Source organism: Vibrio sp. D173a, from assembly GCF_030248475.1.
The window spans coordinates 1-57,671 of sequence record NZ_JAHGAH010000006.1 but is presented as its reverse complement, the minus strand read 5'-3'; the positions used below and the strand labels follow the sequence as shown (position 1 = coordinate 57,671).

Annotated in this window: 49 protein-coding genes and 4 pseudogenes (1 of these 53 running past the window's edge); 20 read left to right on the top strand and 33 right to left on the bottom strand. The window is 45.5% G+C overall.

The window, feature by feature from the left end; genetic code table 11:
- Positions 1-497, top strand: partial view of an EAL domain-containing protein gene (locus tag KIV40_RS00790; protein ID WP_012127672.1) — the final stretch only. 1,219 nt of this gene lie to the left of the window's left edge; the window shows 497 of its 1,716 coding nt (coding positions 1,220-1,716); its start codon lies beyond the left edge, outside the window; the stop codon is at positions 495-497.
- Positions 498-603: 106 nt separating this feature from the next.
- On the top strand, positions 604-1,071 hold the full coding sequence (locus KIV40_RS00785) for an N-acetyltransferase (protein ID WP_285347688.1): 468 nt from the start codon (positions 604-606) through the stop codon (positions 1,069-1,071).
- A 71-nt stretch (positions 1,072-1,142) separates the two neighbouring features.
- Here the strand turns inward: KIV40_RS00785 and KIV40_RS00780 are convergent, their stop codons facing one another.
- On the bottom strand, positions 1,143-1,280 hold the full coding sequence (locus KIV40_RS00780) for a hypothetical protein (protein WP_005534756.1): 138 nt from the start codon (positions 1,278-1,280) through the stop codon (positions 1,143-1,145).
- A 257-nt stretch (positions 1,281-1,537) separates the two neighbouring features.
- Here KIV40_RS00780 and KIV40_RS00775 point away from each other — a divergent pair, with 257 nt between their 5' ends.
- The gene (locus KIV40_RS00775) at positions 1,538-2,323 is read left to right on the top strand and encodes a LuxR C-terminal-related transcriptional regulator (protein WP_285347686.1); all 786 of its coding nucleotides are present in this window, start codon (positions 1,538-1,540) and stop codon (positions 2,321-2,323) included.
- Positions 2,324-2,492: 169 nt separating this feature from the next.
- Here KIV40_RS00775 and queD read toward each other — a convergent pair whose 3' ends face one another.
- Positions 2,493-2,855, bottom strand: a complete 363-nt coding sequence (queD, locus tag KIV40_RS00770) for a 6-carboxytetrahydropterin synthase QueD (protein WP_005376896.1) — start codon at positions 2,853-2,855, stop codon at positions 2,493-2,495.
- A 500-nt stretch (positions 2,856-3,355) separates the two neighbouring features.
- Here queD and KIV40_RS00765 point away from each other — a divergent pair, with 500 nt between their 5' ends.
- Both KIV40_RS00765 and asnS read left to right on the top strand, forming a co-directional pair.
- On the top strand, positions 3,356-4,981 hold the full coding sequence (locus KIV40_RS00765) for a methyl-accepting chemotaxis protein (RefSeq protein ID WP_285347684.1): 1,626 nt from the start codon (positions 3,356-3,358) through the stop codon (positions 4,979-4,981).
- 186 nt (positions 4,982-5,167) lie between these two features.
- Positions 5,168-6,568 (top strand): asparagine--tRNA ligase, encoded by a 1,401-nt coding sequence (gene asnS, locus KIV40_RS00760; protein ID WP_005530375.1) that lies wholly within the window; start codon positions 5,168-5,170, stop codon positions 6,566-6,568.
- Between the two features lie 127 nt (positions 6,569-6,695).
- On the opposite strand, the gene KIV40_RS00755 is transcribed toward asnS, so the two are convergent.
- The 3 genes from KIV40_RS00755 to KIV40_RS00745 all read right to left on the bottom strand — a co-directional run bounded on the left by KIV40_RS00755 (position 6,696) and on the right by KIV40_RS00745 (position 8,851).
- Positions 6,696-7,109 carry a hypothetical protein gene (locus tag KIV40_RS00755; RefSeq protein ID WP_045403015.1) on the bottom strand — a complete coding sequence of 138 codons (414 nt, stop codon included), beginning with the start codon at positions 7,107-7,109 and terminating at the stop codon, positions 6,696-6,698.
- 30 nt (positions 7,110-7,139) lie between these two features.
- Positions 7,140-7,361: a hypothetical protein gene (locus KIV40_RS00750; RefSeq protein WP_005429738.1), complete on the bottom strand. Its 222-nt coding sequence runs from the start codon at positions 7,359-7,361 to the stop codon at positions 7,140-7,142.
- A 98-nt stretch (positions 7,362-7,459) separates the two neighbouring features.
- Positions 7,460-8,851 carry a PLP-dependent aminotransferase family protein gene (locus tag KIV40_RS00745; RefSeq protein WP_285347683.1) on the bottom strand — a complete coding sequence of 464 codons (1,392 nt, stop codon included), beginning with the start codon at positions 8,849-8,851 and terminating at the stop codon, positions 7,460-7,462.
- A gap of 179 nt (positions 8,852-9,030) precedes the next feature.
- On the opposite strand from KIV40_RS00745, the gene KIV40_RS00740 reads away from it, so the two are divergent.
- The 4 genes and pseudogenes from KIV40_RS00740 (at position 9,031) to KIV40_RS00725 (ending at position 11,709) form a co-directional block, all read left to right on the top strand.
- A complete protein-coding gene (locus KIV40_RS00740; protein WP_005429733.1) occupies positions 9,031-9,261 on the top strand; it encodes a hypothetical protein in 231 nt (76 codons plus the stop codon).
- A gap of 200 nt (positions 9,262-9,461) precedes the next feature.
- Positions 9,462-9,761, top strand: a complete 300-nt coding sequence (locus tag KIV40_RS00735) for a hypothetical protein (protein WP_005429731.1) — start codon at positions 9,462-9,464, stop codon at positions 9,759-9,761.
- Positions 9,762-9,847: 86 nt separating this feature from the next.
- Positions 9,848-10,286 (top strand): annotated as a pseudogene (locus tag KIV40_RS00730) (HD-GYP domain-containing protein); the annotation flags it as partial.
- A 238-nt stretch (positions 10,287-10,524) separates the two neighbouring features.
- Entirely contained in the window at positions 10,525-11,709 is a 1,185-nt protein-coding gene (locus tag KIV40_RS00725; protein WP_285347682.1) for an amino acid aminotransferase, read from the top strand.
- 114 nt (positions 11,710-11,823) lie between these two features.
- On the opposite strand, the gene KIV40_RS00720 is transcribed toward KIV40_RS00725, so the two are convergent.
- Positions 11,824-12,465 carry an outer membrane beta-barrel protein gene (locus tag KIV40_RS00720; protein WP_285347680.1) on the bottom strand — a complete coding sequence of 214 codons (642 nt, stop codon included), beginning with the start codon at positions 12,463-12,465 and terminating at the stop codon, positions 11,824-11,826.
- 219 nt (positions 12,466-12,684) lie between these two features.
- On the opposite strand from KIV40_RS00720, the gene KIV40_RS00715 reads away from it, so the two are divergent.
- Together KIV40_RS00715 and KIV40_RS00710 are read left to right on the top strand one after the other, a co-directional pair.
- Positions 12,685-14,574, top strand: a complete 1,890-nt coding sequence (locus KIV40_RS00715; RefSeq protein WP_005429722.1) for a DUF294 nucleotidyltransferase-like domain-containing protein — start codon at positions 12,685-12,687, stop codon at positions 14,572-14,574.
- An 8-nt stretch (positions 14,575-14,582) separates the two neighbouring features.
- Positions 14,583-15,302 carry a 3'-5' exonuclease gene (locus KIV40_RS00710; RefSeq protein ID WP_285347679.1) on the top strand — a complete coding sequence of 240 codons (720 nt, stop codon included), beginning with the start codon at positions 14,583-14,585 and terminating at the stop codon, positions 15,300-15,302.
- A 78-nt stretch (positions 15,303-15,380) separates the two neighbouring features.
- Here KIV40_RS00710 and KIV40_RS00705 read toward each other — a convergent pair.
- Together KIV40_RS00705 and KIV40_RS00700 are read right to left on the bottom strand one after the other, a co-directional pair.
- Positions 15,381-17,252, bottom strand: a pseudogene (locus tag KIV40_RS00705) (methyl-accepting chemotaxis protein).
- 227 nt (positions 17,253-17,479) lie between these two features.
- Positions 17,480-19,051, bottom strand: coding sequence for a BCCT family transporter (locus KIV40_RS00700; RefSeq protein ID WP_021017801.1), 1,572 nt, complete (start codon positions 19,049-19,051; stop codon positions 17,480-17,482).
- 395 nt (positions 19,052-19,446) lie between these two features.
- On the opposite strand from KIV40_RS00700, the gene cosR reads away from it, so the two are divergent.
- Complete coding sequence (cosR, locus tag KIV40_RS00695; RefSeq protein WP_005429716.1) at positions 19,447-19,923, top strand: MarR family transcriptional regulator CosR; 477 nt, start codon at positions 19,447-19,449, stop codon at positions 19,921-19,923.
- Between the two features lie 56 nt (positions 19,924-19,979).
- Here cosR and KIV40_RS00690 read toward each other — a convergent pair whose 3' ends face one another.
- From KIV40_RS00690 to KIV40_RS00665, 6 genes are all read right to left on the bottom strand, one after another.
- Entirely contained in the window at positions 19,980-20,618 is a 639-nt protein-coding gene (locus KIV40_RS00690) for a response regulator transcription factor (protein ID WP_134977729.1), read from the bottom strand.
- Positions 20,611-21,966 carry a cache domain-containing protein gene (locus KIV40_RS00685; protein WP_285347677.1) on the bottom strand — a complete coding sequence of 452 codons (1,356 nt, stop codon included), beginning with the start codon at positions 21,964-21,966 and terminating at the stop codon, positions 20,611-20,613. The genes KIV40_RS00690 and KIV40_RS00685 overlap by 8 nt, the downstream gene beginning before the upstream one ends.
- 133 nt (positions 21,967-22,099) lie before the next feature.
- On the bottom strand, positions 22,100-23,386 hold the full coding sequence (locus KIV40_RS00680) for a TRAP transporter large permease subunit (RefSeq protein ID WP_285347676.1): 1,287 nt from the start codon (positions 23,384-23,386) through the stop codon (positions 22,100-22,102).
- Between the two features lie 12 nt (positions 23,387-23,398).
- On the bottom strand, positions 23,399-23,938 hold the full coding sequence (locus tag KIV40_RS00675) for a TRAP transporter small permease subunit (protein ID WP_010447628.1): 540 nt from the start codon (positions 23,936-23,938) through the stop codon (positions 23,399-23,401).
- A gap of 128 nt (positions 23,939-24,066) precedes the next feature.
- Positions 24,067-25,161 carry a TRAP transporter substrate-binding protein gene (locus tag KIV40_RS00670; protein ID WP_285347675.1) on the bottom strand — a complete coding sequence of 365 codons (1,095 nt, stop codon included), beginning with the start codon at positions 25,159-25,161 and terminating at the stop codon, positions 24,067-24,069.
- A gap of 413 nt (positions 25,162-25,574) precedes the next feature.
- The gene (locus KIV40_RS00665; RefSeq protein ID WP_285347674.1) at positions 25,575-25,937 is read right to left on the bottom strand and encodes a MarR family transcriptional regulator; all 363 of its coding nucleotides are present in this window, start codon (positions 25,935-25,937) and stop codon (positions 25,575-25,577) included.
- Between the two features lie 271 nt (positions 25,938-26,208).
- Here KIV40_RS00665 and KIV40_RS00660 point away from each other — a divergent pair, with 271 nt between their 5' ends.
- Positions 26,209-26,877, top strand: coding sequence for a DUF2982 domain-containing protein (locus KIV40_RS00660; RefSeq protein ID WP_045378820.1), 669 nt, complete (start codon positions 26,209-26,211; stop codon positions 26,875-26,877).
- Positions 26,878-26,901: 24 nt separating this feature from the next.
- Here the strand turns inward: KIV40_RS00660 and KIV40_RS00655 are convergent, their stop codons facing one another.
- The 12 genes and pseudogenes from KIV40_RS00655 to KIV40_RS00600 all read right to left on the bottom strand — a co-directional run.
- Entirely contained in the window at positions 26,902-27,558 is a 657-nt protein-coding gene (locus tag KIV40_RS00655) for an MBL fold metallo-hydrolase (RefSeq protein WP_005430620.1), read from the bottom strand.
- A gap of 129 nt (positions 27,559-27,687) precedes the next feature.
- On the bottom strand, positions 27,688-28,236 hold the full coding sequence (locus tag KIV40_RS00650; protein ID WP_005430622.1) for a DUF882 domain-containing protein: 549 nt from the start codon (positions 28,234-28,236) through the stop codon (positions 27,688-27,690).
- A gap of 171 nt (positions 28,237-28,407) precedes the next feature.
- Complete coding sequence (locus tag KIV40_RS00645) at positions 28,408-30,000, bottom strand: murein L,D-transpeptidase (RefSeq protein ID WP_134977730.1); 1,593 nt, start codon at positions 29,998-30,000, stop codon at positions 28,408-28,410.
- A gap of 104 nt (positions 30,001-30,104) precedes the next feature.
- The gene (locus KIV40_RS00640) at positions 30,105-31,187 is read right to left on the bottom strand and encodes a DUF1513 domain-containing protein (protein ID WP_285347673.1); all 1,083 of its coding nucleotides are present in this window, start codon (positions 31,185-31,187) and stop codon (positions 30,105-30,107) included.
- Complete coding sequence (locus KIV40_RS00635; protein ID WP_285347672.1) at positions 31,168-32,205, bottom strand: imelysin family protein; 1,038 nt, start codon at positions 32,203-32,205, stop codon at positions 31,168-31,170. The genes KIV40_RS00640 and KIV40_RS00635 overlap by 20 nt, the downstream gene beginning before the upstream one ends.
- Positions 32,206-32,215: 10 nt before the next feature.
- Positions 32,216-33,598 carry a di-heme oxidoredictase family protein gene (locus KIV40_RS00630; protein WP_285347670.1) on the bottom strand — a complete coding sequence of 461 codons (1,383 nt, stop codon included), beginning with the start codon at positions 33,596-33,598 and terminating at the stop codon, positions 32,216-32,218.
- 92 nt (positions 33,599-33,690) lie between these two features.
- Positions 33,691-34,953: an imelysin family protein gene (locus KIV40_RS00625; protein ID WP_038889990.1), complete on the bottom strand. Its 1,263-nt coding sequence runs from the start codon at positions 34,951-34,953 to the stop codon at positions 33,691-33,693.
- A 176-nt stretch (positions 34,954-35,129) separates the two neighbouring features.
- The gene (gene ribA / locus KIV40_RS00620) at positions 35,130-35,777 is read right to left on the bottom strand and encodes a GTP cyclohydrolase II (protein WP_012128311.1); all 648 of its coding nucleotides are present in this window, start codon (positions 35,775-35,777) and stop codon (positions 35,130-35,132) included.
- A 225-nt stretch (positions 35,778-36,002) separates the two neighbouring features.
- Positions 36,003-36,179, bottom strand: coding sequence for a hypothetical protein (locus tag KIV40_RS00615; protein ID WP_005430632.1), 177 nt, complete (start codon positions 36,177-36,179; stop codon positions 36,003-36,005).
- Between the two features lie 140 nt (positions 36,180-36,319).
- Positions 36,320-36,730 carry a cytochrome c-type biogenesis protein CcmH gene (locus KIV40_RS00610; protein WP_285347668.1) on the bottom strand — a complete coding sequence of 137 codons (411 nt, stop codon included), beginning with the start codon at positions 36,728-36,730 and terminating at the stop codon, positions 36,320-36,322.
- On the bottom strand, positions 36,717-36,914 hold the full coding sequence (locus KIV40_RS35575) for a hypothetical protein (RefSeq protein WP_375164794.1): 198 nt from the start codon (positions 36,912-36,914) through the stop codon (positions 36,717-36,719). Before KIV40_RS35575 ends, KIV40_RS00610 begins: the two co-directional genes overlap by 14 nt.
- 313 nt (positions 36,915-37,227) lie before the next feature.
- Positions 37,228-38,136, bottom strand: a pseudogene (locus KIV40_RS00600) (cytochrome c-type biogenesis CcmF C-terminal domain-containing protein); the annotation flags it as partial.
- 15 nt (positions 38,137-38,151) lie between these two features.
- Here KIV40_RS00600 and KIV40_RS00595 point away from each other — a divergent pair.
- Positions 38,152-38,523: pseudogene (locus KIV40_RS00595) on the top strand (ammonia-forming cytochrome c nitrite reductase subunit c552); the annotation flags it as partial.
- 89 nt (positions 38,524-38,612) lie between these two features.
- Here the strand turns inward: KIV40_RS00595 and KIV40_RS00590 are convergent.
- The 3 genes from KIV40_RS00590 to gyrA all read right to left on the bottom strand — a co-directional run bounded on the left by KIV40_RS00590 (position 38,613) and on the right by gyrA (position 42,591).
- A complete protein-coding gene (locus tag KIV40_RS00590; RefSeq protein WP_285347667.1) occupies positions 38,613-39,167 on the bottom strand; it encodes a hypothetical protein in 555 nt (184 codons plus the stop codon).
- Between the two features lie 42 nt (positions 39,168-39,209).
- Complete coding sequence (locus tag KIV40_RS00585; protein ID WP_012128324.1) at positions 39,210-39,833, bottom strand: cytochrome c; 624 nt, start codon at positions 39,831-39,833, stop codon at positions 39,210-39,212.
- Positions 39,834-39,954: 121 nt separating this feature from the next.
- Entirely contained in the window at positions 39,955-42,591 is a 2,637-nt protein-coding gene (gyrA, locus tag KIV40_RS00580) for a DNA gyrase subunit A (protein WP_285347666.1), read from the bottom strand.
- A 309-nt stretch (positions 42,592-42,900) separates the two neighbouring features.
- On the opposite strand from gyrA, the gene ubiG reads away from it, so the two are divergent.
- The 4 genes from ubiG to yfaE all read left to right on the top strand — a co-directional run bounded on the left by ubiG (position 42,901) and on the right by yfaE (position 47,884).
- Positions 42,901-43,608, top strand: coding sequence for a bifunctional 2-polyprenyl-6-hydroxyphenol methylase/3-demethylubiquinol 3-O-methyltransferase UbiG (gene ubiG / locus KIV40_RS00575; RefSeq protein WP_285347665.1), 708 nt, complete (start codon positions 42,901-42,903; stop codon positions 43,606-43,608).
- 500 nt (positions 43,609-44,108) lie between these two features.
- Entirely contained in the window at positions 44,109-46,391 is a 2,283-nt protein-coding gene (gene nrdA / locus KIV40_RS00570) for a class 1a ribonucleoside-diphosphate reductase subunit alpha (protein ID WP_285347664.1), read from the top strand.
- 81 nt (positions 46,392-46,472) lie between these two features.
- Positions 46,473-47,606: a class Ia ribonucleoside-diphosphate reductase subunit beta gene (gene nrdB, locus KIV40_RS00565; RefSeq protein WP_005431220.1), complete on the top strand. Its 1,134-nt coding sequence runs from the start codon at positions 46,473-46,475 to the stop codon at positions 47,604-47,606.
- A complete protein-coding gene (yfaE, locus tag KIV40_RS00560) occupies positions 47,606-47,884 on the top strand; it encodes a class I ribonucleotide reductase maintenance protein YfaE (protein ID WP_285347662.1) in 279 nt (92 codons plus the stop codon). The genes nrdB and yfaE overlap by 1 nt, the downstream gene beginning before the upstream one ends.
- A gap of 149 nt (positions 47,885-48,033) precedes the next feature.
- Here the strand turns inward: yfaE and KIV40_RS00555 are convergent, their stop codons facing one another.
- Entirely contained in the window at positions 48,034-49,266 is a 1,233-nt protein-coding gene (locus KIV40_RS00555) for a CinA family nicotinamide mononucleotide deamidase-related protein (protein ID WP_285347661.1), read from the bottom strand.
- A 199-nt stretch (positions 49,267-49,465) separates the two neighbouring features.
- Here KIV40_RS00555 and KIV40_RS00550 point away from each other — a divergent pair, with 199 nt between their 5' ends.
- Positions 49,466-50,368, top strand: a complete 903-nt coding sequence (locus KIV40_RS00550) for a DUF3943 domain-containing protein (protein ID WP_045369213.1) — start codon at positions 49,466-49,468, stop codon at positions 50,366-50,368.
- A 241-nt stretch (positions 50,369-50,609) separates the two neighbouring features.
- The gene (locus KIV40_RS00545; RefSeq protein ID WP_086369174.1) at positions 50,610-51,122 is read left to right on the top strand and encodes a glycine cleavage system protein R; all 513 of its coding nucleotides are present in this window, start codon (positions 50,610-50,612) and stop codon (positions 51,120-51,122) included.
- A 105-nt stretch (positions 51,123-51,227) separates the two neighbouring features.
- Here KIV40_RS00545 and nspC read toward each other — a convergent pair whose 3' ends face one another.
- The 3 genes from nspC to KIV40_RS00530 all read right to left on the bottom strand — a co-directional run bounded on the left by nspC (position 51,228) and on the right by KIV40_RS00530 (position 56,860).
- Positions 51,228-52,361, bottom strand: a complete 1,134-nt coding sequence (nspC, locus tag KIV40_RS00540) for a carboxynorspermidine decarboxylase (RefSeq protein WP_285347660.1) — start codon at positions 52,359-52,361, stop codon at positions 51,228-51,230.
- Between the two features lie 335 nt (positions 52,362-52,696).
- Complete coding sequence (locus tag KIV40_RS00535) at positions 52,697-53,950, bottom strand: carboxynorspermidine synthase (protein WP_285347658.1); 1,254 nt, start codon at positions 53,948-53,950, stop codon at positions 52,697-52,699.
- Between the two features lie 18 nt (positions 53,951-53,968).
- Positions 53,969-56,860 (bottom strand): pyridoxal phosphate-dependent class III aminotransferase, encoded by a 2,892-nt coding sequence (locus KIV40_RS00530; protein WP_285347657.1) that lies wholly within the window; start codon positions 56,858-56,860, stop codon positions 53,969-53,971.
- Positions 56,861-57,671 lie beyond the last annotated feature (811 nt).

Sequence of the window (57,671 nt, the reverse complement as noted above, 5' to 3'; positions counted from 1 at the left end):
TACTGGTCATCAAAACCATCTACGCAGATTCAAAATCCTTACTTGCGCCATTGAGCATCAATGTCTGCCCTTCCCTACTTGAGGGCCGTAATTTCGCTCGCCTATATCGACAGCTTAGCCAACTCGACTGCTCGCTATTGACCATTGAGATCACCGAAAACGCCTCGATGTATTACACGCGAGAGATCTTTGACAACATCAATAAGCTCAAAGAGATTGGATGTAAGATCAGCATCGATGACTTTGGTACCGGCAATAACAACGTTGAGCTTATTAGCCATATCACACCCAACTACCTTAAAATTGACCGTTTGTTTGTGATGAACCTTAAGCAAGATGACAAAAAGGTTGAGACGCTGCGCCAGCTTATCGCCATGGGGCATACTTATCATTGCACCGTGATTGTGGAGGGCGTTGAAACCGCAGAATGCGCACATTTATTGACGACATTGGGGGCACACATTCATCAGGGCTTCTATTACCCTCTCTGCCGCTAGCCTCCTCTATTTATTAACAATAATCTGTACATAACCAGATTGCGTACTCTTAATGTCCACAACTATAATGGCGGTATTGTTTTACCGCCGTGAATCGATTTAGGTCATGATCGCCATTAAACCTACCAAGTTGAAAGATTTTGCCAGCTTGATGCAACTGGACGTGCAAGAAGACCAAAAAGGATTTTTTAAACCATTTGAACAGGCATACCAAAAACGCACCAAGTCGGAAGTGTTTTACACCATATTCCACGATTACTTAACGGTAGGCTACCTTGTTATTGATAAAGGCTTTTCTCAACATGCACCGTTCGCTAAACGACATGAGCTTGGATTAAGCTACATCATGATCGACAAGCGTTTTCAGCAACAAGGCGTGGGTACTGCAACGCTGAAAAAGTTAATGATGTATGGCTACGCAATTGATGCAGAAAGCAGCTCGATTTGCGCGACTGTCGCAAGCCAAAATAGAGTCGGCATCAAGCTATTTGAATCGGCGGGCTTTGAGAACACCCTGAAAAGCATTTATGAAGAGAGTGGAAAAGCGCTGATCTTGCGCCATACATTAGGCTGATTTACCCCTTAAACGAAAATAGGCAGGTTCTTTGTAAGCCTGCCTATTCACTAATTAACTCATTAACCCGGTCACACTGCCATCACTTCTGCTTGCCAACCGTAGCTTAAATACTCTTTCGCTAGTTCGTTAGCCACAAAAGTCGAAACGACAACTTCAACCCACATACTGTATGAGCCTGCGCGGTAACGCAGTTTCATCATTTTCATTCAAACCTCTCCGAATAATGCCCAATAGACTGAGGCTTACTCACCATTCACCTAAACTATAATAAAAAAACTGATATCCACGCAGTGGAGCCCTTTGCGCATACGTGCTTGAACTCTCTCCTTGAGATTAAATGGATATAGTGTATGTTATTCCACAAACCTCGAAATAATGCAGGCGCTATTTTGCAGAATGATATGAACAGGATGTAGAGTAAAAATACTGCATTTATAAAAAATGATAAGATGAGCCAGATTTTATGGGCAGCGATATAGGTAAAACGACCGAAACCAATTTTGAAGCACTCATGATTCGTCAAGCGAAGAGCCTGACATCCTCTCATGCAGATGAATGCCAAAGCCAACTTGAACAATTCATGCTTGAAGCCATGAATTGGTTTGAGATCGACCGCATGACAATGTTCCCAAACTCCATGCTTTTCTTCAATCAAGGTAAAACCCTTTCCGTTGCGCGAGCCCCGCACAAAGTACTGACCGCTGACCAAGTGGGTGTGGAAGATTGCGAGCGGTACCTATGCCTGATTGGTAATTCTGAAGAGATTCAAATCTTCGATAAAGACAAACTCGCCAACAGTGACGTTGTCGTCTTACGCATGCTTTCCGCACAAGGGGCTTGCTGCCATTACACCATCCCACTGGTCCTGTTTGGACAACGCTGGGGAGGCTTATCCTTCACTTTATTTGGGAGCAAGGGATGCGGCTTAACACAAAGCCAGATTGAACAGGTTACGTTCATCTCCCATATGTGGCTCTCCTTTTGGCAGCACTCAAAGTTGCATCGCAGCCTACATCGCCCGGACATGAAAACCGATAAAGAAAACCATCGCATGCTGCGCTTAAGTCATCGTCAATGCGATGTATTGGGGTTGTTGGCAAAAGGCTTATCGGCAAAAGAGATAGCGACCGAGTTAAACCTCAGCCCCCGAACCATCGAGTCGCACAAATATCGACTGTTAGATATGTTAGAACTCGACAGCCATGCAGATTTGGTGCAGTTTGCGCTTCGCAATGGCATAGGTTATTAGCGCTTTTTACACTCTCGGCGTTTAGTCTCATTAAAACCATTTGGTCTGGTTAAGCTATTTACTTTTATTAAACCATATGGCCTTACTAAACAGAGACTGGTTCTAGATCAACAGATAAAGAAAAGGCAAGCCGTCTGGCTTGCCTTTCTAATAGTAATGCCAAGGGAGCTTACTCACCCTTGTAGATACAACCTGCTGTACAAGTTTCTTTGATCTCTACTTTGCTCAGTAGAGGAAGACTTGGCTTAAGTTGTTGCCAAATCCATTTTGCTAATACTTCACTAGTCGGGTTTTCTAGACCTTCAATATCATTCAAGTAGTAGTGGTCTAAACGGTTGTAGATTGGTTTGAATGCCGCTTTGATCTCTGCGAAATCAACAACCCAACCCGTATGTGGGTCTACTTCACCTTCTACATAAAGACGAACAAGGAAAGAGTGCCCATGTAAGCGTCCACACTTGTGACCTTCTGGTACGTGTGGCAAGTGGTGTGCCGCTTCGAACATAAACTCTTTGTACAATTCTGTTTTCATCTTGATTCTCAGGCTTTAAAAAGACACGCAATACTAAGGAATTCACCCTTTAATGACAACCTTTATCAATAGGGTAAAGGGAGGGAAAACGTTTAACCATAATGAGATTAAAAGTGAATGAAAAAAAGGGCAATCCTCGAGGGTAACGAAGATTGCCAAATCCGGAGGTTCCAGAAAATAGTTTAGGAAAATGAAACAGGGTGATTGGCTAGTAAAGCACTCTCCCTCACCCTGAGATGTAAGACTCGGAGAGTACGGCGCTAAGAATATCCAATGCATGGTTAACGGACGGTTAACGATAAAAACAAATGCGAACTCTCACTAAATTTCTCTGATCGTCGCCTTTTTGGCACAACGCCAAACTATTGATTACACGCCACTTACATCACATTTACATAACCCCACTATGTTTGGGGTCACATTCATTCAGGCAACTTATCGCTGATGCATCGCTAACCCCTTAATATTGTGGCGTTCGTTCCAATAACACTTATAAAAATATGCGCTCAACCATTACTTTCAAACTCCTACTTGCTCTTATCGCGGTGTTCACGTGCGTACTCGCGGTGTCGACGGGCTATCAGTACTATCAACAAAAAACGTTGATCAATAACGTACTGAGTGAACAACTGCATGATAAAGCCAGCAACTACTTCGACAGCCTCAACATGATGATGCTGACAGGCACCATGGCGCAAAAAGAAACATTGCGACAAAAAGCCTTAGCCCAAGAAGGCATCGAGCAAGTACGCGTCTTGCGCGCCGACGCGGTTTCCAAATTTTATGGGCCTGGCGATGCCAATCAAAAGCCAGTGGATGATATTGACCAACGCGCACTCAATGGAGAACTGGTAATTGAGCCTATCAGTGCTGACTGGGGTAAAGGTTTGGTCGTAGCACTACCAATGAAATCGAGTGAAAACTATCGCGGCACCAATTGCGTTGCCTGCCATATTGCTCCTGAAGGTGAAGTGCTAGGTGCGATTCGACTTGAGTACAACATGAACCATGTGAACTCCCTAATTAACAAGCAAGCGATGTTCGCTATGGGGATCATGTCCGTGATTGCGTTTGTTGGCTTCCTCATTACGATGGGGTTAATTCGCAAAATCATCGTTCGCCCGATTCAAAATACATCGCGTTTTATGTCAAACGTCAGTGCAAGTAAAGACTTATCCAAACGACTTGAATGCAAACAGCATGATGAAGTGGGCCAACTTTCTGATTCCATTAATTCCTTTATGGATACCGTATCAGAGAGCTTAGAGCGTGTACGTGATACCTCCCACTCTCTGGCCGGTTCTGCAGGGAGGCTCACTGATGTTGCCCAATCTACCGATGAAGCGGCAGACAATCAGCAGGTAGAAACCAATGAGGTGCAAACTAATATTAGCGGCATGCTGGAGCAACAAGATGTCGTAGAGCAAGCGACTATCGACGCCACTACCTTAGTCAATCATACCGTTGATGTCGCCACCACCAGCGCAGGCCAAGCGCATCATGTAAGCGAAGACATCAAGAGCTTAGTAACAGATATCGACAAGGTCCGTGAGAAGATAGCAACCTTGAATCAGCAAACGGAAGAAGTGTCCTCGATACTTGGCGTTATCAAAGGCATAGCCGAACAGACGAACCTACTTGCGCTAAACGCAGCAATAGAGGCGGCTCGCGCCGGTGATCAAGGTCGTGGTTTTGCTGTTGTTGCCGATGAAGTGCGAAATCTTGCCTCTCGCACAGCAGAAGCCACCAGCAATATTGAGAACATTATTTCTCTGTTCCAGCAAGGCAGTGAAGAATCACTTACCTCCGTCGACAACGTGTGTCAGTTTGCCCACCAGCGCTCTGTCGATGTAGAAAACTTGTCAGAGACCATGCGCAATGTGGTGGATGAAATGCATCAGGTATTAAAACACGCCGAAAACATCCAACAACAAACTCAAACCACGTCAAGTGTGAGCAAACATATCCAAAGCAAAGTCGATACGATTACCTTACACGCGGATGACACCTCGCAATCGGCGTCCCATACTCGCGAAATCAGTGTTGATTTAGAGCATCTTTCTGAGCGTTTGGAGTCATTACTTAACCAATTTACCCTGTCAGAGGAACAAAGGACTCGGAAATAAGAAAAATCTCTCCTTCAAAATGAATATAAAGGTTGAAGCTGACGATTTGACAGGTAATATGTTTCGTTGAATCTAAAAAATTCTATCCAGCTCAACGCTTCGCTTGTTTTTTGCACAATTTTGTTTAGAGACAGGCACTTTTAAGTGTTGAGTTGAATTTTTACCTCAATGGAGAATATTGAAAACATGACTTACGCGCCTGTATCAGACGTTTTGAAAGGTCAGCTAGCAGTAGACAGTGAAGTAACTGTTCGTGGCTGGATCCGTTCACGTCGTGATTCCAAAGCTGGAATCTCTTTCCTTGCCATTTATGACGGCTCTTGTTTCGACCCGATTCAGGCCGTGGTCCCTAATAATCTTAATAATTACGACGACGAAGTTCTTAAGCTAACTACAGGCTGCTCTGTTGAAGTAACTGGTAAGATTGTTGAGTCTCCTGCGAAAGGTCAAGACTTCGAGCTAGCAGCAACTAACGTAAAAGTCGTTGGCTGGGTTGAAGATGCTGACACTTACCCAATGGCAAAAACTCGTCACTCTATCGAGTACCTACGTGAAGTAGCGCACCTACGTCCGCGCACAAACGTAATCGGTGCAGTAGCACGTGTACGTAACTGTCTATCTCAAGCGATCCACCGCTTCTACCACGAGCAAGGTTACTTCTGGGTATCTGCGCCACTGATCACTGCGTCAGATGCTGAAGGTGCTGGTGAAATGTTCCGCGTTTCTACGCTAGACATGGAAAACCTACCTCGCACAGAAGAAGGCAAAGTAGACTACAACGAAGATTTCTTCGGTAAAGAAACGTTCCTAACGGTATCTGGTCAGCTTAACGGTGAAGCTTACGCTTGTGCACTAAGCAAAGTTTACACATTCGGCCCTACTTTCCGTGCTGAAAACTCAAACACTAGCCGCCACCTAGCAGAATTCTGGATGGTTGAGCCTGAAGTAGCATTCGCAGACCTAAACGACATTGCGAAACTATCTGAAGACATGCTTAAGTACGTGTTTAAAGCAGCACTAGAAGAGTGTCGTGATGACCTAGAGTTCTTCGCTCAACGTATCGACAAAGAAGCAATCACTCGTCTTGAGAAATTCGTTTCTTCTGACTTCGCTCAAGTAGACTACACTGACGCAATCCAAATCCTTCTTGATTCTGGTCGTGAGTTCGAATTCCCTGTTGAGTGGGGTATCGACATGTCTTCTGAGCACGAGCGTTTCCTTGCTGAAGAACACTTCAAAGCGCCTGTAATCGTTAAGAACTACCCGAAAGACATCAAAGCATTCTACATGCGTCTAAATGACGATGGTAAAACGGTAGCTGCGATGGACGTTCTTGCACCTGGCATCGGCGAAATCATTGGTGGTTCTCAACGTGAAGAGCGTCTAGACATTCTAGATGAGCGTATGCGTGAAATTGGCATCGATCCAGAGCACATGAACTGGTACCGCGACCTACGTCGTTACGGCACAGTGCCACACGCAGGCTTCGGTCTAGGCTTCGAGCGTCTAGTTTCTTACGTAACAGGTATGGGCAACGTTCGTGACGTGATCCCATTCCCACGTACACCTCGCTCTGCGAACTTCTAATCACGCTTTAGTACTTTTAACCAAGTCTTCGTGATATCGAATCAAAAAAGACCTCCCTTGTGGAGGTCTTTTATTTTGTGCTGATTGGGGCAAATACTGCGCGTAATGCTTTTTCATGTACTTTGCGCTATTGGCTCAACTTTACGCTCATAATACTTGCAGACTCTGTTACTTCCACATTGTCATTCTCATCAGTCACTACCGTATGATCATAGACTCCGCCAATCAGAACCGGTTTTTCAAGGTCTCTCTGCTTAATGACCAACGACGTATTGATCTGATTTGTTGCGTGTTTAATCTTGCTGGCTTTAATCACCGAGACATCTAACTGATAGTCGGGATGAAGCTTTTTCACCGTCCCTGATAAATCGATGCGCTCTTTCTCATTGTCTACATGAGCCTCGAAATGATCATCGGCTTGGATCTCTGCCGTCAATTTAGATTGATCATAAATCAGAGTGACCGATTTAGGTTCAACGTCCTGATTAGCAGCGCAACTAAACGTGAACACAGATAGTGCAAGCAAGATTGAATTCTTCATTCACTTTATTCCTAGTTGTAGTTATGTCTTTTATGAGTCGTTACCCTCATCTTTATCTGCATGAGCGGCGTACTTAACACCCAATACGCACAAACCAAACATAATAAAAGGGATAACGGCGGCGGTGTATTCTGTCCACGCCATATGAGAGAAAGACTTCGCCAAAATAAGATGCGCAAACACGAGTAAGAATGCGCTAAAAATGGCAACGGCGATGAGTCTCAATTCATGTTTTATCAACGGCTTTTTCATTGTCACTCCTCCTTATCGATGACTCCGTGGAAGAGTGAAACACAGCTTTTCTAAACGGTCCTGATACAGTTAGGCCGAAAAAAGATCAAACAGTTCCATTAGCGAAGTAAATCACTCAATTTGCGAATGGCTTGTTCAACGTGCTCATCCATCGCTAAAGAGGTATTAAGCCGCAGACAGTTTTCAAACTGTGCATCCAAGGAGAACAACTTGCCGTGAGCAATGGTCACCTGTTCAGCAAGCAACGCGTGATAGAGCGCTTTGCTACTGGTGCCTTTTGGCAGTGTCAACCACAGAAAATACCCACCTTGCGGTACATAGAAATCAACTTGCGCGGGAAGATGCTGTTCAAGAAGAGCAATAAATCGTTGTTGGCGCTGCTGGAGCGTTTTACGCAGCTTTCTTAGATGGTTATCGTAACTATCATTTTGGAGGTAATGCGCCACGCCTTGTTGAATAGGAGCGCTGCCTGACAAAGTCGACATCAATTGCAACTTTTGAATCGGCTCATTGAAGCGTTTGTTGATTACCCAACCTAAACGATAACCTGGACAAAGGCTTTTTGATAATGAACCACAGTGGAGCACTCGCTCGTGAGTATCAAAGCTTTTAAGTGACATTGGCTTCTTCTCACCAAAGTACAGCTCAGCATAAGCGTCATCTTCGATTAGATACACATCGTGCTGATTAGCAAGATCGACAACACGATGTTTTTCCTCGTCACTAAGCGATGTACCTGTCGGATTGTGGAAGTTAGTCATGAGCCAACATGCTTTCACATCGTGCTGCTCAAACAGACTTTCTAATTGAGTTAATGAATGGCCTTTCTTAGCATCCACGCGAACTTCTATCGCCTTCAAACCGAGCCGTTCAATCGCTTGTAGCGCACCATAAAAAGTCGGTGACTCAACGACTACAATATCGCCGGGTTGAGTAACGGCTTGCAGGCTAAGGTTGAGCGCTTCTAACGCTCCCGAGGTGATCACAATGTCATCGTGAGTTAAGTTCATGCCCTGCTGAATGTAGCGCTGAGCAATCAAGCGGCGGAGTGACTCGCTACCTGGGGGAAGATTATCCAGCAAGGTGTCTGGCCCCATTTTCCGCCCAGAGCTGGCAAGGTTGCGGTTTAATGCGTCTAACGGAAACAAAGTCGGTTCGGGAAAAGCAGATCCAAGTTTTATTGCCTCTGGCGACGCTTGATGTTTAAGAAAATCATACAACTCATCATTAACCGACACTCGCAGCGGATGACTTTCTGACGTTGAAACTTCCAATCGTTCGAGATCAGCGGTAACAAAGTACCCTGATTGCGGTTTTGCCGTCACCCAACCTTGAGCTTCTAGCAATTGATAAGCTTGCAATACTGTCCCAGTACTGACTGAATGGCTGCGACTCGTTACACGAACAGATGGCAGTTTTTCTCCTACTCTCCATGTATTTTGCTGGATCTGAGTTTTAAACAGCTCAGCCAATTGGCGGTATCGGTTCATGCATCCCTCGTTACGTTCCTACCGAGCGCACCTTAGCATACTTCACACCGATATACCGACGTCACAGTTATCAAACTCGAAACGTAATTAATCAATCTTAGTGATATCAATTGCCGTTACGAAATGAGAATTTATGTTCCATACTTTCAAAGGCATGAAATTTCTTGCGGGAGAAAATGATGAAAATGTTTACGATGGATGACCTCTCCTACCGAGGTGTACACCAAGGAGTTCACAGCTGGGATCACCCAGAGGGCAATAACCCTTATTACTGGCATCCTGATTGGCTTCATATTGCTGAAGACGCATTAGGCGTTCACCCAAAAGCGGAGCTTGAAGTACCTGATGGAGAAACGGCAACTGAGGAGCACGCGAAAGCGGCGATCATCAAGCACCTAAATGAGCAATAAGGTGCGTTTAATACCTATTTATCAGATAGCTATTGTAGCGAAGTGCCAATAAATCTATCTGAATGAGAGCTGTGCAACGGAATGGATTATTTATCAACAAGATAAATAGATAGCAATCACATTAATTCCGATAACATCTGTTACATTTATAGAGTAATGGTGACGCACACCTCAACTCATGACTATGAGAGACGATAATAATGACTAAGTACAACGAAAACGATATCCAATACAAAGGCGAAACTAATGGTGTTCACGCATGGAGCACGCCATCAGGCCAACCTTATTACTGGCACCCAGATTGGCTGCACGTTGCTGAAGATGCGACGGGTTCACACCCTAAGCAAAAACTAGAAGTAGAATCTTCTGAAGCACCGACTGAAAAACACGCACTAAAAGCAATCTTAAAGCATGTGAATGATTGGGCGACGGGTAAACTGTCTTCTAACCCAGATATCGAAACCAACGCCGTTGAGTCAGAGATGAACCTGAAGAAGTAAACTCAGTACGAGTTTCATCTACTATGATTGACCCAAAGCCCCGCACTGTCGGGGCTGTTTTGTAAATTCCGCCTAATACATAACAAGATCACATCGAATTACTCTACAAATCTGCCCCATTGCATGGTGTAGGCAAGGTCGGTGTACCTGACAACGTGTTACTCAAACCAGGAAAACTGACCGACGAAGAGTTTGAGCTCGTGAAAGGTCATGCTGAAATTGGTGCCGAACCGCTGTCAATTGCAGAAAAACCGCTAGGAAGTAGTTCCTTTTTACGAGTTGCAAAAGAAATTGCGCTAACACACCATGAAAAGTGGGATGGAAGTGGCTATCCAAACCAACTTTCTGGTGAAGCAATTCCGCTCTCCGGACGACTAATGGCGTTAGCGGATGTGTATGACACGCTGGTTTCTAAACGCGTTTACAAGCCAGTGTTCAGTCATGACAAGGCGAAAGCCATCATTCTGGAAGGCAAAGGCAAGCATTTCGATCCACAAATTTGTTGCTGCATTTCTTGCGGTCTAAGCCGAATTCCAAAATATCGCTCATCAATATCAAGATGAACAAAACATCGCCGCTTAGCCAGTTATCCCCCTCTTAAAACGCTTGTTAAGAGGTTTTTTTATATCAAAAGCCTTCGTTATGTTAGATTTCTGTTTCAAATCAAAATTATTTTAAGTTTTCTGTTCACTAACTGTTGTAACGAATATTGCTGAAAGGTATAAATGTCTGCAGACCCCTTCGATTAACATGGATGAAGATTATGTTTGAAAAAGTAGTTGCCGCTCCGGCTGACCCTATTCTTGGACTAACTGAAGAGTTTAAAAAAGATACTCGCGCTGAAAAAATCAACCTAGGCGTTGGTATTTACAAGAACGAACAAGGTGAAACCCCTGTTCTTGCGACTGTTAAAAAAGCCGAAGCCGCACTGATTGAAACTGAAAAAACCAAATCTTACCTGACCATCGAAGGTACTGCAGAATACGGCCTTGCCGTGCAAAAACTGCTTTTCGGTGCTGATGCTGAAATCGTCGCAGACAAACGCGCTAAAACAGCACAAGCTCCAGGTGGTACTGGTGCATTACGCGTTGCAGGTGAATTTATTAAGCGCCAACTTGGTAACGTTAAAGTGTGGATCAGTAACCCGACTTGGGCTAACCACAATGGCGTATTCACTGCCGCAGGTATTGAGACAGCACAATACAGCTACTACAACGCAGAAGACAAAGACTTCGACGCAATGCTGACTGACCTTCAGTCTGCTTCCGAAGGCGACGTGGTTCTACTGCACGGCTGCTGCCACAACCCAACAGGTATCGACCCAACTGCAGAAGAGTGGGAAACACTGGCTAAGCTGGTTGCTGATAAAAAACTACTTCCTCTATTCGACTTTGCATACCAAGGTTTCGCGAAAGGTGTAGAAGAAGATGCAGCAGGTCTACGTACTTTCGCTAAGTACAACAAAGAGATCCTAGTAGCGAGCTCTTTCTCTAAGAACTTTGGCCTTTACAACGAGCGTGTTGGTGCATTCACTTTAGTTGCAGAATCAGAAGAAGTGGCAACAACAGCATTTTCACAAGTCAAAGCAATCATCCGTTCTATTTACTCTAACCCACCAGCTCACGGCAGTGCGGTTGTAACTCATATTCTTGGTGACGCAGCACTGCGTGCAGAATGGGAAGCAGAAGTAGCAGAAATGCGTGACCGTATCCAAGAGATGCGTGAACTGTTTGTAGCAACTCTGAAAGCAGAAGGTGTCGACGCAGACTTTAGCTTCATCGAGCGTCAAAACGGCATGTTCTCGTTCTCTGGTCTGTCTAAAGAACAAGTAAACCGTCTGAAAGAAGAGTTCGCAATCTACATTGTTGGCTCTGGCCGCATCAGTGTAGCGGGCATGACGAAGTCAAACATGGGTCCTCTATGTAAAGGCATTGCGGCGGTTCTATAATCGCCCTTCTTGCTCAAACAAGTCGGAATAAAAAAGGTCAGCAATTGCTGACCTTTTTCGTACATCTGTTTGAATTCGAACGGTTCTGATTCAAACAACGAGGATTCACACGACTCAATAAACGAACTTAAAGCTGATGCCCACTTCGTTGATGTGATCAGATTCTCGGCTTTGATAATCAGTGTCACGGAATTGGTAGTAAAGCCCTGTACCAATCACATGGTGCCATTGGTAGTTAAACGCGATCTTGTAATTGTTCTCATCTACAATATCACTGCGATTTAAGTGAACTTCTGCCGTTGCCATCAGCTTTTCACTGAATAAGTAATTAGCACCAATCGTCACACCTTGAATAAATTCACTATCCGATGAAAGCGTTCGGTCGGTATTGTCGTCGGTCGCTTTGGCTTTAATCGCACCAAGTCCATAGATACCATACACATCAAACTGTTCATTAATACCGTAGCGATAGCCACCACCAAACATCAAACGGTCTATACGCAAAGTGAAATCGTCTGGGTGGAAAAACTGCGCGGAGTAATCGACATTAAACAGCCAGTTGTCGGTGAACATATAGTTACCACCCAAGCCCAACTTCGTCGCGTTGGAATTATCTAGCCATTCTTCATTTGTGGTACCAGCACCGATGTCTAGATTGATGTGCTCGTAGCCAAATTTATCGACTTGTTCTGACTCTGAGGCAACGCTCATTATTGGTAATGCTACGAGAGGTGCAGCTAATAATAGTCTTACCATTCTACTTCCTTCCATGAGTGTCATCCAAAACTCTTCTTTATACGCCCATTGTATTGATTTAATTCGGCATCTTGATGACAGCGTAGCCGAAATAATAACGAATTGCCGTGCGACTTGTCTGAATCTTATCATTGCGCACGAAAAACAGTGATCCGATAAGATTCTGTTTTAAAACTAAGTTAAGATTACCCTATCACTTGCAAACCAAAAGGCACCTTAATGGAAGCAGAACTTCTCGAGATATATAACTTTCTCGCCAAGTATCCCCCATTCAACGAGCTTCCGGAAGAAACGCTCACCAAAGTGACAGAGAACATCGAAATCTCTTACTACCGTCAAGACACTCCTATCATTCACTTCGGCGACCAGATCAATGACCTATACATGGTTCGCAGCGGCGTGGTTGAGGTCTACCGACGTAAAGGTGAGCTGTATAACCGACTCGACGAGGGCGACCTTTTTGGTCAAATGGGTCTTCTTACCAACAACAAAGTTCGCTTCCCTGTAAAAGCGATTGAAGACTCCTTACTTTACTGTATTCCGCAAGATATCTTCCAAGAGCTTTACGATAACTTCGACTCATTCGCTGATTTTGTCGAAGTAGAAAACAGCGCACGTCTTCGCCAAACGGTATCCGAAAACAACGATGCAAATGACTTGACCACTTCTAAAGTCAAAACACTCCTCACCCGCGAAGCGCCTACCATTGAGCGCGGCCAGACAATCCAAGAAGCGGCACAACTGATGGCGCAAGATAACGTTTCTTCGCTGTTGATTGTAGACCCAGATTTTGTGCTGGATGAAGAAGATCCGCAATCGCCAGTCGTTGGTATTATCACTGACCGTGATTTATGTACTCGTGTCTTGGCAGAAGGTCTATCACCGCTTGATGAAGTATCGACAGTGATGACGACCGAAGTTATCTCACTGGACCACAACGCATACGTGTATGAAGCCATGCTAACCATGCTTCGTTACAACGTGCACCATTTACCAGTAGTGAAAGAGCAAATGCCGATTGGCATCATCGAAGCAACGGACATCGTTCGTTACGAATCGCAGAACTCCTTGTTACTGGTGAGCAGCATCTTCCAGCAACAAACCATCGAAGACTTAGCCATTGTTGCAGAAGAAGTGAAAAGCAGCTTCGTGCGTTTGGTCAACGAAGACGCCAACTCGCACATGGTCGGCAGTGCCATGTCGGTGATTGGCCGAAGTTTCAAACAACGTTTACTCGAAATGGCAGAAGAAGAATTAGGCCCACCACCTATTCCCTACTGCTTCCTTGCTCTGGGCTCCATGGGCCGTGACGAACAACTTCTGGTTACCGACCAAGATAACGCCATCATTCTTGATGACACCTATAAAGAAGAAAAGCATGGCAAGTACTTTGAAGCGCTCGCACAATACGTCAGCGATGGCTTGAACGTATGTGGCTATAAGTACTGTACTGGCGACATTATGGCAACCAATCCAATGTGGCGGATGACACGTTCACAGTGGGAGGAGTGCTTCGCCGATTGGATTGATGATCCAAACCCGAAAGCGCTACTCAACGCCTCTATCTTCTTCGATTTAGACGGTGTCTATGGACGTTTGAAATGGGCAGAACAGTTAACCAGCTTCATCGTGCGTCGCGCTCGTAAGAACAACCGATTCTTGGCATGTTTAGCACGCAACGCGTTGAACCGAACTCCGCCGCTCGGCTTCTTTAAAGACTTCGTGATGGAGAAAGATGGCCAGCATAAGAACTCGATCAACCTAAAACGCCGAGGCACCGCCCCATTGGTGGACTTGATTCGCGTTCACTCGCTTGCGGTCGGCTCCCGCGCTCAAAACTCATTTGAGCGCCTTGATGACATCATCGACGCCGGTATTTTGCCAAAAGGCCGTGCGCAAGACTTGAAGGATGCGATGGAGTTCATCTCTATGGTACGTATCCGCCACCAAGCTACGGATGTTGAGTTAGGTACTGAGCCGGATAACAACATTGAGCCTGAAAACCTGTCGGATTTCGAACGCCGAAATCTAAAAGATGCGTTCCAAATCCTCAGCAATGGTCAGAACTTCTTGAAGTTCCGTTATCAGGCCAGCAACAAATTTAAGTGAGGCGTGGAATGATCAAAAAGTTATTTCAAAAGCCCAGCATCCAGTGGCCGATGAAGTTCCAGCAAAAGTTGGAACGTGCCACTGACGAGCGCTTGGTCGCCTTTTACGCTAAGGAATTACCTGCTCCGGACACCCCACTCTCTCAGGTGGAATTTGTCGCATTAGATTTCGAAACGACGGGCTTAAATCCGCAAAAAAACGGCATTATTACTATTGGTTTGGTGCCGTTTAATCTCAATCGTATTTTCTTACGTCAAGCGAAACACTGGAAAGTTCGACCCCAGGAAAAGCTCGATGAAGACTCCGTCATCATTCACGGCATTACTCACAATGAACTGATTGATGCGCCCGATTTGGGCGAGATCCTTGGCCCATTATTGGAGAGCTTAGCGGGTAAGATTGTCGTGGTGCATTACCGCCGCATTGAACGAGAGTTTCTTGATCAGGCACTTCGTACGCGTCTTGGTGAGGGTATTGAGTTTCCGGTGTTAGATACACTGCAGATTGAAGAAGACATCCAACAGAGAAAGTCTGGCGGTTTGTGGAATAAACTCAAAGGCAACAAGCCGAAATCATTGCGTTTGGCTCAATCTCGTCGACGTTATGGACTGCCAGATTACACGCCGCATCACGCGTTAACCGATGCGATTGCTACCGCCGAGTTGCTGCAAGCGCAAATCGCACACCACTACCAAGCAGATCAGCCGATAAGCAGTTTGTGGTTATAGCGAAGCGAGAAGCGAGAGCATTTTCTACCAATAAACAAAAAGGAGCCAAGCGGCTCCTTTTTCATACTTAAAAACCAATTACAGTTTAAAGCGTTTGATCTCTTGCTCTAGCTCATGAGAAAGCTCAGACAGATGCGCTGCTTGGTGCGCTTCAACAGAAAGCTCGTTAGACACCTCACGAATGCCTTCGGTGTTGCGAGTGATTTCTGTCGTTACAGACGCTTGCTCTTCTGCCGCAGACGCAATTTGCGTTGCCATGTCGCTAATACGCTCAACCGCAGAGTGAATTTGAGTCAAGCTTACCGCTGCCGAGTTTGCATCATCGACACTAGTGTCAGCAAGACGACGACTGTCATCCATGATACCCACCGCTTTCGCCGTTGTGCCTTGCAGCATTTCGATTGTCTCTTGGATCTCTTGCGTTGATGCGTGAGTACGTTGGCTCAATACACGAACCTCATCCGCCACGACAGCAAAACCACGACCTTGTTCACCTGCACGTGCCGCCTCAATCGCCGCGTTCAGTGCCAACAGGTTAGTTTGCTCTGCAATGCCTTGGATGGTCGAAAGAATGGTGTTGATCGCGTTACCGTGTGCTTCCAGCTCTTGGATAACATTGGTCGCAACTTGCACTTCTTGCGCTAGGTTTTGGATAGAGCCTTGAGTTTGCGTTACTTGGCCAGAGCCATGCACACAGGCTTGTACTGCTTCTTCAGAGCTTGATGCCGTGTTATCTGCGTTACCTGCAATCTCTTGCGTCGCTGCAGCCATCTCATTAACGGCAGTCGCTACCATGTTGATTTCATCTTGCTGGTAAGAGATACGCTGACTACGCTCTTCAGCTTGTTGTGCCGTTGTACGCGCTTGTTCTGACAAGGCTGAAGAGACATGACTCAGTTTGGTCACCATGGTGTGCATGTTGCCTACAAAGCGGTTGAAGTTATCGGCTAGTTTGCCCACTTCATCATCACTGCGAGGTTCCAGACGCTGCGTCAAGTCACCCTCACCTGAAGCAATTTCTTCCAGTGCTTGTGATACTCGGCCAAGATCGCGGAACAAGAAGCCTACCAACCAAGATACGGCCACAATCACCACAATAGTGATCAATACCGCGGTAATAACCATCTCACGCAGAAGTTGCGCGTGGCTTGCTTCTTCCGTTGCGCGATCCATCTCGATAGCGAACATCCAGTTTGTACCCGGTACTTTGCTAAAGTAAAAAAGCTTCTCTTGACCTTTGATCGTTGCTGTTTCAATGGCTCCAGAATTTGCAGCACGCTCAATAGAGCCTTTCGAAAACTCTTGAGTAAGGTCAGTGATTGGCTTAAGCGTTAAACTTTTGTTTGGGTGCGCAAGGAAAGTGCCATCGTTCATGTCGATCAGCATTGCATGCGCGTTTTCACCAGCATCTAGGTTGATAACGTCGTCAATTAGCTGATCGATCAGTACGTCCGCACCAACAACACCAATGAACTTACCGTTTTTCATCACAGGTTCTGCGATAGTCACTAGCAATGCATTTGTGATCGCGTCTTGATACGCTTCAGTGATGATTTGCTTGCCTGCAGCATTGGCGTCTTTATACCAAGGGCGAGTACGTGGGTCGTAATCTGCACGGTTACGTTCTGGGTGAGAACGGTACATGCCACCTTCAGGTGTGCCCAAGAAGATATCGTCAAAGCCCCCCGCTTTGCGTGCTTGTTGTAGGAAAGGCACAACGTCTTTCTCTGTTGAGTAATCGTTAAAAGCCTTAGCAATGTCTTTGCGAATCGATACCCAATCAGAAATACCTTCTGAAGCGGCGTTGCTAAGACTTTGCGCTCGTGAATAGACACCTTAACGCGTCTGATCAAAAAGTTGATCAGCTGACAGCCAAGTGAGTGCTGTTGCCATCACAACAACAGCAGATAGGCTTGCGCCAATTAGCTTTTGTTTTAATGATAATTTCATAATTATTATAAAGGGTTGGGAGAACAGTTTAGGTGGCTGAATCTTACACGCATTTTACAAAGTAATCACGAAGATCATTCACAAAACTGAGACTATAAAGTGTTGTAAAATAAAGAATTTACTTCGCCATTTTTTTGGCAAGCGTCAGAAAAACTGCACAAAAAAAGCCAGCATTTCGCTGGCTTTTTAACTCGTTAATATTTAACGATATTTATAAATCACATCAATTATTGACGCTCTGTTCTCATACCCATCAATAGGCTGACACACATTGCAAGCAATACAAGCGTGAATGGCAATGCTGTCGAAATAGCACCAGCTTGTAGCGCTTGAACCGCTTCTGAGCCACCAATCCAAAGTAGCGCAACCGCGATTGCACCTTCCATGAATGCCCAGAATACACGTTGTAGAACAGGCGCATCCACTTTACCACCAGCTGTAATGCTGTCGATAACCAGTGAGCCAGAGTCCGATGAAGTGATGAAGAATACCAATACCAACACAACGGCAATGATAGACAGCATGTTACCAAATGGCAGAACATCAAACATTTGGAACATGGCTAATGAAACGTCTGTAAGACCGTTCGCACCTAGCTCACCCACATTATTAATTACTTGGTCGATTGCTAGACCACCAAATGTTGACATCCAGATCAGCGTCACGACGGTTGGTACAATCAGAACAGCAGTAATGAACTCACGAACCGTACGGCCACGTGATACACGCGCGATGAACATACCTACGAATGGTGACCATGAAATCCACCAAGCCCAGTAGAATACAGTCCAACCTTGGAACCATGCTTCGTCAGTACGACCAAACGGGTTACTTAGCGGCACTAAGTTTTCTAGGTAAGCCATTAGCGTTGTTGGGATAGAGCCCAGCGTTACCGCCCAACCAATCAAACCAACAAGAATCAGTAGCAAGAATGCGATAACCATGTTGATGTTACTGATGACTTTTACACCGCCATCAATACCACGGATTACCGATACCACTGCAAGCAGGGTTACTACTGCGATTACCACGATTTGCAAGCCAAGACCTGGCTCAACACCGAACACGTGGTGAATACCACTCGCCGCTTGTTGTGCACCTAGACCTAGAGACGTAGCTAGACCGAATAGCGTTGCTAGTACCGCTAGAATATCAACAATGTGACCAGCCCAACCCCATGCGCGATCGCCCAGCAATGGGTAGAAGATCGAGCGCATCGATAGAGGCAAGCCTTTGTTGTATGTGAAGAAAGCAAGGGAAAGTGCTACGACACCGTAGATTGCCCATGGGTGTAGACCCCAGTGGAACATCGTCGCGCCCAGTGCAAGCTTAGCGGCTTCCGGCGTGTTTGCCTCTACACCTAGCGGGGTTTCATACCAACCAGTGAAGTAAGCCACTGGCTCTGCCACACTCCAGAACATCAGACCGATACCCATACCTGCTGCAAACAACATCGCAAGCCAAGACATAAAGGAGTAATCAGCTACCGCGTCTTTACCGCCAAGGCGAATCTTACCCATTGGTGACACAATCAAAGCTAGGCAGAAGATTACGAAGATGTTGCCTGAAAGGATGAATAGCCAGTCAAATGAGCTAATGATTTTTAGCTTAATGCCATCCAACGCTGTTTTTGCAGTATGTGCATCAAGCACCAACGCCGCGACAAGAAATAGTGCAATGAAACCAGCACTGATACCAAAAACAGGATTATGTACGTCAAACCCCCATTTCTGGACGTTGTCTTGACCAACCGTATAGTCGGTACTGTCGATACTGTACTTATCTATACCTTTTGTCATTGTTCCTCTCTTTTGCATTCAATATTTTTAACAAGGCATTAAAAATCATTTGAACACGATACATTTTATTTTCCATGAAAGTGGAAGATCCTACCATTTAAGGCGTTTTTGTCTATCTTTTGCTGATAAAAAATCCAATAACTTACTTTTCAATCAGAAAAATCCACCAAAAAAAGCGAAAACAACCACAACAATAATTAGACCACAAACATTTATTACTATAATAATTCTAGTCGTGCCTTTTTTCCTCTCAGAAAGACCTTAAAAGTAATAAGGAGAGCCAAGGCAAATTATTTTAAATTGGTGTCACGATCCCTAACGTAGCCCTTTAAATAACAGCGTTTTTGAGTTAGTGTCGCCTCGTTATATGATCCCTTAATGACTGGATTACGAAATTGGAAAAGTACGAAGAAGTCTTGGTCTCGATTCGTCAGATCATCCGCGCTATTGATTTACACTCAAAGAAGTTAAGCAAAGAGTCTGGTTTGACGGCTCCTCAGCTAATTCTGATGCGTGCCATAAGTGAATTAGACAATGTCACGATTAAGCAATTGTCTAGCCATACCAATATGAGTCAGGCAACTGCAACGACCATTCTGGACCGCCTAGAACGCAACCAGTTTGTCGAACGCCGCCGTAGCGTAGAAGACAAACGTAAAGTGCATGCTTTACTGACTGAGAAAGGCCAAGAGGCACTAAAACAAGCCCCGACGCCGCTGCAAGAACACTTCATCAATCGCTTCCAGAAGCTGGAAGAGTGGGAACAGAGCTTACTGCTCTCTTCTGTTCAGCGTATCTCTACCATGATGAATGCCGAAGACATTGATGTTGCGCCAATGCTCGAGCTTGGAAGTATCACCAAGCCAGAATAAGCTTCTTCTTTAGCGCTTATCACTCCTTCCCCGATGAGCGCTTTGTTATCCCTTCCCTACTCCGTTAATCCCGTTTCAAACGCGTATTTCGCCAACTCAGCTGTCGAGTGCAAATCCAATTTGTGTTTGATGTTATGACGATGCGTCTCTACCGTTCGATAACTGATATCCAAAAGCGTAGCAATCTTTTTACTGCTATGCCCTTGCGCGACCAATTTTAATACAGCTTCTTCACGACGGCTCAGTGGGTTGGGCTTTTGTGTCGCAGGTACCACATCTTGCGTAAACAAGGTTTGAGTGACCGATTCACAAAAATAAGTCGAACCTTGATTAACGGTTTTGATTGCTTGCACCATCTTCTCGGCTGAGATTTCTTTCAGCATGTAGCCCACAGCGCCAGCTTGCATCACCTTCATGATGTACTCACGGTTATCATGCATGGTTAACATCAAAATTTTGCTCTCTGGACGCTCTTCCCTAATCACACCCGTGGCTTCGATGCCATTCATGATGGGCATACTGATGTCCATAAGAATCACATCGGGGTTGAGCAATTTGGATACTTCAATCGCCTCAAGGCCATTGCTCGCGGTACCAATAACATCAATATCAGGTTCCAGCTCTAGACGCGCCATAAACCCATCGAGCACAACCTGATGATCATCCACTATCACCACACTAATTGGTTTATCCATAAACTAATCCATCCAAATCTAACAATACGGTGATTTCTGTCCCTAGCCCCGGTTCACTCATCAATTCAAACTCACCACCAATAAACTCCACACGCTCACGCATGTTACGCAAACCGATGCCTTGGCGGTGTACAGATTGATTGACCATAAAGCCAATGCCATCGTCACGTATGATCAATTGCAGCATATTGCCCATCTTTTGCAAAATTACCGTGACCTTTTTTGCCTTGGCGTGTTTCTCGATATTATTCAAAGACTCCTGAGCCACACGGTACAACGTGGTCGCGACTTCCGATTTCAGCTTGAGCTGTGCCGTATCAAAATGGCTATCGAAATCCATACCTGAGTGAGAATGAAAGTCTTGCAGCAACGTCGAAAGCGCCGCTTCTAGGCCGATGTCATCCAAGGCACTTGGACGAAGCTGGTGCGAGATATGTCGTACTTCATTAATTGCGGTGATCAACGAGCGTTGAGATTTATTAAGGTGGGATTTGAGCTTTTCATCCTCGATTCGATGCCCCAGCAAATCTAAATGACATTTGCTCGATACAAGCAGTTGGTTAATACCATCATGCAATTCGCGAGCAAGGTGCTTCTTCTCTTCTTCTTGGAACATCAAGGTTTTGTGGGCAAGCTCCTTGAGGTTTTTATCCGCTAAGCGATGTTCGTGTAAATTGATTGCCAACGTTAAAACGATGATCACCGCAACCGTCACAACAAGGATCACGACAACAGTAAAGAAGGTCGTCTCGATATTCTGGTTAACGGCAGCGCGCATATTGGCGACCTCGTGACTTACATCTTCAATATACAAACCAGTACCAATCATCCACTCCCATTTGTCGAGCCAAGCGGCGTAGCTCAATTTGGGGACAACTTCTCCAGTAGAAGGCTTTTGCCAGAGGTATTGATGGAAGCCACCACCCAATTGGGCTTGATAGAGCAGCGCTTCAATAAGATGATCACCGTTTTCATCTTGAATATGCAGCAGGTTTTGCCCAACTAAATCAGGAAGAATGGGATGAACTAAGTTGGTACCATGTTTATCATAAGCAAAGAAGTAACCATCTGAGCCATAGCGAAGCCGATTGAGAATCGCTTTCACGCGCGCTTTAGCCACATGCTCTTCTATCGAGGGATCGTTGTAGATATGGGAAATCGCATCGAAGGCCAGATCAACGGTATCTTTCAATGCGACTTCTTTAGACTTGATCAGGCTTTTATGAAAGATTTCCACTTCACGCTGACCTAACGTCTTTGCTTGGTAAATGGAAATCCAACTGATGCTTGCTGACACCAACAACACAGGGATCAACGCCAGCAAGATGAGTTTAGCTTTGAGAGGCATCCCTTCCCTCCATGAAACGCTGCCTAGCACAATTGATAACCAGCTTAACAACTTGTCTCAAAAGGTAAAAACTCTCAGCTCACAAATTCGCCACTCCCACTTACATTACGCAGATCGCATTAGACTAGCCGAATTACGACATGCCGTAGAAGCCCGGAAAGAGTAACAATGAAGCAAGCACAACAATTTGAATCGCAATGAATGGCATCACACCACGGTAGATATCTCGCGTTGTTACACCCGCAGGAGCCACACCCTTCAAATAGAACAAGCTAAAACCAAATGGCGGTGTGAGGAATGACGTCTGAAGGTTCATCGCAATCAGAATCGCAAACCATGTCATGTTGATCCCCATAAGCTCCGCTACCGGTGCAATAATTGGCACGATGATGAAACAGATTTCTACGAAGTCGATGAAAAACCCGAGGATAAGAATCACCAGCATGGTAATGATCAAGAAGCCCCACTTCTCACCCGGAAGTTGAAGCATCCACTCTTCAACAAGGTAGTCACCGCCCGTGTAGGTAAATGCCATTGAGAATGCCGTCGCACCAAGCAAGATTGCAAACACCATCGCGGTCACTTTTACGGTCTCTTTAGACGCCTCATACACCATCGACCAGCTGAACTTTCTGTAAAGCAGGGAAAGCACTATCGCACCTGCACCACCCAACGCCGCAGATTCGGTCGGAGTAGCAATACCCGCAAAGATAGAACCTAGAACCACAATAATCAGTGCAAGTGGTGGCAATACGGCTTTAAGCGCGGTTATCACCTCTTGTTGGCGGCTGATGGATTCATCACGCTCAATAGGTTGAGCGGCCTCTGGGTTAAGCTTGGCATAAATCAGAATGTAGACAACGTAAGCACCCACCAGCATTAAGCCCGGCCATACAGCCGCTTGGAATAAGTCACCTACGGGTACGCCTAATACATCACCGAGCAAAATTAAGACTATTGAAGGCGGGATGATTTGGCCTAGCGTGCCAGACGCACAAATGGTGCCACAGGCCAGTCCTTTGTCGTAGTTGTACTTAAGCATTACTGGCAAAGAGATTAGGCCCATCGCGACAACCGATGCGCCGACCACACCCGTCGATGCCGCAAGCAGCGCTCCCACTAAAACGGTAGAGATAGCGATACCGCCACGAATACCACCAAACAAACGCCCCATCGACTCAAGCAGTTGCTCAGCCAATCGGGTCTTTTGTAATACCAATCCCATGAAAACAAACAGCGGTACTGCCATCAGCACCGTGTTCTCCATAATGGATTGAATGCGATATGGCATGAATGCAAACATCTCAATGCCTTCTGCCCATACGCCGAAAATTAATGCAATGCCACCAAAGGTAAAGGCAACAGGGAAACCTAGCAGTAGCGCAAACAGAGCTACAAAAAACATCACTATACCGATCATACTGACTTCCTTTTACGACTTACCGTTGTTACCGGCATAGATAAGATGAGGGTTAACAATTTTATTGATGGAATGAAGCAGCAAACCAACACCACTGACCGCCATAAATAAGAATGACAATGGGATCATACCTTTAATGATCCATCGATAAGGTAAGCCACCCGGGTCACCGGACGTTTCCCCAAGGGCATAGCTCTCTTTGGCAAAGTCGATACCGAACCAAGCAACCAATAGGCAGAACGGGAATAAGAAAAGTAAAGTGCCCAGGATGTCGATGATGGATTGCGCTTTGTAGGACAAGCGCTCGTAGAAAATATCCACTCGTACATGGCCGCCCGATTTGATTGCGTAAGGGACACCGAGTAGAAATACAGCGGAGAATAAATGCCATTCCATCTCTTGAAAGGCAATAGACACGTCATTAAACACGTAACGCATGACAACGTCGTACACCACGTTCGCTAACAACAAAATGAATAGGATGCTGGATAACCACCCCAAAAAATCACCGAAGCGGTTAAAGATTCGCTCAATATAAATAAGGCTTCTCATTCCGAACTCCATGGAACGTATGGATTGGCTCCGCTGGTTCGCGGAGCACTTTTATGGTCTTCTCTAAGAGAAGTTTTCTTGGGCTTCATTTGTAGGCTCAATCTCTCGGTATCACCCACTTGATGAAGTTATTGTTGAGCTTGGCTATTTAGGTAAGCTCGGTGTGAAATATCAGACCAAGGGCGTACTTGCTCGATGTAGCTAGCTTGCGATTCTTGAATTTCTTTTGCTAAAGCATCTTTTTCTGCATGCTGTTTTAGGAGACGAACGTTCGCTTCACGCAGTGCAGCAATAACCTCTGGTGGGAAGTCTTTCACTTGAACGTCTTGGTACTCTGATTGGATAGACGCCCAGTTTTTACCACTCTCATGCTTAGATTGCGTGTACATGTCGTACGCTGCTGCTTTCATCGCCACTTGAAGAATCGCTTTCAGATCATCCGGTAGACGCTCCCAAGTACGCTTGTTGACTAGGAATTGCAGCTCAGTGCCTGGCTCATGCCAACCTGTGTAGTAGTAAGGTGCAATTTTGTGGAAGCCCATACGCAAATCCAGAGATGGACCTACCCATTCCAACGCATCGATCGTACGACGCTCAAGCGAAGTGTATAGCTCGCCCGGCGCGATGTTGGTCGGTTTCGCACCTAGCTCAGCAAGGATTTCACCTGCAAAGCCCGGGATACGCATTTTCAGACCTTGCAGATCGTCGACTGATTTGATTTCCTTCTGGAACCAACCGCCCATCTGCGTATCAGTATTACCACCTGGGAATGACAATAAATTGTGTGGCGAGTAAACCTTTTCCATCAACTCCATACCACCACCGTAATAGAACCAAGCGTATTGCTCGGTAGGCAGCATACCGAAAGGCATAGAGGTAAAATAAAGGGTGTTTGGCACTTTGCCTTTCCAGTAATAAGAAGCAGAGTGGCCCATGTCGTATTGACCGGACTTCACCATATCAAACACGCCAAGTGGCGCTTTGTGTTTGTTTGCAGAATCAATACGGATTTGCAGACGGCCATTTGACATTTCCTCTGCCATTTTTGCCATGTTCTTTGTCGCATCACCGAAGATCGGGAAGTTAGGTCCCCACGTTTCCGCCAGTTTCAAGCGATATACTTTATCGTCAGCAGCATTAGCAGAAGTCGCTACGAATGCCATGGTCGCAACCATCGCAGTCGCTTTGAGCACTCGTTTCAAAGATTTTTGGATAAGACTCATCGTTCACGTCCTTTGTCACCAAGGTTATTGTTGTCATCCATTACATAAGGATTCGCTATAGAAGATGGGACATTAGATGGAAGTAAGAAATGGGCATGAACACGCACAAATTTGCGCTTTCAAGCGAGTGTTAGCCATTGGTATTACGTACTAATACGTAGTCTTTATGATGACTGCGTTTTATGTAAACGATAAATCAGGTAGTTAGACAAGCAACAAGAACAGTAAGGCTGAGGAACTACTTAAGTAGTTGACTGCGGAAGAATTTACACAGTATTTAATAAAATGTGACAAATGGCGGCTTTGTATCATTAGAATTTTCAATTAGAAATCGAGAAAAGACAGGCTACAGCCAAAAAAATACCCCGACCGAAGTCGAGGTATTCAATTAAGAAACAGAATTACAGCGGTAATTAAACTGCTTTATAGATAACTTTGTTACCTGCTAACTGCTCTTTTTGAACTAGGTTTTCTTCAAGAAGCTTCTTCAGTGCGCCAGTAGCCCATGATGCCGCTTTAGCTTCTTCTTGACCAGCAGCTAGACCAATACCTTTAGGGTTGATACCTTCAGCATTAGCAACAACGATATCTAATACTTGTTGTTGCTTAGGAGTAAGTGCAACCTCAACAGTTTTCGCTGCAGCTACTTTCTTCTCAGCTACTGATTTCTCAGCAACAGGTTTTTCTGCTTTGGGTGCCGCAGCTACATTTGCTACTGTCGCTTTAATGCGTTTTTGCAGTTTCATCTGCACTTTACGCTTATGAGCAAGTCTCATTGAATATTTCTCCAGTTCACTGCATCTCAGCAGGGATGAAAATTTGAAGCGCGTTTTATACCAAAATTCATTAGCGATTTGTAGGTTTTAGCGGCGAAACGCGATGAAAAATGCGCTGACTGCATAGAACGTCTACTATTTAATCAGATAAATTGTGAACGGATTTATTGAATACTGGGTATAAAAACAGAGGTTTTAAATACTTAATAAGCACATTGGTGAATATTAAGAAAACGATACTTCGTACCCAATATTCATTGAGGCTGAAAGCATGGAAACGCTGCATCTGACTAACTCACACTTCAAATCTGACTCGCCCATTAACAAATTGATTATGCTCTTGGTCGTGCTGATCACTTTGTTTCTTGTACTGATTGCTCCAGGGTGGAAACAAGCCATGTTATCAGTGGTCTTGATGGCCATCATTGTCGGCTTTGCCATCGTAATGATCAAAAAGAGCCAGGTGTCCTTTACCCTGACCTCCTCCCACTTTCAACAACACCTCTTTAAAGGCGGTTGGGTAGTTCGATGGCAAGATATTGACTCCATTGGTATTTGTACCTACGAACAAGAAGGTTGGCACCAGCCCTTACCTTGGATAGGCATTCGATTAAAGCACTACTCTCCTTACTTAAATGCGATTTGTCCACGCATCGCCACAGAAATCTTGCTTGGGCAAAGGGCTTTACTCTACTTGGGCGCAAGACAAAATAACTGCGAAACAAAGTTTGAGGATATGGTGCTCGATCCCGCCCCGTACATTAATCAAAAAGGCATTCATTACGACGGCTTGTTAGCGATGTTAGCAAACAGGATGAAATATCAGAGACGATTTTATGGCTATGATGTGTTTATCTCAGCCAGTGACTTAGATAGAGAAGCGGAAGAGTTTGTGGGATTGGCTCGACGTTACTTAGCAGCCGCCGAGCCAGATGTTTAATTCCCCGATGCCTTTGCTAATGGCTTAGTAAAGCGGCATTTCGTCAGCAACGAATGGGTTAGTTTTGCGCTCGTGGCCAAACGTTGATTGCGGGCCATGGCCTGGGACAAAAGTAACATCATTACCTAGTGGCCATAGCTTCTCTTTGATAGAGCTAATAAGCGTGTTGAAATCACCTTGCGGGAAGTCTGTACGACCAACGCTGCCGTTAAACAAAACGTCACCAACAAACGCCAAACGCGCTTCTTCACTGTAAAGCACAACGTGACCCGGAGTATGGCCCGGAGTGTGAATGACATTCAGAGTTTGATTGCCAAAAGTGACCTTGTCACCTTCATTCAACCATTGATGTGGTTCAAACGCCTCTGTTAGTGGAAAGCCGAACATTTGGCTCTGACCTTCTAGGCCCTGTAACCAAAAGTTGTCCGCTTTGTGAGGGCCAACAATCTCAGTACCACCAAGCAGTGCAGACAGTGGCTCAGTGCCACCCACGTGATCCAAATGACCATGTGTTAGCACTAAGTTCACGACTTCAACACCGAGCTCTTTGATAAGCATCGCAAGCTGTTTTTCATCACCGCCTGGATCAACCACAATGCCTTTCATGGTTTCATCACACCAGACGATAGAACAGTTTTGAGAGAAAGATGTTACTGGAACAACTTGGTATTTCAGAGCCATAGATAACCTATACCGAATAAATTTGCATGAAAACTGCCGCAACTATGACACTAAGCCCTAGCGACTTCAAGCTTTGCACATTGGGGAATAGCGGCTGTCTAACGGGAAAAACAACCGCTTAGAGCGCGGTTACCAAGAGCGAACCGCACCGGTATCAATATGGACGAAGTTACTACGCGGGTAATAACCTACCCCACCCGCTTTTAAGCTCAGTGCCGCCTCACGGACAGTCGACAGCTTTACGCCATCTAAACGGAAATCGATCGCCTTTCCTTCCATGTGCATGCTTTTCTTGGCAACACCGGAAGAGCTGTTTCGCAAGGACGCGTTGGTTACCGGTGAGCGGTAGCCTGAAATCACAATCACTTCAGCTTCCGTACCGATCAGTTTTTGAATTTGGCTGATTTGGTCGAACAAACGTCGATCCATTGGATGAACTTCATTACGGCGATGATCACGGCAGAACTTATCAAGACGCTTTAGTTCTTCATCGACGTAGCTCGAACCGTTGAAATAACACGATTCAAGTAATTCACCAGTATTGAGGTTATTCATCGCAAGTACACGAGGCTCGTCGGGTAATGAAGCCCAAGACACCGACGGCATGGTTGAAGCAACCACAACACCACCAGCGGTCATTTTAAGAAAATCACGACGAGAAAAATTACGACTTACCATTAGAAAATACTGCTCAATTACTGTACGAGCAGCGGACATTACCGAAACCAATTTGATGCGTCAAATGCATAAATCGGTCCGGCTTATCGCTTTTAGGCTGGATTTTCTGTTTACTTATTGAACAGGAACCAGATTTTATGAATTGTAAATTTTTTAAATTAATGACGAATCTCACCCTTGATGATCATATTGATAAATATCATCACGGTAGTACAAGGTCCCCTCTTCTAACCAAGCGGTTTGGTAAATAATGTGCACTTGAATACGTTCAGTCAGTGGTACAGAAGTATTTGAGCGGCGACCACTTTGACGTTTCTTCGCCAACCGCTCTTCAAGGCCTTGTGTCTTAAACAGTAGCTCCGCTAATTGATCGGCATGCTCAACACGTACACAGCCTGAGCTGAACGCTCGACGATCCTGATTGAACAGATTTTTACTTGGCGTGTCGTGCAAGTAGATCGCTTGTGGGTTCGGCATGTTGAATTTATACAGACCCAACGCATTGTGGGACCCAGAAGACTGTCTCATGCGATAAGGGAATGTTCTTGGGTTTACCGTAGCCCAGTTGATAGTCGTTGGATCGATGATCTCTCGTGATGTCCAAGAGCGAATGATCTGGATGTTATGCTCCATCAGGTACATTGGGTTGCGTTTTACCTTGGGGATAATGTCTTTCACCATGATCTTCCAAGGCACATTCCAAGTTGGGTTTAGAATGACAGAATCCATAGTGCCGGTCATGATTGGGGTTTTGCGTGACGCCTTCCCTACCACAACTTTAGATTCAAACAGTGGTTGGCCATCGTGCCAATACGTCACTTCATATCCAGGTACATTGACAAATACCACATTATCACGCTCTTTAGACCAGATACGAGATCGCTCGGCGTTTAATGCTAATGAATGTAAGCGCTGCTGCGGTGAGAAGTTAATCCAACGCAAAGTATTTGGGCCGATAATGCCATCTTGTTTCAAACCGTGAATCCGCTGAAACTCCATCACAGCCAGCTCTAGGTTTTCATCATAAAGCGTGGTTTCAGTATCCAAATGTCCAACTTCAACACCAACAATTTGCATCCGAGCGATCAAGCTAGACTTATTAAACAGCTCATCACCTACACGCGCTAGCCTTTGATCTTGCTGATAGAGAGGAAACTCAAATTTCGCGTAAGTAGATAGTGAAGAAAAAGCGGTATTGAATGATTCGTCCATCTGCAATGGAGAACGCAGATCGGTAAGAAACTGATCCAGTTTACCGACCGTAATTTCATTGCTTAACAACGACAAGGTTTCAATACTTGGTGCAGGAAACTTAACGTGAACCTTGTTGGCAAATAACCAGTTGATGCCTTCTTCCGGTACTTGCTCAAGATAGGAAAGGTACATAAGCAAAGAATCGGTCATGACAAGATCAAAATCGAGCTGATCACCTTGTTCACGGACTTGTTCTATACGACGCAATTGATTGTCAAACTCTTGGGTTACATCTGCTAATGTCACCAGCTCCATTTGGAAAATGAGCTGCGCAACATCATCTTCATTTTCCCAATTTAGACGATAATTTGTGCTTTGATAGAGTTGATCGATGACCTCCGGGTAATGGATCATCTTCTCAACAGAGAGCTTTTCGACCGCGCCCTCTTGCTCTGTTTGTGCAGACGCATCAAGAGAAACTACTGTTGAAAAGCTGCAAAACGGCACCAAAAGTGCCGTTATCATAAGAAATCTAGCAATCACTGAAACGATCCTTCCGTCACATGCCATTAAAAAAGTATGGCAAATATCTCACGTGTTGCAGCTTTAAAATTAAGAATCTGCAGACGAAAACGACAACAATACTCTCAATAAACGATTACTCAATGATCTTTCTAAATAATTCTGGACCAATGGTTGTCCCACTGCACACCACTAGCAAAGGTATTTTTGGACTCCGTAGGCCTTTGTTCAACCACTTTACCCGCCCCAGAACTGACTCGAAACTCGTCACCGTAGATCACCACACCTGAAGCGTCTGGTAAAGCACTTAGTTCGACCAATTTGCCCGTTGATTTGGACCAAATCCCGTAACAACTGCCCGGTGGCGAAGTGGCTAGGATCCATTCATCGGTTGCGGCAATACTCGCTACATAATGATTGAATCGCGCCCACTCTTCAGGCTCTGCTTGTAGATCTTGCATCTCACCACCGCGGGTGTGCATGGCGATCAATGCAGGATACTCATCCGGTTCTCCACGATATTGCTGACCGCAAAGTACCGTCTCCGTACCGTCGTGAGCTAAGTGACGAATGCTCAGCTTATGATCCGGTAGAGAGACTTGATCCAATAACTCACCTTGTTGAGACAAGTAACTCAAACTTGGCTTCATCGTATCAAGGTTGAGCGGTTGACGACCATTGGTATGTACGCCGCCAACGCCAATGGCAAGTGCACCATCAGGCATCATGATCACTTCATGAGGCCCTAGACCAAAACCGGTTAACTCATCGATTTTTTGATATTGCTTTTGCACATCATAAACACCAATGATCCCACGGCTTGTGCCCCTCTCTCCTTCTGTCGCAAATAGCAACGTGCCGTCATGAGAGTAAACACCATGGCCATAGAAATGGCGATTCGGTTTTGCCAGTTGCAGCTTGATCATTTGCTCTGAGCGATAATCAAACACCATAAAGAAGGTCCCAGGTCGTCGACCAAAAACCACGGCATGGCCTTGCTGGTTTGTCGCCACGCCATGACCCCGCTCGGGAATAGGCAGCGAAGAGAGCGGCATGCCATGCTCATCGGCCACCACCGCCGCGTATTTGTCTCGGCCGATAATAGAACAGCCGACCAACGCAGGCTCACGAGAGCTTGTGGAAGCACAACCAAATGGCATAGCAGGAACCGCCGCTCCGAAAAGAGCGGCTTTCAGTAAGGTTCGGCGGGTTTGATCAGTCACCATCAGTTGCATTAAATCCTATAACCACACCAAGCTCGATAGCCACTTCTTCGTGGATCAAGTACTTCAATTGCTCTAGTTTGTTGTATTGCGCTAGCACCATCCGATAGCCTTCTTTTGTTTGCAGTGCGGCAAACAAGCTCTTATCTTCCGGCCATGTATCTAACGCCATCTCGAACTGATGAACAACACGATCAGCTAAATCCGCATGACCTTGTTCTCTTAATAGCGTATCTAGCCCGTTACCGTCAGCAAAATAGAGTGCTTCCATTGCGGTAAGGTTCGCTTTCAAGTTCGAAAGCGACGTCTCTGAACGCCACGATTCTGAGAAATAGGGGCGAGGCTTGCCAATCTTCGCCAATGGGCGACTCAACTTCTTCATGCTGTATTCAAGCTGATTAGAAAGCAGTGAAATGTACTCAGATTCCCATTCCATCATCTCTAACGATTTCCACGGGTTTTCTGCCCAAGAATCCGCGATGATCTGCGCTTTGTTATCGAGGTTTTCTGCAATCGCAACCCCCGTAGCACAGGTATTACTGTTACTAGATAAAGTCGATGACTGATCGTAAAGCAGCCATTCCAATGCGCCTAAACCTTGCACGGTGACACTTTGCGTAGAGATATCTTCTGCACTCCAAGTTTGGGCAGATTTCGTCAATGTAGACATTTTACGGCCAGTGGTATTCTTTTTATCTGGCCAGAACTGAACATTCCAACTTTGCTCTAATGCCGTCGCAGGACCACGCTCTTGCCCTTGCAATGCCATCCATGCAAGCATGGTTTGATGCCACTGCTGTTTTACTTGTGTATCTTCTTTCGTTTCTAAAGCGCAGTAATCTGCAAAGCTCTGCTCTAACTCACCTGTTTGCGCTAAAAATGCCTGTGCAGCGTTAAACTCCACTTCGTAAACATTTTGCGAAATATGGCTGGTACTCTCAGGCTTGGTCGGGGTTGTTCCCGTTATCGATTGGCAACCAACCAAACTTAACGCTGAAGCAATCGCACTCACTAACAGTGTCTTTTTCATGGTTGGGTCCTTATAGAGAGTTCAGAAACGCAATGAGAGCGTCACGTTCTTTTTTGTTCAGAGCTAAAACATTTTGTTTAGCGGTTTCCGCTTCACCGCCGTGCCACAATACCGCTTCCATCAAGTTACGAGCGCGACCATCATGCAAGAAGTAAGTGTGTCCGTTAACTTCTTCGGTATAACCAATACCCCATAGCGGCGCCGTTCGCCATTCACGGCCGTTTGCTAAGTATTCAGGACGGTTATCGGCTAGGCCTTCTCCCATGTCATGCAGAAGCATGTCGGTGTATGGGTGGATTAACTGCTCAGAAAGCGCTGGCAACTCTGGTCGCTTGGCCGTTTTCACACTGGTCTTGTGGCAGCTTTCACAACCAGCAGTAGCAAAGATTTTCCGACCAAGTTTCACGCTAGGATCGTTCACATTACGACGAATTGGCACTGCTAGGTGCTGGCTGTAAAACTCCACAAAATCGAGAATGTTCTCACTCACTTCTGGCTTACCGCCATTTGGCATGTCGTCACAAATGCTTTGATTCGAGGTACAGTTTTCATTCGGGAATAAATGGCTCGTCAAACCGACATCGCCATTGAATGCCGCGGCATTTTGTTGCATTAGCGTCGGCTGTCCGGCTTTCCACCCAAAACGGCCAATCGAGAAGTCGTCCTTCTCAATATCCCAAACCTTGTTTGCTTTGCCTGAAATGCCGTCTTTGTTGGCATCGTGTTCATCAGCCCAAGCCAACAGTGTTTCGTCTGGAATGCTCTCTAACAAGCCAAGGCCGATCATTGGTGGCGCCACACGCGCTGAAAATTCAGTATCCGGATGCATGTCGCCATACCCTAAATCGGTAATGTTTAGGTGCGGCTTTCTCAGCGTCACTGTCGTGCCATCTTTAAATTTCACCGGCACATCGGTATAAGTGATTTCGATTTTGCCCTCTGGCGTTTGGTCTTGCAGCGCGAAATCTTGAAGCTGGCCACCATAAGTTGGCTCAGGTATGCCACCGTCTTTGATTAACGCTGTCTTTTGTTCTGGCGTCATTGCGGGGATACTCAAGCGCACCAGCATAGACACCGCATGTAAGTCATCTTTTTCAGGGGGATGACCACGGCCATCTTTGATGTGACAGTTCTGACAACCATTGGTGTTGAACAATGGGCCTAGGCCATCACGAGCATCTGTCGACGCTGGTGCTTGCACCCAAGGATTACGGAAAAAACTGTTGCCCAAGCTGAAATCAAGACGCTTACTCATTGGTAAGTTAGCAGCGGGAAGAGAATAGGCGTTTGCGCCGTCTTTTTTAACGCTGGTTTTGCCACCAGACTTAACATCATAAGCCATGGCAGAAGAAGAAAGGATCGCGGCTAGCGCTGAAATTAGGTATGGCTTCATATCATTGCTCTACATATACAACAAGGGTGATAACAACGAGCTCAAACGTTAAAAGGGCTCACAAAGAGCCCTTATTTATTATGGTTTTCTTATTAGAACTCGTGGTCAGCAGTATCTGGGCTTAGGCTGTCGATACCGACAATGTTCGCCGCACGCTCAATAGCACCAGTTTGTGCTACCAGTGACATGATAGTGTCGTTAACTAGTGCGTTACCTTGCGCGTTACCCGCCGCAATTAGCTGGTCGAAATGCTGGTTGTTCTTCTCTGCTGAAGTCACTAGCTCACCGACTTGGCTACGTGTTGTATCAAACTGCTTTTGAATCTCTTCCGCTGCTTTCTTGTCTTTTTGAGCTACAAGGTCAGCAATACTTGGGCCAGACAGTTCTTTACCGCTTACGCCTTTGTAAGTACCGGTGTAAACGTTGTAGATGCCTTGCTCATTGTAGTAGTGAGAGTTGTGCGTGTTGTCTGAGAAACAATCGTGCTCATCTTCTGTAGAGTTCGCTTCTAGTGCTACTTTCATACGTTCACCCGCTAGCTCACCTAGAGAAAGAGAACCCATACCAAATAGCATCTTACGCAAACCGTTATCCGCTGAGTCATTTAGTAGCTCTTCACGGTAGTTACCTTTCACGTCTGCAGACCACTGCTTTTCCATCCACTCTAGGTCTTGAACCAGTAGATCGGCTGCCGCTTTCAGGTACTCACCACGACGGTCACAGTGACCATTCGTACACTCAGAACCGACAACGAAGTCTGTATAGGCGCGCTGACCTGCACCTGCGTTTGTGCCGTTAAGATCTTGACCCCAAAGCAAGAATTCAATTGCGTGGTAACCAGAGGCTACGTTTGCCTCAGAGCCGCCCACTTCATTCAAGTCTGCAATGAGCTCTGGCGTAATTTTTGAAACATCGAGCTTAGAAGCACCAATCTGTAAGCTAGTGTTTGCTACGATGTTTGCAGCCGCACCTTCGTTACCTAGTTCGTATTGGTAATCAGCCGCTACGTAGTCGATCAGACCTTCATCAAGTGGCCACGCGTTTAACTGGCCTTCCCAATCGTCAACAATCGCGTTACCAAAACGGAAAACTTCAGACTGTTGGTAAGGTACGCGAGAATCTAGCCAAGCTTGTTTTACTTCTTCAAGCTTCTTCGCTGATGGCGATTTTAGGAATTCGTCAATTTTTACGTCGAGCGTTTGAGCAGTCGTTAAAGAATCGGCAAACACAGCGTGCGCCACGTCTGCATAATGTTCGACAACTTGTTGTTTAGTTACTGTAGCAGCAACCGTAGAACCACTGGCAATGAGAAGTGATGCAGCAATAGATTGGACTAAAACTGTTTTTGCATTCATCTGAAGCATCCTTGTTGAGCATTTTAATTATCGTATTAGTAGTGCTAATTATTCTTATTTGCACTTTTAGTCCCGAGATAATACAAATTTACAATTTATTTGCAACTCCAGATACAAAAAAAACCTCATAAAAATGAGGCTTTTAGAATGTTTTATTGTCAGTTTTGTCTTTAGGGTTAAACCTTTAGGTGATGTTTCCCGTGAGAAACTTTCGCCTTAAGATAGCTTTCGTTACCATCTTTGATGTGGGCAGACGTATTGACAACTTCTGAGATTTCAATCCCGTATTCCGACAGCTCGCGGATTTTCTTAGGGTTATTTGTCACAAGGCGGATCTTATTCACACCCAATGCTTCTAACATTTGCGCCGCTTCCGTGAAATCACGTAGGTCGTCGTCGAAGCCCAAATGATTGTTTGCTTCGTACGTGTTCATGCCTTGGCTTTGTAAACGGTACGCATCAATCTTGTTGTAAAGCCCGATACCACGGCCTTCCTGACGAAGATATAGAATAATGCCGCCAGACTCGCCCATGCGGTTGATGGTCTCTTCTAATTGTTCGCCGCAGTCGCAGCGTGAAGAGTGGAAAACATCGCCAGTCAAACACTCAGAGTGCATACGAACTAAAGGCATTTCCTGTGTCTGGTCCGCTTGTTTGAAGATAATCGCAACATGCTCTTTATCTGTCTTTAGACCATGGAAAGACAGGATTTCGGCATCAATGTTACTTTTTGCCCCGACTTTAAAATCTACTCTGGCTCGTACTTCCGCCATATCTACACTCACTCGATTTATTGCTTGATGCATTTTCGTTATCGCATTCATGGGATTGCTCTCATTTGCTCTTCAACTATGGGGATTGATACCGCATTTTTCAATGTTGAGATCACAACGAGCCCTATTCTTATTGTGACAAGCTGGAAATCCTAGAGGATGAAACCCGCTGGCCGACTCTACAATTGTTATAATATAACATTTAAAACTAACTACAATAAAAAACCCCAGACAAATTTGCCTGGGGTTTCGAATGCGTCGATAAAGCGTTTGATTTTAATGCGTTTGACTGCGCTTCCAAACGGCAAGCTCAATCCAAACGGCTTCGAGTTCTTGAATTTCCTCGTCGGTTAAAACGGCGAGAGTCGAAGTGACTTGTGGCAGCTTCGGTGACTGGAACGCACGAATCTGCGAATAAAAGTCCTTTTTTAATTGCGATATAACTGAATCCACTGCGTACACCTATTCGTTCTTTATTACTTCTCCAGCTCAATTTTTATGGTCTGATATGAAGCCTTCATAAATTCGGGAAAATGATAACATTCTGCTTATTATGTGCACAATTTATTTCTAATAGTGGAATAGTGGTCACATTAATTACGCTTTACCATTCGGATCGAATATAAGAAAAAAAAGATCAAAAATAGCAGTGGAAAGATCCACAGTAGCGCAGTGGAATAATTAAATGGCGGCTGATATAGAACAATCTTCCCATAACGAGCAACGAGATAGTCCTTTATTTCTTGGTTTGAACTGCCCTCATTCGCCATCGTATACACCTTTAAGCGCAGGTCTTTTGCCGCCTGTGCGTTGGATTCAACCAAGTTTTGGTTCTGGCATTGCGGACAGCGTAAAGTCTTGGCTAGCGAGGTTGCGCACTGTTGCACTTCAATAGAATGAAACTCAAACAGATCAACATTCTGTTGTAAATCTCCCGCCTTTGTAAGCGGAGAAAATAACAAAAACACCATTAAACTCAAGAGAAGATAATTAAATCGAAACATTCAAATATCCTGAAAATATATCGTTCCATTTATCTGCTGTTAACTCACCGCGATATTTGATCAACACACGACCATTTTGATCAATCAAGTAGGTTTCAGGCGTTCCAATTACACCAAGTTCAACAGCGAGCTTTCCATTTGGATCACTGATCACTTCAATATATAGATTTCGTTTGGAGCTCAAATATTCACGTGCAGCTTGTTTTTGGTCTCTGTAATTCAGTCCAACGATGGGTACACCGAGTTTTTATATATGCAATAGATTATACTACTATTGTTTGCATATTTCGCACAAAGATGCCCAAACATTCAATAATTTATATCGGTCACTTTTGAGTAACTATTGCGAAATCATCTCATCAGACACCAAAGATTCTGAACTAAAATTGGGAATCTCTAAATTTTGCTGTTGGGACAATTCTATATTTGGTCGCTCAGATAACCCAATCGCGGTCACAGCCGAAAACACAGCGACAGCCGTAACGAGACCTGCGAGTTTAAGCGAATTTCTCGATCTCATGGATAGCTTCTCTCCTTCTCTTTACACCTATCATAAGCGCACCAAACACTGCTAATATTCCGCTTGACCATATCCACCAAATACCAGCACGGTACTGAACCTTGATTGTATAAGCATGGGTTTCCACTTTATCACCCAATGTAGCGTAGTAATCACCATGTCATAATGAACGAATCGCATGTTCCGTCATGTTCATTACCCGCACAGGATAGTGGCGCTTTTCTGGTTTGAAATTGAGGGCGCTCCAATCATCCAAGCGTAAGGTGACTTGCCCTTGCTCAGAGGTGTAGTTAGGACCTAATAGCCACTCGATACCATAATAATCGATGGTGCCCCCCGCCCTATGGAGCGAGCTACCGGGCTCAACGCGTAAATTGTATTAATAGGAGTAGTGACTGTTAAATACAGCCCCACTCACCGCCAGTGCAAAACCGATATGAGCGAGCGTCATCGGCATCAATTGACTCTTTCTTTCACTGAGACATAGCATGACGGAATGTGCCGCGGCAACCCAAGTCGCTAGTGCAATCATCAGCAACACTTCAACATGCAGCACGTCTACTGCGAGCACAAATCCGATGCAAGAGACTGTAGATACTGCGGTACTAATCAGAGCGTCTTGGTAAGCACATGATCTGGTCCCTTTCATCCACTTCAATGTGGGCATAAAAGCAAGAGCCGCAAGAGCCAATACACTCACCGGAAAGGTGAGACGATTAAAGTACGGCGCCCCAACCGAAATGTTTCCCAACCCAAGCAACTGATAAACCATTGGGTAGAAAGTAACTAGGAAAACAGTGGCTGTTTCAATAACGAGCAAGCCAATAGCGATATATGCGGTATAGGTTCGACTGGCTAAAGACTGAAGTTTGAAATGACGCCTTTGAACAGAACCACCCTTAAAGCAGGTGCAACAGAAGATGAAATGCAGCCAATCCTACAAGATATTCGTCATGCCCAATGGCGTTGGGATTACGCGATTGCCTATCATGGCGTGCACATGCATGCACCTGAGGTGGCACTTGAAGTACTGGGTACTGCAGTTGACCGCGCAGCAGATACTCGAACCAAGCTAGTTCGTTTACTGGCAACCAAGGGTATTACTGAACCAGTACAAATTCCAGATATCTCAACCAAAGCGAAAGCACAAGAAGTACTTGATATAGATATGGATATGGATATGGAAAAAATGAACACAGAGGAGAAACACTTTCTAGAGACTGTCGTTCCGGACAGGGATAAAGCCGCGTCCGAAAGTCAAGCTACATACTGATCAGTATCGATTGCATTGAGGTTACGCAGATAAAACAAAGGACGCAGAAAGCGCCCTTTGTTTTTAATAAAGAGATAGAGAAAAATAAACTAGCGACGAGGCAGCCTCGGTCTAGGCTGAATATTTGGCCGCGTTTTAGGCATTTGCACATTAGGTCTTGCAGCAGGACGTTGAATTTGAGTCTCAGGCAGTGCTTTTCTTTGTTGCAGCTTTTCTTTCACCGCTTTGTCTTGTAAAGCCGCTGGCTCAATACGTTCTGGACGATTCTCCCACTTAGTTTGAATCTCTTGCTTTTGCTCTTCAGGCAGTGATTGCCAATGATCATCAAGTTGGCGCTTCATGTTATCGATATTGGCGGACATATCATCGTCCTTCCAATCTTCGACTTTGTCTTTGATGGACTGCTGTTGGTCTTCATCCAAGCCATTCCACCATTCTTCCAGCTTCTCTTTGTATTCGTCATCGTTGTCGCAACAACCCGGATAGTAATAAATCCAGTAGTCGTCATGATCGTACCACCACGGATCGTAATAACCTGAAGAATAGTAAACCGAAGAGGAAGAACCAGAATGATCGGAAGAGCTACAACCCGCCAATACAGAGACGCACAGCAAAACCAATATGCTTAGTGCCTTATTTTTCATTCGTTGCCCACCTTTCCCTCTACTGCTTATTAAATTGTACGCTTACAACAGCTCTTTTGCTTTGTTGATAGAGTCAATGATTTGTACTCTATCTAAATTTGGATCATTAGAATCTAATAATAGTACCCAAGTATCAATGGCTTCCTGAAAGCGGAATGACAGAAAATGGTCATTTGCGATCAAAGACAAAGCTGCTTCATTGTGCGGTTCTATCTGTAGAGCTTGTTCCAGAAGCAGGCTGACTTCTTGCGTCATAGATTGTTGGTGGATGTAGTATAAAGTGGTCGCCTTCGCAGCAAGTTGCGTGGCACTGACAGGTTCAGTCAGTTGGATCGCGTAATCAAAACAAATCAACGCACCATCCAACTCACCTTCTAGCAGATAGCCCTGCCCTAACTGAAACCATAACTCAGCGTTGTTTGGGTCTTCACTCAGTTGATCTTGGATTTCCTGCATTATGTCTCGAGCAGTCATCATTCGAGACATTTCCGCTTGGATTGGTTGAGGCGGTGTCTGACGCAGCAATAAGAAACTTGCACTGGTCACGACGAGCACCAACAAACAAAAGCCAAACCACTGAGCAGGTTTCACTTTTGATGCACTCAAAGACAAGAGAACAATGAACAACCCCATCAAAGAGATGGCAACAAAGAACCAAACAGACATAACGCATCCTTTCAATAAAGATAACGCCAGTGTACGTATTTCTTGTCTCGATTGCGTTGATACAGATACAAAAAAGCCGAGCGTTATACTCGGCTTTCAAATTTAGCGATTAAGAAGAAGCTTACTCTTCTTCTGAACCTTCAGCTGCGTCGTCTGCTGGCGCTTCAGGAGCTTGACCTTCTGCGTTCGCCTCTGTTGCTTCTGCTTCTTCGCCTTCTGGCAATTCAACTTCTTCAACTTCGTCGATGCGTTGTAGGCCAACTACTGATTCGTCTTCAGCTGTACGGATAAGTGTCACACCTTGGGTGTTACGACCAACTTGGCTCACTTCCGCAACACGTGTACGAACTAAAGTACCAGCGTCGGTGATCATCATCATCTCGTCGCCTTCTTCTACTTGTACCGCGCCAACAACTGGACCGTTACGCTCAGAAACCTTGATAGACACAACGCCCTGAGTTGCACGACCTTTCGTTGGGTATTCCGCTAGTTCAGTACGCTTACCGTAGCCGTTTTGTGTAACCGTTAGGATATCGCCTTCGTTAGACGGAACGATTAGAGAAACAACTTGGTCTTCGTCTGCTAGTTTCATACCGCGAACACCTGCCGCTGTACGACCCATTGCACGTACTTTGTCTTCGCTGAAGCGAACCACTTTACCTGCTTTAGAGAACAGCATGATGTCGCTATCGCCGTTTGTGATATCAACGCCAATTAGTGAGTCATCATCACGTAGGTTCACTGCGATTAGGCCGTTTGAACGTACGTTTGCAAACTGGTTCAGTGGGGTCTTCTTAACCGTACCATCGCCTGTCGCCATGAAGATAAATTTCTCTGGTGAGAACTCATCAACAGGAAGAATTGCAGTGATACGCTCACCTTCCTCTAGGGGAAGGATGTTTACGATTGGCTTACCACGTGCAGTACGAGTTGCATGAGGCAATTGGTAAACTTTCAGACGGTAAGTCTTACCACGAGTAGAGAAACACAGAATGTTATCGTGAGTATTTGCAACAAGTAGACGTTCGATGAAGTCTTCATCTTTCATCTTCGTTGCACTCTTACCTTTACCACCACGACGCTGAGCTTCGTAGTCGCTTAGATTTTGGTACTTAACGTAACCTTCGTGAGACAGAGTTACTACTACGTCTTCACGAGCAATCAGCTCTTCCATGTCGATGTCATGGGTAGCTGCTGTGATTTCGGTACGACGAGCATCGCCGTAACCATCGCGAACTGCTTCAAGCTCTTCGCGGATCACTTCCATTAGACGCTCAGTGCTTGCAAGGATGTGCATTAGCTCTGCGATTTCATCTAGAAGTGCTTTGTATTCATCAAGAATCTTCTCGTGCTCTAGACCGGTTAGACGGTGTAGACGAAGTTCTAGAATAGCTTGCGCTTGAGTCTCAGTTAGGTAGTACAGACCATCACGGATACCGTATTGATCTTCTAGCCATTCAGGACGAGCTGCATCAGTACCAGCACGCTCAAGCATTGATGCTACGTTACCAAGATCCCAACCACGCGATACCAAGCCAACTTTTGCTTCTGCTGGTGTTGGTGCGTTTTTGATTAGCTCGATAACTTCATCGATGTTTGCAAGAGCAAGAGACAGTGCCTCAAGGATATGAGCACGTTCACGCGCTTTGCGTAGTTCAAAGATAGTACGACGAGTGACAACTTCACGACGGTGGTCAACGAAGCACTTCAACATGTCTTTTAGGTTGAATAGCTGTGGCTGGCCGTTGTTTAGCGCAACCATGTTGATACCGAAAGTCGTTTGAAGCTGAGTTTGTGCGTAAAGGTTGTTTAGAACCACTTCACCCACAGCGTCGCGCTTACATTCAATTACGATACGCATACCGTCTTTATCAGACTCGTCACGTAGCGCACTGATGCCTTCTACTTTCTTATCTTTAACTAGCTCAGCGATCTTTTCGATCAAGCGAGCTTTGTTTACCTGGTAAGGGATTTCAGTGACGATGATGGTTTCTTTACCATTCTTCTCCACTTCGATTTCCGCTTTTGAACGCATGTAGATCTTGCCGCGACCCGTTTTGTACGCGTCTACGATGCCTTTACGACCGCTGATTAGCGCTGCCGTTGGGAAATCAGGACCAGGAATGTAATCCATTAGTTCATCAATCGTGATTTCTTCATTATTGATGAATGCAAGACAGCCATCGATCACTTCGCCAAGGTTGTGCGGTGGGATGTTGGTTGCCATACCTACCGCGATACCAGAAGCACCGTTTACCAATAGGTTAGGAATTTTAGTTGGAAGAACCGCTGGGATTTGCTCCGTACCATCGTAGTTAGGTACGTAGTCCACGGTTTCTTTATCTAGGTCAGCCAGAAGTTCGTGGGCAATTTTCGCCATACGTACTTCGGTATAACGCATTGCCGCAGCAGAGTCGCCATCGATCGAGCCAAAGTTACCTTGACCATCGACCAGCATGTAACGAAGTGAGAACGGCTGAGCCATACGTACGATTGTGTCGTACACAGCACTATCACCGTGTGGGTGATATTTACCGATTACGTCGCCGACAACACGGGCTGATTTTTTATATGGTTTGTTCCAATCGTTGCCTAGTACGTTCATCGCGAATAAAACGCGGCGGTGTACTGGTTTTAGGCCATCACGCACATCTGGAAGAGCACGACCCACGATTACTGACATCGCGTAGTCTAGGTATGAACCTCTAAGCTCATCTTCAATGTTTACGGGCGTGATCTCTTTAGCTAAATCGCTCATGGAGCCATTATCCCTCTATTATCTGATCGTAATTACGATACGTGTAAGGTGCAAAAATATAACACACAATTCATCAACGGGGCATCACTTTCCCACTCGTTTTATCAGGTTGTGAGCTTCGTTATGAGTTAAATGAAGAGAATTTGCACATTCATCCCATATCTTTCTGAAAACTGACTACATTTCCACCAACACCGCTCAAAAATCTCCCCTGTAGCGATTGTGAGAAAAGAAGCAGTTTTAACGTATCGTACCATTGGAGTATAATCACGCCTTCCAAAGGACTATTAGCGAAGCGATATTACTATCATGACAAAAGCACAAAACGTCGACCCAAGTGAAATTCAGAAATTCGAAGAGATGGCTTCCCGTTGGTGGGATTTAGAAGGCGAATTCAAACCACTTCACCAAATTAACCCGCTTCGCTTGAACTATGTCCTAGAAAAAGCTGACGGTGTATTTGGCAAAAAAGTGCTCGATGTTGGCTGTGGCGGCGGTATCCTTGCGGAAAGCATGGCAAAAGAAGGCGCCGTCGTTACCGGTCTAGATATGGGTAAAGAACCTCTAGAAGTCGCGCGCCTGCACGCACTAGAGACGGGTACTAAACTGACTTACATCCAAAGCACAATCGAAGACCACGCCGCTGAAAATGCTGGCACCTATGATGTGGTGACTTGTATGGAAATGCTTGAGCACGTGCCAGATCCTCTTTCTGTGATTCGTTCTTGTGCAGCGCTCGTGAAACCAAGCGGCCATGTCTTCTTCTCAACTTTAAACCGCAACATGAAATCTTACCTGTTTGCTATTGTCGGCGCAGAGAAACTGCTGAGAATCGTTCCGGAAGGCACACACGACCATGAGAAGTTCATCAAACCAGCAGAAATGATGAAGATGATTGATCAAACTGACCTAACCGAAATGGGCATCACAGGTTTGCACTACAACCCTCTTAACGACAGCTACAAGCTCGGTCGCAATGTGGATGTAAACTACATCGTTCACACTACTAAATATTGATTTTTTGGATCGCGGCATTGTTCGTGGTTGAGCAAAACTCGACATGAAATTTATGGGAAAGCGGTAGCACATGAGCGCCGCTTTTTTTGTCAATTTCTGTAGAAAAAAAGTGCTCTAGATTCCATTTTGACCAATCTATTTTTAACAAACAAAAACTGTCAAAGATCAAGGAAAATATTTTTACATACGGTTATTTATGAACCGATCTGAAAAACGTAATTTTCCCCATTCAAGTCAGCCCTTTTCTCATCGGTTAGTGTCCACTTACTGATTTTTTTAATTTTGTTAGTTATCCACAAGTCATCCCAAATCTGTACCTTGAAAAATTGGGGTAACAGCACTATCTTGTAACTCGCAAACAAATGAACCCCTATATGTTGTGTTTAAGCTACAATATATAGATAGACTTTGATCACAAAGCCGCCGCAAGTTTTACAAATTTTGCACATAAACAAACAAAAACACGGCTTTTATCAGTTTTCTTAGGGAAATAAAGCAGAATGAACCAACAACTTACCGTCACTAAGCGTGATGGCCGCAAAGAAACTATCGATCTGGAGAAAATCCATCGCGTTATTACTTGGGCTGCCGAGGGTCTTAACAACGTTTCAGTATCACAAGTAGAATTACGTGCTCACATCCAGTTTTATGACGGCATCACCACGTCAGATATCCACGAGACGATGATCAAGTCTGCTGCAGACCTGATTTCAGAAGAGACACCGGACTACCAATACCTAGCTGCTCGCCTAGCGGTATTCCACCTACGTAAAAAAGCATACGGCCAATACGAGCCGCCAACGCTGCATGACCACGTAGCTCGTCTTGTTGATATGGGTAAGTACGATAAGCACATCCTAGAAGACTACACAAAAGCGGAATTAGACGAGCTTGATGCGTACATCGACCACAAGCGCGACCTTGATTTCTCTTACGCAGCCGTAAAACAGCTAGAAGGTAAGTACTTCGTACAAAACCGTGTATCAGGTGAAATCTACGAAAGTGCGCAGTTCCTATACATTCTAGTGTCTGCTTGCCTGTTCGCTAACTACCCGAAAGAAACGCGTCTTGACTACATCAAGCGTTTCTACGATGCGACATCGACATTTAAGATTTCTCTGCCTACACCGATCATGTCTGGTGTACGTACGCCTACTCGTCAGTTCAGCTCATGTGTACTGATCGAATGTGGCGATAGCCTTGATTCTATCAACGCAACAGCAAGTTCTATCGTGCGTTACGTTTCTCAACGTGCAGGTATCGGTATCAACGCAGGTCGTATCCGTGCGCTAGGTTCTGAAATCCGCGGTGGTGAAGCATTCCACACAGGTTGTATCCCATTCTACAAATACTTCCAAACAGCAGTGAAATGTTGTTCTCAAGGTGGTGTTCGTGGCGGTGCAGCAACTGTGTTCTACCCGCTATGGCACGGTGAAGCTCGCTCACTATTGGTGCTTAAGAACAACCGTGGTGTAGAAGAGAACCGTGTTCGTCACATGGACTACGGTGTTCAGTTGAACAAACTGATGTACCAACGCCTAGTGGAAGGTGGCAACATCACGCTATTCTCACCGTCTGACGTACCTGGTCTATACGACGCATTCTTCGAAAACCAAGAAGAATTCGAACGTCTATACGTGAAATACGAAAACGATCCTTCAATCAAGAAAGAGACCGTTAAAGCAATTGAGATGTTCACTCTGCTAATGCAAGAGCGTGCATCAACAGGCCGTATCTACATTCAGAACGTGGACCACTGTAATACTCACAGCCCGTTCGATTCAGAAGTTGCGCCAGTTCGTCAATCAAACCTATGTTTGGAAATCGCTCTGCCAACTAAGCCTCTGAAAAACGTTGAAGATGATTCAGGTGAGATCGCACTATGTACGCTTTCTGCGTTTAACCTTGGTGCTATCAAATCGCTAGATGATTTCGAAGAGCTATCTGAGCTTGTAGTTCGTGCGCTAGACGCTCTGCTTGATTACCAAGATTACCCACTACCAGCAGCTTACAAGTCGACAATGAACCGTCGTACGCTGGGTGTTGGCGTTATCAACTTCGCATACTACCTAGCGAAGAATGGCGTTAAGTACTCTGACGGCAGCGCAAACGGCCTAACTCACCGTACATTTGAAGCGATTCAGTACTACCTATTGAAAGCCTCTGTAGCGCTTGCGAAAGAGCAAGGTAAGTGTCCTTCGTTCCACGAAACGAACTACGCGAAAGGTCTACTGCCAATCGACACTTACAAGAAAGACGTTGATCTAATTTGTGAAGAACAACTGCACTACGATTGGGACAGCCTACGTCAAGAAATCATGGAACACGGTCTACGTAACTCAACACTGACTGCGCTAATGCCATCTGAGACTTCTTCTCAGATCTCTAACGCAACAAACGGTATTGAGCCACCACGTGGTTTCGTGTCTGTTAAAGCGTCGAAAGACGGCATCTTGAAGCAAGTTGTGCCAGATTTTGCTGAGCTGAAAGACAACTACGAACTGCTTTGGAACATCGGTTCTAACGACGGTTACCTACACCTTGTGGGCATCATGCAGAAATTCGTTGACCAAGCGATCTCTGCAAACACAAACTACGACCCTTCTGGTTACGAGAGCGGTAAGGTTCCAATGAAGAAACTTCTTCAAGACCTTCTAACTGCGTACAAGTTTGGTGTGAAGACACTTTACTACCATAACACTCGTGACGGCGCAAAAGACGACCAGAAAGACGCAGTTCAACCACAAGATGACGATTGTGCAGGCGGCGGTTGTAAGATTTAATCTCCCGCACCCTAACAATCCGTAGAAACAAACAATCGAATACCTCCCCTTTTGGGGAGGTCTAAAAGGAATTGAGGCATTATGGCTTACAGTACTTTTAACCAGAACAAAAACGACCAGCTAAAGGAACCAATGTTCCTAGGTCAATCAGTGAACGTTGCTCGTTACGACCAACAAAAATTCGAGATATTCGAAAAACTAATCGAAAAGCAACTGTCTTTCTTCTGGCGCCCAGAAGAAGTTGACGTTTCAAGCGATCGTATCGATTACAACAAGCTACCAGAGCACGAGAAGCACATCTTCATCTCAAACCTGAAGTACCAAACGCTGCTTGACTCAATTCAAGGCCGTAGCCCTAACGTTGCACTGCTTCCACTTGTTTCTCTGCCTGAGCTAGAAACATGGATTGAGACATGGTCTTTCTCTGAAACGATTCACTCTCGTTCGTACACACACATCATCCGTAACATCGTGAATGATCCAAGTGTTGTATTTGACGATATCGTTGAAAACGAACACATACTTAAGCGTGCGAAAGACATTGCACACTACTACGATGACCTAATTCAAGCGACAAACGACTACCACCGTTACGGTGAAGGTGAACATGTTCTGAATGGTGAAACGGTTAAAGTTAGCCTGTACGATCTGAAGAAGAAATTGTACATCTGTCTGATGTCGGTAAACGCGCTTGAAGCAATCCGTTTCTACGTAAGTTTCGCATGTTCATTTGCGTTCGCAGAACGCGAGCTAATGGAAGGTAACGCGAAAATCATCAAGCTGATCGCTCGTGATGAAGCACTTCACTTGAACGGTACGCAGCACATGATCAACCTGCTACGTAACGGTCAAGATGACTTCTCATTCATGCAAATCGCTGAAGAAGCAAAACAAGAGTGTTTTGACCTATTCAAAGAAGCGGCTGAGCAAGAAAAAGAGTGGGCTGAGTACCTATTTAAAGACGGTTCAATGATCGGTCTGAACAAAGACATCCTGAGCCAATACGTTGAGTACATCACTAACATCCGTATGCAAGCAGTAGGTCTGCCAGCAGCTTACCCTGAAGCGACGTCAAACCCTATCCCATGGATCAACGCTTGGTTGTCATCGGATAACGTTCAGGTTGCACCGCAAGAAGCAGAAATCTCTTCATACCTTGTTGGTCAGATTGACAATGAAGTAAGTGCAGACGACTTCGAAGGATTTGAGCTGTAATGCCAAATATCAAAATCAACAAACTCGTTAGCATTGAGTCCAACCCATCCAATACGATTTTGGAGACGATGGAACAAGCAGGCTTATTACCTGAATACAACTGTCGCGACGGTCACTGTGGTGCTTGTCGTTGTAAGTTGGAGGCGGGTGAAGTGGAGTACGTTGGTTTTGCCATGGCTTATACTCAGCCTGATGAGATACTGCCTTGTATTTGTAAGGCGAAATCAGACCTTTCGCTTAGCGGTGTGAACTATGCGATGAAAGAAAAACGCGCCTAGTCCAAACCAGCTAAGCAAATACAATAAAGCCAAGGCAACCGCCTTGGCTTTTTGCTATCTGTCGTCTCGTCCTGAGATGGGTATCTCGCCCTTAAATGTATTTACGCAATAATGTTGCGGTTTAAGGGCGAAAACAGTTAAAGCATGCTTCAAATCGCACTACTCGGGATGTGCATATCTTTCACTTTCTCTAAGAAAGCATATTGAGCCGACATTGGTTTACGTTCTAGGTAACGGCGTAACAAGTCTAACGCGGCCGCACTGATAACTTTCACTTGGTCGTCGCGCTGATATTTTCTCGATAACTTATATAACGCCCCCCACTCGCCTGTTGAGGTAGAAAGGGCTACGGAAAATTCTCCCTCTTCAAGCTTTCCGGTCACTAGCGCTAAATCCGTGCCGCACTTCTCACGCGTAGCACCCGCTAACGCAAAGGTCGCTGCTAATGGGTCTCCCTCGTCGGTAATGGTTTGGCTTTGACGTGCTAATACCCAACCATGACCAAACTGCTTTTCGACGTTCTCATCACTGTTAAGCCAATAGGTTAAGTGGCCTGCACTGCTTTTCTCTGAAACGGACAAGGTCAGTCCTTTATCTGACAGCATTTGGCCTACATGCTCAACCATCGGCACATCTACGCTCACCGCATTCGTTTCAAGGTGCTTGTGAATGATCTGCATGAGCTTCATTCGCTGTTCTACCTGATTGGAAGGACCAAACAGCTTCACCTCGATAAACGGCAAGTAAGAGCGGTAACCGAGCTCATAACCCTGTGGCAATTTCATTTGGTCTAGTTTGTCTGAGATACCAGACTCTGACAGGCCAAAGGTATAAATACGGCTGCAAGATGCGCTCTCAACTTCAGGGAATAGCTTCTTCAAGTCTGGCAGAATTTGCGTTTCTGCCATCAGTTTGAATTCGCTTGGCACACCCGGCGTAAAATAAAACACCGCGTCATTAATCAGCATTTTAAAGCCACATGCCGTGCCTATTGGGTTATCCACGATTTCGGCTGTCTCTGGCAACATCGCTTGCTTGAGGTTACTATCCGGCATTGGGATACCACGACGAGCGTACATCGCCTCCAGATGCTCTAGCCAGTCTTTGAATAGCACCAGCTTACATTCGGCAGCTTTTGCCGCTGCAGCGGCGCTCATGTCGTCTGTAGTTGGGCCCAAACCACCATTAACGATCACGACATCGTTATTGAAGCTGAGCATAAGGAATTCTTCGATAAGGCTCGACTGTTTGTCACCAACGGTCGAACGCTTGGTTAAGCCAAATCCATGCTGATAAAACAAACTCGACAGCCAAGCTGCATTTGTATCAACAATTTCACCGTGAAGGACTTCTTCTCCGGTACTAAGCATAGCAATTTTCACAACTGACTCCTGAAAATAGGCAAAATCCACATTTTTTCGACATTATGCCTATATCGTTTTCATTTTATTTGACTAATCTCTTAGTGAATTTGTTGAGATTAAATTTAGGTCAAGTATTTAAATGGCTGTTCTTTTAAGGGATAATTGTGAGCCCGATCATCAAACCAATAACTCGGAGACCTCTGTGTCAAAATCATCCATGTTCAAGAAAACGCTAAGTGGTCTTGTTCTGACTGCGTCTGCTGCGGCAAATGCGAGCCAGTACGATATGAGTAACCATATCGAGTTTTCTTACACGCCTGATTGCCTGTCAGGTTACTGCGAAACAACCACTCTGTATAGCTTTGAGCCACAAAATCCTCGCTATGCGATGGGGTTAGATAGCGATGATTCTTTAAATCTCGACGCAGGTCTTCAACCAAAGCATCTTATCGTTCCAAAAGACAAGGATTGGGACTACCTTATGGGTCAAACTTACACCATCCTTGGTTTGAGTGTGGCGACTGTGGGTTTGATGACGTTGCTGCCTGAGAGCATCACTAAGTGGGACGACGAAGATCGTGACATGAGCAAACTCGGTAGTAAGTGGAAAGACAACGTTTCTAGCGGTCCAGTTTGGGATCGTGACGAACACTTCCTAAACTACGTCATGCACCCTTACTTCGGTGGTGTTTACTACACAGCAGCACGCCACGCGGGCTACAACGAATTTGAATCCTTCCTGTACTCTGCGACGATGTCGACGTTCTTCTGGGAATACGGCGTAGAAGCATTTGCGGAAATCCCATCATGGCAAGACTTGTTTATTACTCCATTTTTTGGTGCTGTGGTCGGTGAAATGATGTTAACTGCTGAGCAAGACATTATTGCTGGCGGCGGTGAAGTAATGGGTTCAGAGACGATGGGTGACGTATCTTTGTTCTTCCTTAACCCAGTTGGCCATATCCATTACTGGGTATCCGATGCTTGGGGTGGTAGCGCAGAATTCCAATTCAGCTCATCGCCTTGGTTCGGTAACCAAGACGCCGCGAAATTCGCGATGGACTCTGGCGCAAGCTACGACAATGTCTTCTACGGTTTTGAAATGAAGGTAACCTTCTAAAACCAAACAGTTAAAGAGCAGCTCACGAGCTGCTTTTTTTGTGCCCCAAGCAAAGTTTTCATTATTTGCGTCACGAATTAGCGTCAAAAATTGACCTCTGTCAAACATAACCCTCTCCCAGCACCTACACTGAAATTAAGGAAAAACTCCAATAACTTAAGTTCTTGAACCTTAAGCCCAAATAACTATAGCGATACGTCTAACCGTGCCGCGTCCAAACCTTATTCCGGGAGGGGACATTATGAACACTGTGTTTATCGTTAATTTCGTCGGTCAGGCATCACCAGCGACCATCAAACAACTTGCTGCTGTTACACATGAAAACGAGGGAAAATGGCTCATCAGTAAAGTGAACTTTATTGAAGACCAAGTCGCTGGCGTAATCAAAGTGGAGCTTCCTGAAGAAAACGCCGACACAGTAAAAGACGCGTTTTCCGCTTGCCAGACTCTTATCGTCAAGTTCGTCGATTCTGAGCCGCACTCTCATCGAGAAGATACGGTTTTCCAATTACGTCTCGACTCCAATGACCGCGCCGGTATTGTCAACGAGATTACTCACGTGCTCGATGGACAAGGCATTTCAATCTTAGATATGGACTGCCAACGTGTGTTCATTGCCGGCGGTGGTGGGGTCAGCTCTAGCCTATTCAGTGCGAAGATGGCCATCAAGCTACCTAGCGAATTGGAAATCGATGATGTGGCAAACGAGCTGGAATCACTCAGTGAAGATACCCGTGTGATTGTGGAAGGCTAACCTCCGCCCCCAATGCGTAGTCCATTAGCAATACTGCAATAAAAAAAGAGCAGCGTTGTGCTGCTCTTTTTACGTTCAACCACTTTTTACGTCAAGAAAAGATGACTACTTCACTGACCATTGAGATAAAGAGCGTTTGAAATCTGAGTAATCAAACTCGTTCAGTTTTTGAATCTCACCACATGAACGCTCACAGTATACCGATGGCATGCGCAGACCGTTAAACCAGTTTAGCTTCACCATGGTGTAACCCGCACTGTCCAGAATGTGTAGACGCTGGCCAATCTCTAATGGCTGTTCGAAGTTCGCCACACAGAACTGATCACCCGCTAGGCAAGAGCAAGAACCAATCACGTACTCGTGCTCGCCATTTTCTGATGCTTCTAGAATAGACGCAGGCTCATTGTAGATAAGGGTATCCAAACGGTGCGCTTCCGTTGCTGAGTCAACAATCGCCGTCTTCTTCACGTTCTCAACAATATCTACCACGGTCACGACAAGGTCGGTCGTTTTTGTGATGATTGCCTCTCCCGGCTCTAAGTACATTTGTACGCCGTGTTTTTCAGAGAAGGCTTTCAGCGCTAGGCCTAATTTCTCGATGTCATAGCCTGGCCATGTGAAGAATACACCACCGCCCATGCTGACCCAATCGAGTTTATTTAGGTATTCGCCAAACTGTTCGGAGATCGAATCCAGCAAACCAATAAATGCGTCCACGTCTTTGTTCTCACAGTTCATGTGGAACATCACACCATTAATGCCATCGAAAATTTCTGGCTTGATGTGGTCAGCTTGTACGCCAAGACGAGAGAACTGACGAGCAGGATTCGCTAAGTCTTGACCTGCGTAGCTTACGCCAGGGTTAAGGCGAAGACCAATAGATGCTTTGCCCTCAACGATATGAAGGTAAGCAGCTAGCTGTGACTGCGAGTTGAAAATCATCTTGTCACAGATATCCGCTACTTCACGCACATCGTCTTCGCTGTAGCCAACGCTGTATGCGTGAGTCTCACCACCGAAAGTTTCGTAGCCAAGCTTCACTTCAAACGGGCCAGAGCTAGTCGTGCCATCTAAGTAAGGCTTGATGATGTCGAATACGCCCCATGTTGAGAAGCACTTCAGTGCCAATACCAGCTTCACACCAGAAATGTCTTTTAGCTGCTTTGCTTTTTCTAGGTTCTCAACCAACTTGTCTTCATTGATCATGAAGTACGGGGTTTTAAGTTGTTCTTTGCTCATAACTCACCATTTATCAACGATTAACCCCCTCTAACTCCCCCTTAAAAAGGAGGATTAAACCAAGCCACCTCTACTCTTGCCAAAAAGTGGAAAGATTGAAGCCACGATCAGTCTGTTTTTGCTCCTCCCTTTAAAAAGGAAAGTGGAAACTGTACTCGGTTTGCCTCAACTTCCCCCTCTTTTAAAAGTGGAAGATTTGAAACTAAGCTCGGCCTGCCTTTGCTCCTCCCCTTTTTAAGGGGAGGCTGGGAGGGGTTAACCTCAAATACGACAAAAGCAGCCACGGCTTTACGCCATGACTGCTCAAATTATCTAAACAAGTTTAATGATAAAACTTATTTGTTCAGTTCGTGAATCAGCGGTAAGCCTTGACCTGCTTCCAACTCCTGAACATGCCAATCTAGACCGATCGTTAGCATTGTTTCTAGGAACGGATCTGGGTCTAGCTGTTCCATGTTGAACACGCCTTTATCAGCCCACTTGCCACGGAAGAATTGCAGTGCTGCAGTAATTGCAGGAACACCTGTCGTGTAAGAGATCGCTTGGTGTTCAACATCTTCGTACGCGACTTCGTGGTCTGCGTTGTTGTAGATAAATACGCTGCGCTCTTTACCGTCTTTCTTACCTTGAACCCAAGTACCGATACACGTTAGGCCAGTATAACCAGGTGCTAGAGACGTTGGATCAGGTAACATCGCTTTTAGTACGTGTAGAGGTTGAACGACTGTACCGTCGTGTAGCGTTAGTGGTTCTGGACTTAGTAGGCCAATATCACGCATTACGTTGAAGTAGTTTAGGTAACGGTCACCGAAACCCATCCAGAACTCAATGCGTTTTGCTGGGATGAATTCTTTCATCGAACGAACTTCATCGTGCGCCATTGAGTAAACTTTGTGTGAACCACAGTTCGGGAAATCGAACTCTAGCATACGAGAGTGACAAGGTACTTGCTTCCACTCGCCGTTTTCCCAGTAGAACGAATCGCCTTGGATCTCAAGCATGTTTGTTTCTGGGTCAAAGTTGGTCGCAAACTTCTTACCGTGGTCGCCTGCGTTCACGTCCATTACGTCGATCGTATCGATTTCATCAAACAGGTGCTTCACTGCGTAAGCCGCGAATACTGATACCACGCCTGGGTCGAAACCAGCGCCAAGAATACCCGTGATGCCCGCTTCTTCGAACTTCTCACGGTAACCCCATTGCCAGTCGTAAGCTTCAGGCACTTGCTGACCTTCTGAACATAGGTCAACGGCCACTGATGTATCTAGGTATGAAACTTTTGCTCGGTAACACGCTTCCATGATTGGCATGTTAACCCACGGAGGACCCGCGTTGATTACAAGATCCGGTTTTACTTCTTCAATAAGAGCAACCAGAGAATCTACGTCGTCAGCGTTCACTGCACGCGCTTCTAGTTTCTTAGCTGAATCTTTCAGGTTATTTTTCTTCTGAATCGATTCGATGATCTTCTCACACTTACCAATAGTACGTGATGCGATTGTGATATCACCCAGAACGTCGTTGTTTTGTGCTGCTTTATGTGCAACAACCCAGCCAACGCCGCCTGCACCAATCTGTAGAACTGCCATAGTTTTCCGTTACCTTTATTAAACTAGCTCAACGGCTAGCGTGTTGATTTTCAAGAGCAAAGATTCAAAGTCCGCTGTCGTCAGACAAGGATTCAAAATCGTAAATTTAAGAGCGGTCTTACCATCAACGATGGTTTCACCGAGAACTGCGATACCGCGAGTCAACGCTTCAAGACGCAACGCTTTGTTTAGTTCATCTAAATCTGCAGACGCGTTGTTTGTGCGTACATTGGTTGCGCGGAATAGAACCGTAGAAAGTGCCGGCTCAGCCAGAAGCTCGAACTCTTCATGAGCGCGAACCATGTCGGCAACTTGCTGCGTTTGTACTAAAAGGTGATCGTACATGTCACCAAGCGCCTTAGGACCAACGTTTTGCATCGTCATAAAGACTTTCAATGCATCAAAACGCTTCGTCGTTGCGATAGATTTGTCTACCAAGTTAGGTAGCTCATCGTGTTCGCGGTTCAGGTAGTCAGCATGATGAAGTAGGAACTTAAAGTTCGACTTATCGTTCACCAACAATGCGCCACAGCTGATTGTTTGGTAGAACAGTTTGTGGAAGTCGACGCTGATCGAGTGCGCACGCTCTACACCTTTCAGGCGCGATTTGTGGCTGCTCAGAATCAGTGCACCGCCATAAGCGCCATCCACGTGCATCCACATTTCGTGTTTCGCTGCCATATCAGCAATGAAATCAAGATCGTCAATTGCACCGTGATCAGTCGTACCCGCAGTGCCAACAATAGCAAATGGAATCAAACCTTCTGCTTTTGCCTGTGTTAGAACTTGCTCTAACTGAGTAACATCCATCGTTCCGTCAGCGTTCGCATCGACAGTCATCACGGCTTTCTCACCCAGTCCCATCCAAGATGCTGACTTTTGAACCGTGAAGTGCGATTTCTTCGAACATACGATACGAAGTTTGTCCGCGTATTCTGGAAGACCCAGCTTCTGAATTGAGTGGTTACTTAGCTTGTCTGCAACCCAGTCACGCGCGAGCATTAAGCCCATCTGGTTGCTCTGCGTGCCACCGCTGGTGAAGATGCCGTCAGCCTTCTCACCAAGCTCATACTTGTCGCACAGCCAGTTAATCACCTTTTGCTCTACGTAAGTCGCAGAAGACGCTTGATCCCATGAATCCATTGATTGGTTCAACGCTGCAATCATGGCTTCTGCCGCTACCGCAGGCATCAAAGGAGGCGTGTGCAGGTGAGCAATACAATCTGGGTGCTGAGTGAAAATCGCATTCTTCGCGACAAGCTCAGCCGCCTCATCAATTACAGATTTGAGCGGTGCGTTTTTGTTGTCCAAGTCGATCGCGTTGATTGCCGTTTCCAGCAACTTAGGGTTCATACCAGAGTATGGCGCATTGACCTGTTCGAATACCGACTTCATCGCCGCAGTCGTATGGTTCATTACCGATGCAAATTCAGCGCTGCCAAGTTCACATGTATGAATAAAGTGCTTTTTCCACTCTTCTTGTGGGTCTGCTTCAACATGGTTACCGCCTGCAGCGATAATTGCGTCTTCCAGAACTCGAAGTGCAAAGTCAATTTGCTCGAAAGAAATGATAAGTGGCGGAAGGAAGCGAATAACAGAGCCATCACGGCCACCCTTTTCTACCATCAAGCCACGTTCAAGAGCCGCGCGTTGAATATCAAGAGTAAGCTGGCCATCTGACAAAGGCTCACCGAACTTATTGAGTTCGCCGTTTGGATTCTTAATTTCTACACCCAGCATTAAACCTTTACCGCGAACATCCGCGATACAGTTAACGCGTTTTTGAATGCTCTCAAGACCAAAGCGTAGGTACTGGCCTGCAACATTTGCATGCTCAACAAGATTGTCGCGTTGGATGATTTCTAGTGCTTTCGCACCTGACACCATTGCTAACTGGTTGCCACGGAACGTACCAGTGTGCTCACCTGGCTTCCATGTATCGTGTTGCTTGTTGATCACCAACAGTGACATTGGCAAGCCACCACCGATCGCTTTAGACAAACACAAAATATCAGGAACAATGCCCGCTTCTTCGAATGCGAAGTTGTAGCCCGACTTACCGACACCACATTGAATTTCATCAAAAATCAGTAGGATACCGTGATCGTCACAGATGCGGCGCAGCTCACGTAGCCAAAATGCAGGAGCAGGAATCACACCGCCCTCACCTTGTACTGGCTCTACAATGATTGCAGCTGGCTTCATGATGCCTGCTTCGTCGTCGTTCAGTAGACGCTCGATGTAACGAATGCTTGCTTTCGCACCTTCATCTCCACCTAGACCAAACGGGCAACGCAAGCTGTAAGGGAATGGCATAAAGTGCACGTCTGACATCAAACCAGTACGACGAGCTTTGGTGCCCAAGTTCCCCATCATACCCATAGTGCCGTTCGTCATACCGTGGTAGGCACCGCGGAAAGCAAACATGGTGTTACGACCCGTGGTTTGTTTGGCCAGCTTGATTGCTGCCTCAACCGCGTCTGCACCAGAAGGGCCACAGAACTGAATCACGCAGTTGTCACTCAGCTCTTGAGGAAGAAAGCCTTTAACAGACTTAATAAAATGCGTTTTCGCAGATGTCGCGATATCCAGAGTTTGGTACGGCAGACCAGAGTCCAATTGTTCTTTTAGCGCTTGGTTAATTTCTGGATGGTTGTAACCTAGAGCCAAAGTGCCCGCGCCAGCAAGACAATCTAAGAAGATCTGGCCTCGCGTATCTTCGACCAAACAGCCATAAGCTTGTTTAATCGCGATAGGTAAACGACGTGGGTAAGAACGAACCTCAGATTCATGTTCAGCCTGTTCAAGAAGCACTTGATCAGGAGTTAGGTCATACGTTCCTTCAACAATAGGAACCTGAGAGGAAAAGTAATTTGCGATAGTGTTATCGACTTCAAAGGCAGTGCTCATACTACATAATCCCTTGAATTATAATGATTCTCTTTCCTGTATTTATTCTTGTTAGTATTAAATAACAGGAAATACAGATATACCTCCGCATTCATCGTTACTTAAACGACAAATACAGATAACCCGTCACGACGAACGCGACTTTTATTGTGCTTGGAGAGTAATCAAGGTTCCGTAATGCATCCGTTTTGTAAAACGGGACATTTCGGCAGTATGAAGCTGATTAGTGTGTGTTTGTTTAAAGGTTTCAATGTTGGGTTTCCCATTAACATGCTGCTTCTTACAGCACTAGTATCCCGTCTATCGACAAATGGCTTTGCCGATACCTACCCTACGTAATGTCACAATCAGCTTGAATGGTCATTACGCGTATCCCCCAGAGAATCAAAGTCGTAATAATACGCTCCGAGATTGCGCGCGAATTTATCACAAAATAAAATCTTCTGGCAATATGTTTTCACAGGTTGCATATTGATTTAGATCACAATCGGAAGCAAACGTTTACACGGTTCATTTTCATTAATATTGACATGTATCGCAGAAAATCGTCTTAAATTCATCAACGGTTGAAAAGAGAAGATATAAGGACAGCCCGCTTGGGCGGCTCTGAGAAGACATTTTCTTACTACGCCATCAGAGCGTCAAAGCAAGATTAGAGAGGGATTCTAATACGATTGGATGTATGAAGTCGCTAGGTAGAACTGAAGGAAGACTCAAACAGCAGAAACGAAAAAGCCCAGCATAAATGCTGGGCTTTCGAATCTGGAGCTACACACGAGGTTCGAACTCGTGACCTCAACCTTGGCAAGGT

Bases quoted from the DNA above. Each gene is read 5' to 3' on its own strand.
- KIV40_RS00785 (WP_285347688.1), top strand. From the start codon at position 604: ATGATCGCCATTAAACCTACCAAGTTGAAAGATTTTGCCAGCTTGATG.
- KIV40_RS00780 (WP_005534756.1), bottom strand. From the start codon at position 1,280: ATGAAAATGATGAAACTGCGTTACCGCGCAGGCTCATACAGTATGTGG.
- KIV40_RS00775 (WP_285347686.1), top strand. From the start codon at position 1,538: ATGGGCAGCGATATAGGTAAAACGACCGAAACCAATTTTGAAGCACTC.
- queD (WP_005376896.1), bottom strand. From the start codon at position 2,855: ATGAAAACAGAATTGTACAAAGAGTTTATGTTCGAAGCGGCACACCAC.
- KIV40_RS00765 (WP_285347684.1), top strand. From the start codon at position 3,356: ATGCGCTCAACCATTACTTTCAAACTCCTACTTGCTCTTATCGCGGTG.
- asnS (WP_005530375.1), top strand. From the start codon at position 5,168: ATGACTTACGCGCCTGTATCAGACGTTTTGAAAGGTCAGCTAGCAGTA.
- KIV40_RS00755 (WP_045403015.1), bottom strand. From the start codon at position 7,109: ATGAAGAATTCAATCTTGCTTGCACTATCTGTGTTCACGTTTAGTTGC.
- KIV40_RS00750 (WP_005429738.1), bottom strand. From the start codon at position 7,361: ATGAAAAAGCCGTTGATAAAACATGAATTGAGACTCATCGCCGTTGCC.
- KIV40_RS00745 (WP_285347683.1), bottom strand. From the start codon at position 8,851: ATGAACCGATACCGCCAATTGGCTGAGCTGTTTAAAACTCAGATCCAG.
- KIV40_RS00740 (WP_005429733.1), top strand. From the start codon at position 9,031: ATGAAAATGTTTACGATGGATGACCTCTCCTACCGAGGTGTACACCAA.
- KIV40_RS00735 (WP_005429731.1), top strand. From the start codon at position 9,462: ATGACTAAGTACAACGAAAACGATATCCAATACAAAGGCGAAACTAAT.
- KIV40_RS00725 (WP_285347682.1), top strand. From the start codon at position 10,525: ATGTTTGAAAAAGTAGTTGCCGCTCCGGCTGACCCTATTCTTGGACTA.
- KIV40_RS00720 (WP_285347680.1), bottom strand. From the start codon at position 12,465: ATGGTAAGACTATTATTAGCTGCACCTCTCGTAGCATTACCAATAATG.
- KIV40_RS00715 (WP_005429722.1), top strand. From the start codon at position 12,685: ATGGAAGCAGAACTTCTCGAGATATATAACTTTCTCGCCAAGTATCCC.
- KIV40_RS00710 (WP_285347679.1), top strand. From the start codon at position 14,583: ATGATCAAAAAGTTATTTCAAAAGCCCAGCATCCAGTGGCCGATGAAG.
- KIV40_RS00700 (WP_021017801.1), bottom strand. From the start codon at position 19,051: ATGACAAAAGGTATAGATAAGTACAGTATCGACAGTACCGACTATACG.
- KIV40_RS00690 (WP_134977729.1), bottom strand. From the start codon at position 20,618: ATGGATAAACCAATTAGTGTGGTGATAGTGGATGATCATCAGGTTGTG.
- KIV40_RS00685 (WP_285347677.1), bottom strand. From the start codon at position 21,966: ATGCCTCTCAAAGCTAAACTCATCTTGCTGGCGTTGATCCCTGTGTTG.
- KIV40_RS00680 (WP_285347676.1), bottom strand. From the start codon at position 23,386: ATGATCGGTATAGTGATGTTTTTTGTAGCTCTGTTTGCGCTACTGCTA.
- KIV40_RS00675 (WP_010447628.1), bottom strand. From the start codon at position 23,938: ATGAGAAGCCTTATTTATATTGAGCGAATCTTTAACCGCTTCGGTGAT.
- KIV40_RS00670 (WP_285347675.1), bottom strand. From the start codon at position 25,161: ATGAGTCTTATCCAAAAATCTTTGAAACGAGTGCTCAAAGCGACTGCG.
- KIV40_RS00665 (WP_285347674.1), bottom strand. From the start codon at position 25,937: ATGAGACTTGCTCATAAGCGTAAAGTGCAGATGAAACTGCAAAAACGC.
- KIV40_RS00660 (WP_045378820.1), top strand. From the start codon at position 26,209: ATGGAAACGCTGCATCTGACTAACTCACACTTCAAATCTGACTCGCCC.
- KIV40_RS00655 (WP_005430620.1), bottom strand. From the start codon at position 27,558: ATGGCTCTGAAATACCAAGTTGTTCCAGTAACATCTTTCTCTCAAAAC.
- KIV40_RS00650 (WP_005430622.1), bottom strand. From the start codon at position 28,236: ATGGTAAGTCGTAATTTTTCTCGTCGTGATTTTCTTAAAATGACCGCT.
- KIV40_RS00645 (WP_134977730.1), bottom strand. From the start codon at position 30,000: ATGGCATGTGACGGAAGGATCGTTTCAGTGATTGCTAGATTTCTTATG.
- KIV40_RS00640 (WP_285347673.1), bottom strand. From the start codon at position 31,187: ATGCAACTGATGGTGACTGATCAAACCCGCCGAACCTTACTGAAAGCC.
- KIV40_RS00635 (WP_285347672.1), bottom strand. From the start codon at position 32,205: ATGAAAAAGACACTGTTAGTGAGTGCGATTGCTTCAGCGTTAAGTTTG.
- KIV40_RS00630 (WP_285347670.1), bottom strand. From the start codon at position 33,598: ATGAAGCCATACCTAATTTCAGCGCTAGCCGCGATCCTTTCTTCTTCT.
- KIV40_RS00625 (WP_038889990.1), bottom strand. From the start codon at position 34,953: ATGAATGCAAAAACAGTTTTAGTCCAATCTATTGCTGCATCACTTCTC.
- ribA (WP_012128311.1), bottom strand. From the start codon at position 35,777: ATGAATGCGATAACGAAAATGCATCAAGCAATAAATCGAGTGAGTGTA.
- KIV40_RS00610 (WP_285347668.1), bottom strand. From the start codon at position 36,730: ATGTTTCGATTTAATTATCTTCTCTTGAGTTTAATGGTGTTTTTGTTA.
- KIV40_RS00590 (WP_285347667.1), bottom strand. From the start codon at position 39,167: ATGAAAAATAAGGCACTAAGCATATTGGTTTTGCTGTGCGTCTCTGTA.
- KIV40_RS00585 (WP_012128324.1), bottom strand. From the start codon at position 39,833: ATGTCTGTTTGGTTCTTTGTTGCCATCTCTTTGATGGGGTTGTTCATT.
- gyrA (WP_285347666.1), bottom strand. From the start codon at position 42,591: ATGAGCGATTTAGCTAAAGAGATCACGCCCGTAAACATTGAAGATGAG.
- ubiG (WP_285347665.1), top strand. From the start codon at position 42,901: ATGACAAAAGCACAAAACGTCGACCCAAGTGAAATTCAGAAATTCGAA.
- nrdA (WP_285347664.1), top strand. From the start codon at position 44,109: ATGAACCAACAACTTACCGTCACTAAGCGTGATGGCCGCAAAGAAACT.
- nrdB (WP_005431220.1), top strand. From the start codon at position 46,473: ATGGCTTACAGTACTTTTAACCAGAACAAAAACGACCAGCTAAAGGAA.
- yfaE (WP_285347662.1), top strand. From the start codon at position 47,606: ATGCCAAATATCAAAATCAACAAACTCGTTAGCATTGAGTCCAACCCA.
- KIV40_RS00550 (WP_045369213.1), top strand. From the start codon at position 49,466: ATGTTCAAGAAAACGCTAAGTGGTCTTGTTCTGACTGCGTCTGCTGCG.
- KIV40_RS00545 (WP_086369174.1), top strand. From the start codon at position 50,610: ATGAACACTGTGTTTATCGTTAATTTCGTCGGTCAGGCATCACCAGCG.
- nspC (WP_285347660.1), bottom strand. From the start codon at position 52,361: ATGAGCAAAGAACAACTTAAAACCCCGTACTTCATGATCAATGAAGAC.
- KIV40_RS00535 (WP_285347658.1), bottom strand. From the start codon at position 53,950: ATGGCAGTTCTACAGATTGGTGCAGGCGGCGTTGGCTGGGTTGTTGCA.
- KIV40_RS00530 (WP_285347657.1), bottom strand. From the start codon at position 56,860: ATGAGCACTGCCTTTGAAGTCGATAACACTATCGCAAATTACTTTTCC.